The organism is Pseudomonas sp. Q11, assembly GCF_024494355.1.
Classification (GTDB): Bacteria; Pseudomonadota; Gammaproteobacteria; order Pseudomonadales; family Pseudomonadaceae; genus Aquipseudomonas; species Aquipseudomonas hefeiensis.
In genome coordinates this window covers 115,343-173,013 of the sequence record NZ_JAKNQY010000004.1, presented here as the reverse complement: position 1 = coordinate 173,013, position 57,671 = coordinate 115,343, and the positions used below count along the sequence as shown (strand labels likewise).

General features: G+C 58.6%; 55 protein-coding genes (2 of these 55 running past the window's edge). 42 read left to right on the top strand and 13 right to left on the bottom strand.

The genetic code is table 11. The features are described from left to right. Nucleotides 1–670, bottom strand: partial view of a catalase HPII gene (gene katE / locus MA884_RS06550; RefSeq protein WP_256229624.1) — the start only. 1,469 nt of this gene lie to the left of the window's left edge; 670 of the gene's 2,139 nt are visible here — the first part of the coding sequence; the start codon lies at nt 668–670; the stop codon falls past the left edge of the window. Between the two features lie 265 nt (nt 671–935). Here katE and MA884_RS06545 point away from each other — a divergent pair, with 265 nt between their 5' ends. The 3 genes from MA884_RS06545 (at nt 936) to MA884_RS06535 (ending at nt 3,470) form a co-directional block, all read left to right on the top strand. Further along, nucleotides 936–1,943 carry a methionine ABC transporter ATP-binding protein gene (locus tag MA884_RS06545; RefSeq protein WP_256229623.1) on the top strand — a complete coding sequence of 336 codons (1,008 nt, stop codon included), beginning with the start codon at nt 936–938 and terminating at the stop codon, nt 1,941–1,943. Then, entirely contained in the window at nt 1,943–2,617 is a 675-nt protein-coding gene (locus tag MA884_RS06540; protein WP_256229622.1) for a methionine ABC transporter permease, read from the top strand. The genes MA884_RS06545 and MA884_RS06540 overlap by 1 nt, the downstream gene beginning before the upstream one ends. A 79-nt stretch (nt 2,618–2,696) precedes the next feature. After that, a complete protein-coding gene (locus MA884_RS06535; protein WP_256229621.1) occupies nt 2,697–3,470 on the top strand; it encodes a MetQ/NlpA family ABC transporter substrate-binding protein in 774 nt (257 codons plus the stop codon). A gap of 312 nt (nt 3,471–3,782) precedes the next feature. Here the strand turns inward: MA884_RS06535 and MA884_RS06530 are convergent, their stop codons facing one another. The 3 genes from MA884_RS06530 to MA884_RS06520 all read right to left on the bottom strand — a co-directional run bounded on the left by MA884_RS06530 (nt 3,783) and on the right by MA884_RS06520 (nt 6,523). Beyond that, nucleotides 3,783–4,550 carry a TSUP family transporter gene (locus MA884_RS06530; RefSeq protein ID WP_256229619.1) on the bottom strand — a complete coding sequence of 256 codons (768 nt, stop codon included), beginning with the start codon at nt 4,548–4,550 and terminating at the stop codon, nt 3,783–3,785. Between the two features lie 228 nt (nt 4,551–4,778). Next, nucleotides 4,779–5,753 (bottom strand): hypothetical protein, encoded by a 975-nt coding sequence (locus tag MA884_RS06525; RefSeq protein ID WP_256229618.1) that lies wholly within the window; start codon nt 5,751–5,753, stop codon nt 4,779–4,781. A gap of 410 nt (nt 5,754–6,163) precedes the next feature. Then, nucleotides 6,164–6,523, bottom strand: a complete 360-nt coding sequence (locus MA884_RS06520) for a DUF6124 family protein (protein WP_256229617.1) — start codon at nt 6,521–6,523, stop codon at nt 6,164–6,166. A 528-nt stretch (nt 6,524–7,051) separates the two neighbouring features. Here MA884_RS06520 and MA884_RS06515 point away from each other — a divergent pair. The 10 genes from MA884_RS06515 (at nt 7,052) to MA884_RS06470 (ending at nt 17,318) form a co-directional block, all read left to right on the top strand. Continuing rightward, entirely contained in the window at nt 7,052–7,918 is an 867-nt protein-coding gene (locus MA884_RS06515; RefSeq protein WP_256229616.1) for a LysR family transcriptional regulator, read from the top strand. Nucleotides 7,919–8,058: 140 nt separating this feature from the next. Then, nucleotides 8,059–9,099, top strand: a complete 1,041-nt coding sequence (locus tag MA884_RS06510; protein WP_256229615.1) for a putative 2-aminoethylphosphonate ABC transporter ATP-binding protein — start codon at nt 8,059–8,061, stop codon at nt 9,097–9,099. Beyond that, complete coding sequence (locus tag MA884_RS06505) at nt 9,099–10,808, top strand: putative 2-aminoethylphosphonate ABC transporter permease subunit (protein ID WP_256229614.1); 1,710 nt, start codon at nt 9,099–9,101, stop codon at nt 10,806–10,808. Before MA884_RS06510 ends, MA884_RS06505 begins: the two co-directional genes overlap by 1 nt. A 17-nt stretch (nt 10,809–10,825) precedes the next feature. After that, nucleotides 10,826–11,653 (top strand): phosphonoacetaldehyde hydrolase, encoded by an 828-nt coding sequence (gene phnX, locus MA884_RS06500; RefSeq protein ID WP_256229613.1) that lies wholly within the window; start codon nt 10,826–10,828, stop codon nt 11,651–11,653. A 44-nt stretch (nt 11,654–11,697) separates the two neighbouring features. After that, nucleotides 11,698–12,717 (top strand): putative 2-aminoethylphosphonate ABC transporter substrate-binding protein, encoded by a 1,020-nt coding sequence (locus MA884_RS06495; protein WP_256229612.1) that lies wholly within the window; start codon nt 11,698–11,700, stop codon nt 12,715–12,717. Between the two features lie 150 nt (nt 12,718–12,867). After that, nucleotides 12,868–14,025, top strand: coding sequence for a TIGR03364 family FAD-dependent oxidoreductase (locus MA884_RS06490; RefSeq protein WP_256229611.1), 1,158 nt, complete (start codon nt 12,868–12,870; stop codon nt 14,023–14,025). Continuing rightward, complete coding sequence (locus tag MA884_RS06485; RefSeq protein WP_256229610.1) at nt 14,022–14,591, top strand: HD domain-containing protein; 570 nt, start codon at nt 14,022–14,024, stop codon at nt 14,589–14,591. The genes MA884_RS06490 and MA884_RS06485 overlap by 4 nt, the downstream gene beginning before the upstream one ends. 158 nt (nt 14,592–14,749) lie before the next feature. Beyond that, complete coding sequence (locus MA884_RS06480) at nt 14,750–15,874, top strand: diguanylate cyclase (RefSeq protein WP_256229608.1); 1,125 nt, start codon at nt 14,750–14,752, stop codon at nt 15,872–15,874. Nucleotides 15,875–16,691: 817 nt separating this feature from the next. Beyond that, nucleotides 16,692–17,111 carry an organic hydroperoxide resistance protein gene (locus tag MA884_RS06475; protein WP_003196182.1) on the top strand — a complete coding sequence of 140 codons (420 nt, stop codon included), beginning with the start codon at nt 16,692–16,694 and terminating at the stop codon, nt 17,109–17,111. A 33-nt stretch (nt 17,112–17,144) separates the two neighbouring features. Continuing rightward, nucleotides 17,145–17,318: a hypothetical protein gene (locus MA884_RS06470; RefSeq protein ID WP_256229740.1), complete on the top strand. Its 174-nt coding sequence runs from the start codon at nt 17,145–17,147 to the stop codon at nt 17,316–17,318. A 116-nt stretch (nt 17,319–17,434) separates the two neighbouring features. On the opposite strand, the gene MA884_RS06465 is transcribed toward MA884_RS06470, so the two are convergent. The 4 genes from MA884_RS06465 to tag form a co-directional block, all read right to left on the bottom strand. Next, a complete protein-coding gene (locus MA884_RS06465) occupies nt 17,435–18,223 on the bottom strand; it encodes an SDR family NAD(P)-dependent oxidoreductase (protein WP_256229606.1) in 789 nt (262 codons plus the stop codon). A gap of 165 nt (nt 18,224–18,388) precedes the next feature. Next, complete coding sequence (locus tag MA884_RS06460) at nt 18,389–18,742, bottom strand: VOC family protein (RefSeq protein WP_256229605.1); 354 nt, start codon at nt 18,740–18,742, stop codon at nt 18,389–18,391. 428 nt (nt 18,743–19,170) lie between these two features. Further along, nucleotides 19,171–20,058, bottom strand: a complete 888-nt coding sequence (locus tag MA884_RS06455; protein WP_256229604.1) for a lysophospholipid acyltransferase — start codon at nt 20,056–20,058, stop codon at nt 19,171–19,173. A 42-nt stretch (nt 20,059–20,100) separates the two neighbouring features. Then, nucleotides 20,101–20,658 (bottom strand): DNA-3-methyladenine glycosylase I, encoded by a 558-nt coding sequence (gene tag, locus MA884_RS06450; RefSeq protein WP_256229603.1) that lies wholly within the window; start codon nt 20,656–20,658, stop codon nt 20,101–20,103. An 81-nt stretch (nt 20,659–20,739) separates the two neighbouring features. On the opposite strand from tag, the gene glyQ reads away from it, so the two are divergent. The 4 genes from glyQ (at nt 20,740) to MA884_RS06430 (ending at nt 25,148) form a co-directional block, all read left to right on the top strand. Beyond that, on the top strand, nt 20,740–21,693 hold the full coding sequence (gene glyQ, locus MA884_RS06445) for a glycine--tRNA ligase subunit alpha (protein WP_003177094.1): 954 nt from the start codon (nt 20,740–20,742) through the stop codon (nt 21,691–21,693). Continuing rightward, entirely contained in the window at nt 21,690–23,744 is a 2,055-nt protein-coding gene (glyS, locus tag MA884_RS06440; RefSeq protein WP_139048703.1) for a glycine--tRNA ligase subunit beta, read from the top strand. Before glyQ ends, glyS begins: the two co-directional genes overlap by 4 nt. Nucleotides 23,745–23,748: 4 nt before the next feature. After that, nucleotides 23,749–24,288, top strand: a complete 540-nt coding sequence (gmhB, locus tag MA884_RS06435) for a D-glycero-beta-D-manno-heptose 1,7-bisphosphate 7-phosphatase (RefSeq protein WP_256229738.1) — start codon at nt 23,749–23,751, stop codon at nt 24,286–24,288. A gap of 80 nt (nt 24,289–24,368) precedes the next feature. After that, entirely contained in the window at nt 24,369–25,148 is a 780-nt protein-coding gene (locus MA884_RS06430; protein WP_256229601.1) for a 1-acyl-sn-glycerol-3-phosphate acyltransferase, read from the top strand. 207 nt (nt 25,149–25,355) lie between these two features. On the opposite strand, the gene MA884_RS06425 is transcribed toward MA884_RS06430, so the two are convergent. Beyond that, nucleotides 25,356–26,873, bottom strand: a complete 1,518-nt coding sequence (locus tag MA884_RS06425) for a PAS domain-containing sensor histidine kinase (protein ID WP_256229600.1) — start codon at nt 26,871–26,873, stop codon at nt 25,356–25,358. 281 nt (nt 26,874–27,154) lie between these two features. Between MA884_RS06425 and MA884_RS06420 the strand changes: the two genes are divergently transcribed. Further along, nucleotides 27,155–27,889: a response regulator transcription factor gene (locus MA884_RS06420; RefSeq protein ID WP_256229599.1), complete on the top strand. Its 735-nt coding sequence runs from the start codon at nt 27,155–27,157 to the stop codon at nt 27,887–27,889. 66 nt (nt 27,890–27,955) lie between these two features. Here MA884_RS06420 and gyrB read toward each other — a convergent pair whose 3' ends face one another. From gyrB to dnaA, 4 genes are read right to left on the bottom strand one after another with little or no spacing between them, the layout of a single operon-like run. Beyond that, nucleotides 27,956–30,373 (bottom strand): DNA topoisomerase (ATP-hydrolyzing) subunit B, encoded by a 2,418-nt coding sequence (gene gyrB, locus MA884_RS06415; RefSeq protein ID WP_214916211.1) that lies wholly within the window; start codon nt 30,371–30,373, stop codon nt 27,956–27,958. 5 nt (nt 30,374–30,378) lie between these two features. Continuing rightward, nucleotides 30,379–31,482 (bottom strand): DNA replication/repair protein RecF, encoded by a 1,104-nt coding sequence (recF, locus tag MA884_RS06410; RefSeq protein ID WP_003196148.1) that lies wholly within the window; start codon nt 31,480–31,482, stop codon nt 30,379–30,381. 20 nt (nt 31,483–31,502) lie between these two features. Further along, nucleotides 31,503–32,606 (bottom strand): DNA polymerase III subunit beta, encoded by a 1,104-nt coding sequence (gene dnaN / locus MA884_RS06405; RefSeq protein ID WP_256229598.1) that lies wholly within the window; start codon nt 32,604–32,606, stop codon nt 31,503–31,505. 39 nt (nt 32,607–32,645) lie between these two features. After that, nucleotides 32,646–34,166, bottom strand: coding sequence for a chromosomal replication initiator protein DnaA (dnaA, locus tag MA884_RS06400; RefSeq protein ID WP_256229597.1), 1,521 nt, complete (start codon nt 34,164–34,166; stop codon nt 32,646–32,648). Nucleotides 34,167–34,735: 569 nt separating this feature from the next. Between dnaA and rpmH the strand changes: the two genes are divergently transcribed. From rpmH to MA884_RS06280, 24 genes are all read left to right on the top strand, one after another. Next, entirely contained in the window at nt 34,736–34,870 is a 135-nt protein-coding gene (gene rpmH / locus MA884_RS06395; protein ID WP_003213577.1) for a 50S ribosomal protein L34, read from the top strand. Nucleotides 34,871–34,886: 16 nt separating this feature from the next. After that, a complete protein-coding gene (rnpA, locus tag MA884_RS06390; RefSeq protein ID WP_256229737.1) occupies nt 34,887–35,291 on the top strand; it encodes a ribonuclease P protein component in 405 nt (134 codons plus the stop codon). Then, on the top strand, nt 35,284–35,529 hold the full coding sequence (gene yidD / locus MA884_RS06385) for a membrane protein insertion efficiency factor YidD (protein ID WP_010465488.1): 246 nt from the start codon (nt 35,284–35,286) through the stop codon (nt 35,527–35,529). The genes rnpA and yidD overlap by 8 nt, the downstream gene beginning before the upstream one ends. Before the next feature lie 2 nt (nt 35,530–35,531). Continuing rightward, entirely contained in the window at nt 35,532–37,214 is a 1,683-nt protein-coding gene (gene yidC / locus MA884_RS06380) for a membrane protein insertase YidC (RefSeq protein WP_256229596.1), read from the top strand. A gap of 79 nt (nt 37,215–37,293) precedes the next feature. Beyond that, nucleotides 37,294–38,664 carry a tRNA uridine-5-carboxymethylaminomethyl(34) synthesis GTPase MnmE gene (gene mnmE / locus MA884_RS06375; RefSeq protein WP_256229595.1) on the top strand — a complete coding sequence of 457 codons (1,371 nt, stop codon included), beginning with the start codon at nt 37,294–37,296 and terminating at the stop codon, nt 38,662–38,664. Nucleotides 38,665–39,227: 563 nt separating this feature from the next. After that, nucleotides 39,228–41,126: a tRNA uridine-5-carboxymethylaminomethyl(34) synthesis enzyme MnmG gene (mnmG, locus tag MA884_RS06370; protein ID WP_256229594.1), complete on the top strand. Its 1,899-nt coding sequence runs from the start codon at nt 39,228–39,230 to the stop codon at nt 41,124–41,126. A gap of 5 nt (nt 41,127–41,131) precedes the next feature. After that, a complete protein-coding gene (gene rsmG, locus MA884_RS06365) occupies nt 41,132–41,767 on the top strand; it encodes a 16S rRNA (guanine(527)-N(7))-methyltransferase RsmG (protein ID WP_256229736.1) in 636 nt (211 codons plus the stop codon). An 18-nt stretch (nt 41,768–41,785) separates the two neighbouring features. Continuing rightward, complete coding sequence (locus tag MA884_RS06360; protein WP_003207100.1) at nt 41,786–42,583, top strand: ParA family protein; 798 nt, start codon at nt 41,786–41,788, stop codon at nt 42,581–42,583. Nucleotides 42,584–42,592: 9 nt separating this feature from the next. After that, a complete protein-coding gene (locus tag MA884_RS06355; protein ID WP_256229593.1) occupies nt 42,593–43,465 on the top strand; it encodes a ParB/RepB/Spo0J family partition protein in 873 nt (290 codons plus the stop codon). A 148-nt stretch (nt 43,466–43,613) separates the two neighbouring features. Further along, entirely contained in the window at nt 43,614–44,021 is a 408-nt protein-coding gene (locus tag MA884_RS06350) for a F0F1 ATP synthase subunit I (protein WP_047230099.1), read from the top strand. Nucleotides 44,022–44,037: 16 nt separating this feature from the next. Then, nucleotides 44,038–44,907 (top strand): F0F1 ATP synthase subunit A, encoded by an 870-nt coding sequence (gene atpB, locus MA884_RS06345; protein ID WP_256229592.1) that lies wholly within the window; start codon nt 44,038–44,040, stop codon nt 44,905–44,907. 132 nt (nt 44,908–45,039) lie between these two features. Next, nucleotides 45,040–45,297 (top strand): F0F1 ATP synthase subunit C, encoded by a 258-nt coding sequence (gene atpE, locus MA884_RS06340; RefSeq protein WP_003097235.1) that lies wholly within the window; start codon nt 45,040–45,042, stop codon nt 45,295–45,297. Nucleotides 45,298–45,355: 58 nt separating this feature from the next. After that, nucleotides 45,356–45,826, top strand: coding sequence for a F0F1 ATP synthase subunit B (locus tag MA884_RS06335; RefSeq protein ID WP_047230097.1), 471 nt, complete (start codon nt 45,356–45,358; stop codon nt 45,824–45,826). A 12-nt stretch (nt 45,827–45,838) separates the two neighbouring features. After that, nucleotides 45,839–46,375, top strand: coding sequence for a F0F1 ATP synthase subunit delta (locus tag MA884_RS06330; protein WP_256229591.1), 537 nt, complete (start codon nt 45,839–45,841; stop codon nt 46,373–46,375). 21 nt (nt 46,376–46,396) lie between these two features. After that, a complete protein-coding gene (gene atpA, locus MA884_RS06325; RefSeq protein ID WP_256229590.1) occupies nt 46,397–47,941 on the top strand; it encodes a F0F1 ATP synthase subunit alpha in 1,545 nt (514 codons plus the stop codon). Between the two features lie 50 nt (nt 47,942–47,991). Continuing rightward, nucleotides 47,992–48,852, top strand: a complete 861-nt coding sequence (gene atpG, locus MA884_RS06320; protein ID WP_003207090.1) for a F0F1 ATP synthase subunit gamma — start codon at nt 47,992–47,994, stop codon at nt 48,850–48,852. 27 nt (nt 48,853–48,879) lie between these two features. Beyond that, entirely contained in the window at nt 48,880–50,256 is a 1,377-nt protein-coding gene (atpD, locus tag MA884_RS06315) for a F0F1 ATP synthase subunit beta (protein WP_256229589.1), read from the top strand. Nucleotides 50,257–50,301: 45 nt separating this feature from the next. Further along, nucleotides 50,302–50,727: a F0F1 ATP synthase subunit epsilon gene (locus MA884_RS06310; protein ID WP_256229588.1), complete on the top strand. Its 426-nt coding sequence runs from the start codon at nt 50,302–50,304 to the stop codon at nt 50,725–50,727. A gap of 115 nt (nt 50,728–50,842) precedes the next feature. After that, nucleotides 50,843–52,210, top strand: coding sequence for a bifunctional UDP-N-acetylglucosamine diphosphorylase/glucosamine-1-phosphate N-acetyltransferase GlmU (gene glmU / locus MA884_RS06305; protein WP_256229587.1), 1,368 nt, complete (start codon nt 50,843–50,845; stop codon nt 52,208–52,210). 206 nt (nt 52,211–52,416) lie between these two features. Continuing rightward, nucleotides 52,417–53,193 (top strand): DeoR/GlpR family DNA-binding transcription regulator, encoded by a 777-nt coding sequence (locus MA884_RS06300; RefSeq protein ID WP_256229586.1) that lies wholly within the window; start codon nt 52,417–52,419, stop codon nt 53,191–53,193. A gap of 1 nt (nt 53,194) precedes the next feature. Next, nucleotides 53,195–55,027 (top strand): glutamine--fructose-6-phosphate transaminase (isomerizing), encoded by a 1,833-nt coding sequence (gene glmS / locus MA884_RS06295; RefSeq protein WP_256229585.1) that lies wholly within the window; start codon nt 53,195–53,197, stop codon nt 55,025–55,027. 573 nt (nt 55,028–55,600) lie between these two features. Next, nucleotides 55,601–56,572, top strand: coding sequence for a tripartite tricarboxylate transporter substrate binding protein (locus tag MA884_RS06290; RefSeq protein ID WP_256229584.1), 972 nt, complete (start codon nt 55,601–55,603; stop codon nt 56,570–56,572). 80 nt (nt 56,573–56,652) lie between these two features. Next, nucleotides 56,653–57,135: a tripartite tricarboxylate transporter TctB family protein gene (locus tag MA884_RS06285; RefSeq protein ID WP_256229583.1), complete on the top strand. Its 483-nt coding sequence runs from the start codon at nt 56,653–56,655 to the stop codon at nt 57,133–57,135. A gap of 9 nt (nt 57,136–57,144) precedes the next feature. Next, nucleotides 57,145–57,671: the 5' portion of a tripartite tricarboxylate transporter permease gene (locus tag MA884_RS06280; protein ID WP_256229582.1), read on the top strand. The gene runs 994 nt beyond the window's last position; the window shows 527 of its 1,521 coding nt (coding positions 1–527); the start codon lies at nt 57,145–57,147; the stop codon falls past the right edge of the window.

Sequence of the window (57,671 nt, the reverse complement as noted above, 5' to 3'; positions counted from 1 at the left end):
CCCTGTCAGACATGGCCCAAATCACCATATGGGCCGATTCCGGCACCAGCGAGACAAAATCCCAAAAGGTGTCGTGGGCCGAACCGCCCGTAGGAATTTCATTGTGGGGTTCGGGTTTCACCGCATGGACAAAGTCTGGAAACTTCACCGCATCCTGGATGAAAAACACCGGCATGTTGTTGCCCACAAGGTCGAAGTTGCCTTCGTCGGTAAAGAACTTCACCGCAAAGCCACGCACATCTCGCACGGTGTCGCCGGATCCCCGTGGACCTTGCACCGTGGAAAAGCGCGCGAATACCGGCGTTTTTTTGCTCGGATCCTGTAGGAAACCGGCCTTGGTCAGCGCCGAATGCGCTTCATAACTCTGAAAGTAACCATGAGCGCCAGTGCCGCGGGCGTGGACGATGCGTTCCGGGATACGCTCATGGTCAAAGTGCGTGATCTTCTCACGCATGATGAAGTCTTCCAGCAACGAGGGTCCACGGGCTCCGACCCGCAGGGTGTTCTGGTTGTCGGCAATCTTCACGCCCTGATTGGTGCGTAGCGCCTGCTCGGTGGCGTCGGAGCGAAACTGTTCCAGGCTCTCAAGCTTGGCATTGGTGTTGCCGCGATCCAGCGTATCGGTTCCGGCCAGTTGGCTCTCATTGCCGGTGGGCTTGTTGGTACTCATCAGACATAACTCCTCGTTGCGATCCCCGCCGTGGCCAGGACTCTTGAGTTCGATGCCTCAGGCACGGTACCCGGGCATTTTCGAGTTGCTTAGTGAGTGACCGATACCGGTTCGCCGCGTTCCTTTTTTATGCCCTTTGATCGCCTTATTGCCAAATGGCTGGTTCAATCGCAAATAAATGCTAAGAACCTCTATACGGACAGGCTAAAATGCGCGCCCGGCTAACCGCTGATCCTTTTCCAACGCGCCCCACAAGGTTCGCTACGTGATCGAGTTTCAAAACGTCCATAAAACCTACCGGGTCGCCGGTAGGGATATCCCCGCCCTGCACCCGACCAGTCTGACGATTGAGAACGGTCAGGTCTTCGGCCTGATTGGCCATTCCGGTGCGGGAAAAAGTACCCTGCTGCGCCTGATCAATCGCCTGGAAGACTCCAGCGGCGGCAAGATCATCGTCGACGGCGAAGAAGTCACCGCCCTGGATGCCGGCGGCCTGCGCCGTTTCCGCCAGCAGGTCGGGATGATTTTCCAGCACTTCAATCTGCTGGCGTCCAAGACCGTGGCCGACAACGTGGCGCTGCCACTGACGCTGGCGGGCGAACTGTCCCGCAGCGAAATCGACCAGCGCGTCGCTGAATTGCTGGCGCGGGTGGGCTTGTCCGACCACGCTCGCAAATACCCGGCGCAGTTGTCCGGCGGCCAGAAGCAGCGCGTCGGTATCGCCCGCGCCCTGGCGACCAAACCCAAGATCCTGCTGTGCGACGAGGCCACCAGCGCACTGGACCCGCAAACCACTGCATCGGTGTTGCAACTGCTGGCGGAAATCAACCGCGAGCTGAAGTTGACCATCGTGCTGATCACCCATGAAATGGACGTGATCCGCCGGGTCTGCGATGAAGTGGCGGTGATGGACGCCGGCGTGATCGTCGAGCAGGGGCCAGTGGCCGAAGTGTTCTTGCATCCCAAGCACCCGACCACCAAGCGTTTCGTCCAGGAAGACGAGCAGATCGACGAAAGCGAACAGCGCGACGATTTTGCCCACGTACCAGGGCGTATCGTGCGTCTGACGTTCCAGGGCGAAGCGACCTACGCCCCGTTGCTCGGCACCGTCGCCCGGGAAACCGGCGTGGACTACAGCATTCTGGCCGGTCGTATCGACCGCATCAAAGACACCCCCTACGGGCAACTGACCCTCGCCGTCACCGGCGGTGACATGGAGGCGGCGTTCGCCCGCTTCACCGCGGCTGACGTCCACATGGAGGTGCTGCGCTGATGGAACTGTTGAATTCATTCTTCGCCAACATCGACTGGCTGGAAATCTGGCTGGCGACCGGCGACACGCTGCTGATGCTCTTTGGTTCGCTGCTGTTCACCGTGCTGCTCGGCCTGCCGTTGGGTGTGCTGCTGTTCCTGTGCAGCCCGCGCCAGTTGCTCGAGGCCAAGGGCGTCTATGCGCTGCTGTCGCTGGCGGTGAACATCTTGCGCTCGCTGCCGTTCATCATCCTGTTGATCGTGATGATTCCGTTCACGGTATTGATCACCGGCACCTCCCTGGGCGTGGCCGGCGCGATCCCACCACTGGTGGTCGGCGCGACACCGTTCTTCGCCCGCCTGGTGGAAACCGCCTTGCGCGAAGTCGATCGCGGCATCATTGAAGCCACCCAGGCCATGGGCGCGACTACGCGGCAGATCATCGTCAACGCCTTGCTGCCGGAAGCCCGTCCGGGCATTTTTGCAGCGATTACGGTGACAGCGATTACGCTGGTGTCCTACACGGCCATGGCCGGTGTGGTCGGCGCTGGTGGTTTGGGCGACCTGGCGATCCGTTTCGGTTACCAGCGTTTCCAGACCGATGTGATGGTGGTCACGGTGGTGTTGCTGCTGGTGCTGGTCCAGGTCCTGCAAACCGTGGGCGACAAACTGGTTGTGCATTTCTCTAGAAAATAAGGCCTCGCGGCCAATAAACCATGAGCCGGCCATTCGCTGGCAGGCGCCAAGAGCGGGCGCCCCACAAGGAGTTAGCTGAATGAAAAAACTACTGGTTGCCTTCGCTGCCGCCGCAGCATTTTCCGCCCACGCCGCCGACACCCTGACCGTCGCGGCCACGCCGGTCCCGCACGCGGAAATCCTCGAATTCGTCAAACCGGCCCTGGCCAAAGAAGGCGTGGACCTGAAGGTCAAAGTCTTCACCGACTATATCCAGCCAAACGTACAAGTCGCGGAAAAGCGCCTGGACGCCAACTTCTTCCAGCACCAGCCGTACCTGGATGAGTTCAACAAGGCCAAGGGCACGAACCTGGTGAGCGTGACCGGCGTGCACCTGGAACCACTGGGCGCGTATTCCAGTAAGTACAAGACACTGACAGAACTGCCAGGCGGCGCCAACGTGGTGATCCCGAACGACGCTACCAACGGCGGCCGTGCGCTGTTGCTGCTGGCGAAGGCTGGGGTGATCAAGCTGAAGGATTCGAACAACATCCTGTCGACTACCAAGGACATTGTTGAGAACCCGAAGGACCTGAAATTCCGCGAGCTGGAAGCGGCAACCATTCCGCGGGTACTGACCCAGGTGGATCTGGCGTTGATCAATACCAACTATGCGCTGGAAGCCAAGCTTGATCCTTCCAAGGATGCGTTGGTGATTGAAGGTAACGACTCGCCTTATGTGAATATCCTGGTCGCCCGTGAGGATGACAAGAACAGTGAGGCGATGAAGAAGCTGGCGGCGGCGCTGCATACGCCGGAAGTGAAGGCTTTTATTCTTGAGAAGTACAAAGGGGCGGTTTTGCCGGCGTTTTGATCTGATCGGGTGGTAAAAAAAAACGGGGCTGCGTGGGAATGCAGGCCCGTTTTTTTTGCTCGGAAATACGGCGTTACGGAAAGGCCCTCATGATCATGGGCATTCATCAAACTTGATTGGCATAGTGTTTGTTCCGCAATAATAATTGTCCCCAACGCATGAGGGTTTAACTCTCGTGCCTACCTTCCGAGGCCCGTTTGAGAGAAATCTCTGCGGGCTTTCGTGTTTCTATGACAAGGAGTTTCGGTCACTATGACGCATTACGTCGCGTACCTGGACGAATTCGGGGACGTGGCGTTGCTCGGGACTCAGTCATAGCAATATGGATAGTCCCATCCGACCAATAAGAAATATCAATAACAAAAGAAATAGTATACGAATTAATCCACTCCCATACCGCAAAGCCAAAAAAGTGCCAGTCAGGGCACCTGCCATATTACACACTGCAACCAATCCACCAACCACCCATAGCACATGACCTGAAGGTATAAAAAACAATAGTGCCGCGCTAAACGTTCCCAAGTTAACCAATTTTGCTGACGCGGATGCGTTCAGAAAATCGTAGCCAAAATATTTAACAAATATAAACAACAAAAAACTACCACTGCCAGGACCAAAAACCCCATCATAAAAACCAACTACCCCACCAAAAAAAACCCCAAGTAAAACCTCTCTGGACCCGCATTGAGCGCTCGAATGAATACGCCCTAGATCCTTTTTTACAAATGTATAAATAGCCATCGCCACCAATACAAAAAAAACAACATACTCCATAATTTCTTTCGGAATGAGCGCAACGGAAAGTGCACCCAGAAACGAAAATATAAAAGCGGAGGCCATAGTCGGAAGCATAAGCTTCCAAACAATCTTTATTCTTTTAACGTAACTAAATATAGAAGAAACATTCCCGACAAGAACAGCTAGCTTATTAGTTCCAAACACTGTGCTCAACGAGTACTGAGGTAATGCATGAAGGAGAGCTGGTACTTGCACCAACCCTCCTCCACCCACAGCTGCATCGATCATCCCCCCACAAAAAGCAAAAAAACCCAACGCAACCATGGCGTATTCAATTTGCATACAAATCATCCATTCTTAACGTCATAGATTTACTGAGCGTCATTACCCAATTAAAAAATTCGAGCATGCACAGACAACCTTTAAACACTTCGATCAATTATATTCCGGGGCTATTCAAGAGATATCAATATTGAATAATATTATATATTCCTGTCTATTCCATATCACCAGAAGCCACGCTGAGAGGGAGCGCATTAACCAATGCAACTGCTTGCTGCTCCTCTTACATTACATCAGCGCTTCATGCAGGGCATGGAAAGCTCTTCCGGCACGTTGATTGTAATCAAGCATAACGTCCTTGAGCTGATCAATATCAAGCCTCAGGTCGACAAGACTACCGAAAGCTTGCGCTGCAGCTAAAGCATGTAATCCATGCTTATTTTCTACCTCTCCAGAATGCGCCATGACATAGCCCATTGCTTCGCGAAGGTTTTTGAGATTCCTACTCAGCGAGGCATTCACAAAAATTAACTTTTCCTCGATATATTGAGCGATAAAATTGTACTCACGTCCGTTCCAGAGCTCTGAAGCGGTTGAAACCATCATAGCGCTCATGATGGATCGTTTATGTTCTATTGAGTCCATGGCAGCTCTATGATTCGCCACGCCCACCTTGTAGAGAAACTCAGAAAAGGCGTTACACTCGTTAACGGCGTATTGACTCTCTACCCAACCTGTAGCACCAAAGGCGGCTGTCATGTAGGAATACATACCATCATGCCCCTCATGCCCAAGGCCGAAATCGTCTTTAGCAACCTCATGCATGTGCGCCAAGATAATGTTGTATCCCATTTGTCTTTCGGCAGAGATAGAGACAGCATCTGCAGATAAACGCATGATTGCTTTCGCGGAAACCAGACTCGTAGTCTTGTGGGTTTCGTTCCATCCATTAAAAAACTTTAGAACCCCCGCATCGGGTTGATCCTTTTTAAGGAATGCTCGAAATGCGCGCTCAGCACAGGACTGAGCGTCCTGAGTAATTGTGTGGCAAAGGACTTCGCGCATGGCATTCTGAATTTCAGCGACTTGTTCGATCTGCGCAGACACAGGGGCCCTGCGGTGTCCATCCGAGAGCAATCGTCCGGGAATCTTCAAATTTTTCAGATATCCAGGTAACGCTTCAATAAAAATTTCTCCAAAGTCGTGCATAGACGAAAATTTGTCGTACATGTTAAAGCGGTTGTGCAATGACAATGAGCTCATTATTTAGCCTTGATCCTTAAAGGTTTACAGAGAACAACGATCCAACATTCAAGCCACCATTAAGTGCAGGTAAACGATAGAAACCATAAGCAAGGCGCACAAGCCGACGGATTCCGGCGTAGTTGTAGGTAAAGTCCCAAGAATGAGTAGCTTGGTGGAAGGGGTCGATGCGGGAGCATAAACAGGGATCGTTTTTGGCCTGTAGTTCGTAATGAGGGGGTGCTTGCGGTTGGGCGCTTCGGGTGTGACGCGTGGGGTTCGTCTGTAGCCGGTTTTAAAGGCTGCTGCGCCCTGCGGGGATGACTCCCATGCATGCGCTAATAAGGGACTTCTTGTAGCCCTCAATGAGCGCCTCAACCAAAGCAAACCCGACGCATGGCGTCGGGTTTTCTGTGATGGCTGTTTATCTTCTATCGCGGATCAACGTTATCCAACACCCGGTTCGCCAGCAATGAACTCAATTCGATCAATTGCTGGATGCCGAGAAGGATGTGACGGCGAGGGCCTTCCAGATCGAAGGCCAGGTTGCTGACCATCGCGTCGGCTGCCGCCAGGGTTTCGCTGAGGTTGGCGAGGAGGGATTCGTTGTCGGCGTTTTTTGCGACGGTGAAGAGCTGGCCCGGTTGGGACGCATCTTCGGACTTTTCCGGTTTTGGTAGCAGGTAGTAATCCAAGGCGCGATTGGTGGCTTCGTCGTGTTTCTTGGCTTTGGATTTGTTTCGCGGGGTAGCTTGGTCCGCCTCTGGCGGATTCGGGGTAGGCTTGAACATGTGCTAAGTCCTGTAGGTGACGCCGCAACCCTCTAGCTACTAAACAAGGGGTGGCAGCTGTACGCAGGTTAGTAGACCGGGGACTTAGCAAGCCGGCGCGCCCGAGGGCGCCCTGCGCACAGCCACCATCAAATACAGGCATGGAAATACCTGACTGATAGGAGCCTTGCACCTTACTAAATACCTCGGGCTACTAAACCCGACCACTGATGGGCAGTGGCAGGAAAACGATAAAACCCGAGGGCAAGGCGCACAAGCGGGCGGATTCTGGCGTAGTTGTAGGCAACGGCGCAAGGATTCGTAGCTTGATGGAAGGGTGGCGCTAGCGGAATAAACAGGGCGTCGTTTTGCCTTGGAATTCGGCGCTAGAGGGCCGTTTTAGCTATGCAGCCTGACGTTGTCGTAACGCATCACAAAACGCTGCAAGTCGATTTGCCCGTCATGCTTTACTGACGTTCTGTCACTTCCACGCTGTAAGGTTTGCTCACGCTCCTTCGAGGGTGACCCGTACCGAGAGTCGTATGAATAATGTCCTTCGCTGAGCTGAAATCCTTCCACATGGTCGCCCGCCTGGGCAGCATCACCCAGGCGGCAAAGAAGCTCGGCCTCAGCCAGCCCACGGTTACCACGCAGATCCGCAGCCTCGAAGGGCAGTACGGCGTCGAGCTGTTCTACCGGGGTGGTCGGCGTCTGACCCTGAGCGATGAAGGCGTACGCCTGCTGCCCATGGTCCAACAGTTGCTGCAACAGGAGGCCGACATTGAGTTCTTCTTGCGCAACTGCGGTCAGGTACAGGGCGCCCTGCGCATTGGCGCCACTGCGCCTTACTACATGCTCGACCTGGTGCGGCGCTTCCGCGAGCAACTGCCGCAATGCGAGGTGACCCTGGAGATCGGCAACTCACAGCAGGTGATCGAAGCACTGGAAGACTACCGCGTAGACCTGGCCGCCTCCTCGCTGTTGGTCGAAGACCCGCGACTGACCCGCCTGCTGTTGGGCCACGATCCATTGGTGTTGGCCGTACACCGTAGTCATCCATTGGCCGCACGGGAGCGCGTGCCGCTCGCGGCGCTGGCCGGGCACTGCCTGCTGATGCGCGAGAAAGGTTCGACCACTCGCGTGCTTACCGAGCAGTTGCTGCGCGACGCTGGCGTGGCGCTCGGCTCGTTACTGGAGATCGGCAGCCGCGAGTCGATCCGCGAAGCGGTGCTGCGCAACATCGGTATCAGCATCATCGCCCGCCACGAAGTGCCGACCAGTACCGAGTTGCGGGTGATCGAACTGGAAGGCGCGCCGCTGATTGCCGAATACCTCTACTGCCTGAAGGAGCGCCGCAGCGCGCGCCTGCCGGCAGTTTTCCTTGCGTTGGCGCGGGAAGCCGCGAGCACCTCGTAAGGTGCCTCGCGCCCGCCTGTTGGATGGAAGCGCTACATAAATCCGCCGATGCCACTATCGGCAGCTTTTGCCCAACTGCCATAAAGCTTTAGCACCCCGTGTCCAAGATGAGCCTCGTATTCCACCGACGAGGTTCCGCCATGGCTACGGTCAGCTTGCAACTGCACGACATCCACAAGGCCTTCGGTGCCTTTCAGGCGCTGGATGGCGTGTCGCTGGACGTCTCTGCCGGCGAGCTGGTGTGCCTGCTCGGCCCCTCAGGCTGCGGCAAGACCACGCTGTTGCGCTGCATCGCCGGGCTGGAACGCCAGGATGGCGGCAAGATCTTCTTTGGTGATCGGGATGTCTCCACGTTGCCACCGCAGGCGCGCGACTACGGCATTCTGTTCCAATCCTACGCGCTGTTTCCCAACCTCACGGTGGCGCAGAACATCGGTTACGGCCTCGCCGGTAATAGCCGCGAGACTGTCCGCGCGCGGCTCGCCGAGATGCTTGAGCTGGTCGGCCTCAAGGGCAGCGAGCAGAAGTACCCCGGCCAGCTCTCCGGCGGTCAGCAACAGCGTGTGGCCCTGGCCCGTGCCCTGGCGCCGGCGCCCCAACTACTGCTGCTGGACGAACCGATGTCGGCCCTCGACGCTCGCGTGCGCGAACACCTGTGCGGCGAGCTGCGCCGGTTGCAGAAGAGCTTGGGCATCACCACCGTGATGGTCACCCACAACCAGGACGAGGCCATGCTCATGGCCGACCGCATCGCGGTGATCAACCATGGTCGGGTCGAGCAGTACGCCACTCCCCAGGAGATCTATCGCGCACCGGCCACGCCCTTCGTCGCCGAGTTCGTCGGCCAGGGCAACTGGCTGCCTTACGAGCGCGACGGCGAGCATGCCCGGGTTGGCGAGCTGAGCCTACGTCTGCACGGCGTCCGGCCGGCCGAACGTGGTCGTCTGTTCTGCCGCCCCGAGGCGGTGGTGATCAACCCTGCGGTGCATGAAGACAACCTGTTCAGCGCACAGATGCGCGAGATCACCTTCCTCGGCAATCGCTGTCGCTTGAGTTTCGAACTGGACGCCCTGCCGGGGCATGCCCTGCTTGCCGAGCTGGCGCCGGACGCCATGCCGCGCCTGGCCGCCCCGCATATCTGGGTGGCCCTGCCGCCGCGCAGCCTGCAGGTGTTCGTCTGATGGAACAGGTGTTGCCGAGCAAGCCCCAGACCGGTGCGCGGCGCCTGCCTGCCGACCTCGCCGACCGTCTATTCGTCCACGGTGGCCAGTGGTTGCTGCTGGTGTTGCTGGTGCTCGCCGTGCTGCTGCCGCTACTGGCCATGCTTTGGCGCGGCTTCGCCAGCGAGCCGGGGCAGGGCGGTGGGCTGACGGCGGCAGCCGAGCTGTTCGGCAGCGCCAACTTCCGCTGGCTGCTGGGCAACAGCTTGGCGGTCTCGCTGACCGTGGCCGCCATCGTCGTGCCGTTGGCCTACGCCTTTGCCTATGCGCTGCAGCGTACCTGCGTACCGGCCAAGGGACTGTGGCGCGGCATTTCCCTGCTGCCGCTGCTGGCGCCATCGATACTGCCGGGCATCGCGCTGATCTACCTGTTCGGTAACCAGGGCGCGCTCCGGCACCTGCTCACGGACAATATCTACGGCTTCTGGGGCATCGTCATCGGCGAAGCCATCTACACCTTTCCCCATGCGCTGATGGTGCTGCTTTCGGCCCTGGCCCTGGCCGATGCGCGCCTGTTCGACGCGGCCTCGAGCATGGGTGCGTCACCGTGGCGGGCATTTCACAGCATCACCTGGCCGGGGAGCCGACAGGGCGTGTTCGCCGCCTTCTGCCTGGTGTTCACCCTGTGCATCACCGATTTCGGCGTGCCGGTGGTGGTCGGCGGCGATTATCAGGTGCTGGCGCTGGAGGCCTACAAAGCAGTGGTCGGGCAGCAGCAGTTCGGCCGCGGCGCTCTGATCGGCATGGTCCTGCTGCTGCCGGCGCTGTTCAGCTTTGCCGTTGACCTGTGGCTACGCCGGCGTCAGCGCGAGGCAATGAGCGGCCGCGCCCAGGTTTACCACCCGCAACCGTCGCGCTGCCGCGACCTGGCCTTCCTCGCCGTGGTGCTGCTGATCTGCGCGGCGCTACTCGGCGTGTTCGGCATGGCGATGTACTCGTCGCTGGTCAAGTTCTGGCCCTACGACCTGTCGCTGTCGCTGCACCACTACGCCTTTTCCGAACTGCCCGGTGGCTGGCAGGTGTACCGCAACAGCCTGCTGCTGGCCGGCTGCACGGCCGTGTTCGGCAGCCTGCTGACCTTCACCGGCGCCTACCTGCTGGAAAAAACCCGGCAGAGCCCGCTAACCCAGGCCCTGCGCCTGCTCAGCTTCGTGCCGATGGCGGTGCCGGGGCTGGTGCTGGGCTTGGGCTACGTCTTCTTCTTCAACCTGCCGGGTAATCCGCTGCACGGCCTGTATGGCAGCATGACCCTGCTGGTGGCATGCACCATCACGCACTTCCTGACCACCGCGCAGTTGACCGCCAGCGCCGCACTGCGCCAGCTCGATGGCGAGTTCGAGGCCGCCGCGCTATCGCTGAGGGTGCCGCTGCTGCGCCACTTTCTGCGCGTCACCCTGCCGATCTGCCTGCCGGCGTTGCTCGACATCCTGCGCTACCTGTTCGTCTCGGCGATGACCACGGTGTCGGCGGTGATCTTCCTCTACAGCCCGGACAGCCTGCTCGCCGCCATCGCCGTGCTGAACATGGACGACGCCGGCAATGTCGGCGGCGCCGCCGCCATGTCCACCCTGATTCTGCTCACCTCGGCCGCGGTTTCGCTGCTGCTGGCGGGGGCCTCACGCGGCGTGCTGCGTCGGGCCCAAGCCTGGCGCACGGCCGCCGGCCATTGATTACCCTGGAGACTGCCATGCATTACCAACACCCCGACCGCCTGCACGCCGCCATTCTCGACTGGGCCGGCACCGTGGTCGATTTCGGCTCCTTCGCGCCGACCCGCATCTTCGTCGAGGCTTTCGCCAGTTTCGACGTCGAAATCAGCCTGGAGGAGGCGCGCGGGCCGATGGGCATGGGCAAATGGGACCATATCCGCGCCCTGTGCAACCTGCCGGCGATTGCCGAGCGCTACCAGCGCCGCTTCGGCCGTCTGCCGAGCGACGAAGATGTGACGGCGATTTATGAGCGCTTTATGCCTTTGCAGATCGCCAAGGTCGGCGAGCACTCGGCGCTGATCCCCGGCGCGCTGGCGTGTATCGCCGCGCTGCGCGAGCGCGGGCTCAAGCTCGGCAGTTGCTCCGGCTATCCCAAACAGGTGATGGACAAAGTGGTCGAACTGGCCGCCGCCAATGGCTATAGCCCGGACCATGTGGTGGCCACCGACGAGGTGCCGAAAGGCCGGCCAAGCCCGGCCCAGGCGCTGGCCAACGTCATCGCCCTCGGCCTCGACGATGTGGCCGCGTGCGTCAAGGTCGACGACACCGAGCCGGGCATCCTCGAAGGCCGCAGCGCCGGCATGTGGACCGTGGCGCTGCGCTTCTCCGGCAATTTCCTGGGCCTGGACTGGGCGCAGTACCAGGCCCTGACGCCCGCGCAGCGCGAAGCCGAGCGCACGCGCATCGACGCGCTGTTCGCGCCGAGCCGGCCGCACTACCTGATCGACACCCTCGCCGAACTGCCGACGGTAATCGACGCGATCAACGCCCGCCTGGCCCGAGGCGAGAGTCCGCAAGCCAGCTGAATTCGAACAACCAATGCCACGCAATGCCAACCCAGGAGCTTCCCATGTTCAAACGCACCGCTCTGGCCGCCGGCCTGCTCGCCGCTTGCGCCATGCAGGCCCAGGCTAACACTGAGCTGACCGTGTACACCGCCCTCGAAGTGGAACAGCTGGCCGCCTACAAGAGCGCCTTCGAAAAGCTGCACCCGGATATCGAGATCAAGTGGGTACGCGACTCCACCGGCATCGTCACCGCCAAGCTGTTGGCCGAGAAAGATCGCCCACAGGCCGATGTGGTCTGGGGCCTGGCCGGCTCCAGCCTGGCTGTGCTCAAGCAACAGGGCATGCTCGAAGCCTACGCCCCGGCCAACCTGGACAAGATCGGCGCCAACTACCGCGACGCCGCCAACCCGCCGGCCTGGGTCGGCATGGACGTGTGGGCCGCGACCATCTGCTTCAACACCATCGAGGCCGAGAAGCAGGGCCTGCCCAAGCCGACCAAGTGGGAAGACCTGACCAACCCGGTGTACAAGGGCAAGATCGTCATGCCCAACCCGGCTTCGTCCGGCACCGGCTACCTCGACGTCAGCGCCTGGTTGCAGACCTTCGGCGAGCCGCAGGGCTGGGCCTACATGGACAAGCTGCACCAGAACATCGGCCAGTACACCCATTCCGGCTCCAAGCCGTGCAAGCTGGCTGCCGCCGGCGAGTTCCCCATCGGCATATCCTTCGAGTACCCGGCTGTGCAGCTCAAGCGCAAGGGTGCGCCGCTGGACATCGTCCTGCCGAAGGAAGGCCTGGGCTGGGAGATCGAGGCCACCGGCATCATCAAGGGCACCGAGCAGTTGGACGCGGCGAAGAAGCTCGCCGACTTCTCCGCCAGCCGCGAGGCCATGGACCTGTACAAGGCGAATTTCGCCGTGCTGGCCCAGCCGGGCATCGCCGAGCGCTTCCAGGAACTGCCCTCCGATTACGAGCAGCGCCTGATCAAGAACGACTTCGCCTGGGCCTCGGAGAACCGCGACAAGATCCTCGCCGAATGGCGCAGGCGCTACGACGGCAAGTCCGAGCCGATAGCCCAGTGAGGTGGCCGGCAGAACCCTGCTGGCGGTGCAACGCGGGCTCTGTGCTGTCTGCGCCCGCAAGCATTGCCAGAAGGGTTCTGCCAATCGCTGCTACGCGTTGATTCATCCGGCTGCGTTGGCGGCCGCCTTTTTCGTTCCAGGAGTTTCCCCATGAGTCAGCACGACTGCGATCTGTTGATCGTCGGTGCCGGCATGCTCGGCCTCGCCCACGCCTGGGCCGGCGCCAAGCGCGGCCTCAAGGTACATGTGTTCGAGCGCAGCCACACGCCGCTCGGCGCCTCCATCCGCAACTTCGGCCAGGCCCTGGTCACCGGTCAGGCACCCGGCGTGATGCTCGACCTGGCCCGCCAGTCGCGAGACCTGTGGGCCGAGCTGGGCCAGGCCGCCGGCCTGCAGCTCAAGCAACAGGGCTCACTGCTGTTCGCACGCAGCGAAGCCGAAGAAGCCTTGCTCGAAGCCTTCTGCGCAGGCCGCGCCCGTGCACAGGGCTACCGCGTCGAGCTACTGCGCGGCGCTGCCCTGAATGGGTTGTACGGCGGCCGTTTCGCCCACCATCGCGCCGCCCTGCATGGCCTCGACGACCAGCAGTTGTATTCCCGTGAAGCGCTGCCGCAGATCGTCGATTACCTGCGCGGGCTGGGCGTGCAGTTCCACTTCTCCACCCTGGTGCGCGACGTCGAGCCAGCTAGCGCCCTGACCAGCGCCGGGCGCTTCAGTGCCAGGCACATCGTGGTCTGCTCCGGCCACGATTATCAGACGCTGCTGGCCGAGCCGCTGGCCGCACTCAAGCCTTCGGTATGTCGCCTGCAGATGCTGCGCGCCCGCCTGCAACAGCCGCTGGACCTGCAGCACGCGGTGCTCACCGGTCTCAGCTGCGTGCATTACGGCGCCTTCGCCGATCTGCCGGAAGCCGACGCCATCCGCGCGCAGATCCGCCGCGAGCAGCCGGAACTGGAAACCCACGGCATCCATCTGCTGGTCAGCCCGACGCCCCATGGCGAGTTGATCATCGGCGACTCCCACGACTACGGCAGCGACGCCTCGCCGTTCAACGCCGAGGGCGTGGACGACCTCATGCTGGCGCTGGCTGAGCACACCCTGGGCGGCAAGCTGCAGGTGCTGGAACGCTGGCAGGGTGTATACGGCTCGCGCGGGCCCGGCCCGTTCAGCGTGGTACAAGCCGGGGCAGGCCTCAGCGCCGTGCTGATGCACACCGGCCTGGGCATGAGCGTCGGCCTCGGCCTCGGTGAGCGCAGCCTGGCGGCGTTGCTCGGCGAAGGAAAATGGCCGCAGGCCTGCATCTCATGAGCGCGGAACAAGCGGTGGCCGAGCTGTTTGCCCTGTGCCGCCAGCAGGCGCAGGCGGATTACATCGGCGAGGCGGTCAGCCAACTCGAACACATGATCCAGGCCGCCGAGCTGGCACGTGACGAAGGGGCAGACGAGGAGCTGGTGCTGGCCGCTTTCTGCCACGATGTCGGGCACTTTTGTGCGCCGCTGACGGCTGAAAACTCAATGGCCGGCCTGGGCCGTCGAGGCCACGAGCGGGTGGGCGCAAACTGGCTGCTGGGATTGGGGTTCTCCCAGCGCCTGGCGGGGCTGGTGGCGCGACATGTTGACGCCAAGCGTTACCTGAGCTGGCGCGAACCGGCTTATCTGGCAGGGTTGAGTGAGGCCAGCCGGCAGACCCTGGACTGGCAGGCTGGGCCGATGACGGCCCGTGAGGCCGAAGCCTTCGAGGCCGACCCGCTGTTCGCCGACAGCCTGCGTTTGCGCCGCTGGGACGAGGCGGCCAAAGTCGTTGGGAGACCTTCAACCGATCTCAGCGATTTGGAGCAGCTTGCGATACGTGTTCACCAGGCTGCGATACCTTGATAAGTCCTCAGGCGCAGGTCGGGTCAACAATAGCGATGCTTGCTCTGCTTCGAAGCCAACGGAGATAAATCCCCTCGCCACAGTAATTCAGTTGTTCGCCTTACTGGCCGGGTGCCACAATCGTTCTTTTTCGGTTGCGTCACGATCAGGTGAATCACATGGATTGCCCAGGATCTCGGAATGACCAGGCTTTCTTCATAGCCGAGCAGGTGCGAACTGACCGACTGCAGCAACTGTTTCGCCAATCGGTTTCTGCGGTGTTCGGTAGCTACCTCGCTGCCATCATGCTGTGTTGGCTGTGCTGGGATCGATTTGAACACAACGTCATCTTTTGGTGGCTGGGCATCCTGACCGCATCGACGCTGTTGCGTATCTCGTTGTTCGTTGCCTATGTTCGCAGCGACGAAAGCAAGCGCACACCCCAACGCTGGGAACGCAAATACTGGTTCACACTGGTCTTGTCCGCCGGCATCTGGGGAGGCGGCGCATTAGCGGTCATGCCGGCAGACGATCTGTTGTCCCAGGCATTGGTCATGCTCTTTACTGTCGGCATGTCCGTCAGCGCGGTGTCCTGCTACTCAGCCTACCGCGATATGACCCTCGTCTCCATTGGCCTGGTGCTATTGCCGTGCACCGCCTGGCTACTGTTTCAACCATCCCCGATTCAAGTCGGCATCGCACTCTCGATTTTGGTATTCGCAGCATTTGCGACCCGCGCTATACACATGATGTCCCAAGCACTGGAAACCGCTTTTCGACTCACCCGGGAAATGGAACAGGCGAACAGCATTTCAACTCGCGCAGCCCAAACCGATGAACTGACCGGCCTGAAGAGCCGACGGGCTTTTTTCGAGCATGCCCAACAACTCTATGACGAATGTAAAACCAAGCGGGTAGGGTTGTGCGCCGTCATGTTGGACATGGATCACTTCAAGCACATTAACGACACCTACGGCCATCAAGTCGGGGATCAGGTTCTGCGCCGGATTGGGGCAGTCATCAGTTCGTCGTTTCGGGCAACGGATATCCACGGTCGGCTAGGCGGGGAAGAGTTCGCCATTCTGCTCCCGGACACTTCCATCGAAGTCGCCACTCAGATTGCAGAACAGCTCATCGATACGATTGCCGGCTTGATGATCGAGCCTGTTCACCGCATATCAGCCAGCCTTGGCGTCGCGTCGGCAGAGGCCTGCAACAAAGATCTCCACAGCTTGATGAACGATGCGGATAAAGCCCTGTATCGAGCGAAGGCGTTGGGGCGCAATCAGGTTGCTATTGCTTAGAAGAAGGCCGTTTCGGCGGTATAAACTTGCACCGGAGATTGAACAGTTGAAAAAAACAGCATTAATCGGATTTATCTTTTCCTCCCTAGCAGGGTGTACCTTCACCTCCGTTGACAAGGTGGGTCCAGGCGAATACATGCTTACCAACAGTGGGAGTGTCTTCAATTCAAGGGAAGGCATGTTGGAAGATATAAATCAGAAAGCCAAAAAGCTGTGTAACGGAAAGCCGTACCGCCTGGAAGGTAATTCGGACACTCTTACGCTCGTCAGCATGCCGACTCAGATTGGTCCCACTCCAACCACCTTTCTCGCTCTGAAAGCAATTTGCTCAGATGACAGCCTCGCTAGATAGCCACGGGCGACTAAACACGAGCAACAAAATCTACCGCCACCCTTTCCAGGGCTTTCCTCGCTGCGCTCGACGTCTGCTTGGAGCATCTGCAACGCCGTCGAAAAGGGTTTGATCAGAAGCGTCCCTGACGACATTGCCACGCAAGAGCGTGGGAATGATCGAGAAACCCACCATTCTGCTGGTGAAGCCCCTCTCTTCGAAGGCCTGCAATTGCGCTGGCCCTGCTGATACTCCCTTCCCCCTTCCCCCTTCGCTCACCTCGCGGCCCATATAGGCCAGCGATACTGCGACACCTGAAAATTAATTTCCTTCTATATCAATTAGTTAATCAAGGATTAGTAAATTCTCTAAAATTTATCTTGCGCGCAAACTATTCAGCCGTTAAATTTATCGCAACTGGTTAGCGCACAAATATTTAGCGCAACCAAATACTCGATCAAACCAATCAGCAAGAGAGGAAACACCATGAACGTTCTCTATACCGCAGTCGCAACCTCCACCGGTGGCCGTGATGGCCGTGCTGTTTCCAGCGACAAGATTCTCGACGTGAAACTGGCCACACCAAAAGCCCTGGGCGGCGCCGGCGGTGAAGCCACCAACCCTGAGCAGTTGTTCGCAGCCGGCTACTCGGCCTGCTTCATCGGCGCATTGAAGTTTGTCGCCAGCCAAAGCAAACGCAGCATTCCTGCCGACGCTTCGATCACGGCACACGTCGGCATCGGCCAGATCCCTGGTGGTTTCGGTCTGGACATTGATCTGCACATCAATCTGCCGGGTCTGGATCAAGCCGATGCTCAAGCGCTGGTCGACGCGGCTCACCAGGTCTGCCCGTACTCCAACGCGACACGCGGCAACGTCGACGTCCGTTTGCACGTCACCGTCTAACTCACTTCATCTACGAATAAAAAGGATCAGGACATGAACACTTTCAGCAAAACACTCGTTGGCTCGCTTCTGGCTCTGTCGCTCGGCAATGCGTTCGCGACTTCTTTTGTTCAACCTACAGTCGCTGAAGGCGGCTCGGATCGACTGATCGAAAACCGCGTAGCCGAAGGCGGCTCGGATCGACTGATCGAAAACAGGGTGGGCTGAACAATCCCCTCACCGCTCCGAAAGCCGGTCGAATCAATCCATGTTGCTTCCAAAACAAAAAACGCCGCTTATCTCTCATGAGGAAGCGGCGTTTTTTTGCAACGTGCCGTAGGCTCCTAAACGATGCTATCCACCACACCACCATCAACACGCAGCGCCGCTCCGGTGGTGGCGGAGGCCTGCTCCGAGCTGGCGTAGATGATCATGTTGGCAACTTCCTCGACGCGTGCCGCGCGCTGGATGATCGAGGTGCTGCGGTGCTCTTTGACGAAATCTGCCGCGACCTTTTCCAGGCTTTCCCCGCTGCGCTCGACGTCTGCCTGGAGCATCTGGGCAACGCCTTCGGAAAGCGTCGGCCCAGGCAGCACCGAGTTCACCGTCACGCCCGTGCCGGCGAGGCGCTTGGCCAAGCCGCGAGCGATGGACAGTTGCGCGGTTTTAGTGAAGCCGTAATGGATCATGTCGGCAGGAATGTTCACGCCCGATTCCGACGAGACAAACACAATCCGCCCCCAACCGCGCTCGACCATGCCCTGCGCGTAGGCCCTGGAAACACGCACGCCCGACATCACGTTGGTTTCGAAGAAGCGCTGCCATTCGCTGTCCGGCGTTTCGAAAAAGTCTTCCTGTTTGAAAATGCCCAGGTTGTTGATGACGATATCGAAGCTTGGGTGCTTGGCGATCAGTGCCTGGCAGCCAGGCGCGTGACTGAGATCGCCCACAAAGCCGGTCGCCTTTGAAGCCAGCTCGCCCAAGCGCTGCAACGCGTCATCCACGCTGCTCTCGCTGCGACCGTTGATGACCACGTGGGCGCCGGCTTCCAGGAAGCCTTTGGCGGTCGCAAAACCGATACCGCTGGTGGACCCGGTGACCAGGACGTGTCGTCCGGTGAAATCGATGTTCATGAGGGGGGCTCCTTGATTAATGAACCAGAGGAAGTGCGATATTTCTGACTGGACGGTCGTCCGACGGATTTAGAGACGGCTTTGCCACGCCAACGTCGCCAATATCGCAGGCCCCTAATCATGGACACGATTGGGGCTTTGCGCCTCTTCGTGATCAATGAACCATCAGGCAGCCGACCACACAGCCAGCTCATAGCCATCCGGATCGATAAAGTGGAAACGTTGCCCACCGGGGAAAGCGAACACTTTACGGCTGATGGTTGCCCCTGCGGCCTCGAGCCTGAGTTGGGTACCAGCAAGGTCATCCGCGTACAGGATGATCAACGGGCCACCCGTGCGTACAGGTTCGCCGGTGGTGAATCCGCCTGTCATGCGACCATCACTGAATTCGGTGTAGGTCGGGCCATAGTCGACGAAGCTCCAGCCGAATGCGCTTGCATAGAAGGCTTTGCTCCGGGCGATGTCGCTGACATTGAGCTCTATGTTATCGATCTGACGGTCTTTGCCTCGAATGCCCATTGATGCTTCCTTGGCTGATTGGGGATAGGCGAGCTTAGGACATTCAGCCCGCACTGCGCTTGGAAAAATCGACCTCTGGTTGCCTGAAAGAATGTGTCAGCTTGATTGGGGCTGCTGCGCGGCCCGGCGGGAGCAAGCTCCCTCGCCACGGGGTGGGTGGAGTCAGCTAATCATGTGGCGGCTGTCAGGGCGCTATCGCGAGCAGGCTCGCTCCCACAGTTTCCGGGTTGTTCACAGATATCGCATTCATCACAAATCCCTGTGGGAGCTGAGCTTGCTCGCGATAGCGGTGGGTCTGCTTGCATCGATGTTGAATGGTCCGCCGTCATCGCGAGCAAGCTCGGCTCCCACATGGGTTCTTGGGTGTTTACAGATCCTGCATTCACCCCAAATCCCAAGCAGCCCCGCTCATAGGAAGCAGCAGGCCTTCAGTACCAGCGCGCCTCACCCGGCGGACGTTTCTTGAAGCGTTTCATGCTCCACATGTACTGGCTCGGGTAGGCCCGCACATAACGCTCCACAACCTGGCTCATGGCGGCGCAGGCGGTTTCGGTGTCGGTGCTGTACATCGCGTCCGGGGCAGCTTCAAGGATGACTTTGTAGCCGGAGCCGTCCGGCAGGCGCAGGGCGTGGAGGAAGACGCCGACGGCTTTGCCGCCGGCGAGCATGTTCGGTACGAACTTGCTGGTCAGGGCCTGGGTGGCGAAGAAGGGCACGAAGATGCCGGCGGATTCGGACGGTTCCGGGTCGGCAGGGATGCCCACTTGGCCGCCCTTGCGGACCTCTTTGATGACGCTGAGGATGCCTTCTTTGGTAGACGCGGCGACTTTGTTGCCTAACTGCACGCGCTGTTTGCGCAGCAGTTCATCCACCGCCTTGAGCTTGGGAGGGCGGTAGAAAATGATCGGTTTGCACTGGCTGCAGTAGAAGTGGTTGAGCACTTCCCAGTTGCCCAGGTGGCTGGTGATGCCCACCACGCCTTTGCCGGAGGCCAGCGCTTCTTTCAATACCTCCAGGCCTTCGACTTCCCGCACCAGATCGATGGAGCGCTGGGCCGGCCAGATCCAGGCGCAGGCGCTTTCGGTCAGGGATTTGCCGATGTCCTTGAGGCTTTGACCCACCAGGCGTTCGCGCTCGGCCGGATCCATCTCGGGGAAACACTTGGCGAGATTGATCCGCACCACGTCGCGGGAGCGGTTGGGCAGCTTCCACATGAGCCAGCCAATGGCCGAACCCGACGCCTGCACTGCGCGCCAGGGCAGCAGCGCAAACAACCGCAGAGCGCCGACCAGCAAGGCGCCTTTCAACTTATCCACAGGTCACTCCTGAATTCATGGGCGTGTTGCGAGCCGGCTATTCTACCCGCCGTTTGCCAGCTCGGCGTAGCGGTCGCAGTCTTGGGTGTGGTCCATGACCATTCCCGAGGCCTGCATCAAGGCGTAACAAATAGTCGGGCCGACGAAGGTGAAGCCGGCTTTTTTCAGGCCCTTGCTCATCTGCACGGCCTGGGGCGTGATGGCCGGCACTTCGGAGCGGTCCTTGAAGTGGTTGATGACCGGTTTGTCGTCCACGAACGACCAGAGAAACGCCACCGGATCTTCCAGGGCCAGCCAGGCTTGGGCATTGCGCCGCGCCGCGTTGAGCTTGAGGCGGTTGCGGATGATGCCGGGGTCGAGCATCAAGTCATCGATTTCCGCATCGCTCATCTGCGCCACGCGCTGCACGTCGAAGCCGAACAACACTTCCCGATAGCGCTCGCGTTTGCGCAAAACGGTGATCCAGGACAACCCGGCCTGGAACCCTTCGAGCAAAAGCAACTCGAACAAACCCTGCGCATCGCGCAGCGGCGTGCCCCACTCCTGATCGTGATAAGCCATGTACAAAGGATCGTCAGAACACCAAAAGCAGCGTGGCATAAGGCTCCAGGGGGCGTGCGCACGAACGAATCGGGTATACTCCCGCTCTTTAAATCGCAGCCCAAGAAACAGGTGAATTTCGTGAGCCAGCCTACGCCAGCCGTGCGTACCTTCCAAGACTTGATCCTCGCCCTCCAGCAATACTGGGCCGAGCAAGGTTGCGTGGTACTTCAGCCCTACGATATGGAAGTAGGCGCCGGCACTTTCCACACTGCCACGTTTCTGCGTGCCATCGGCCCGGAAACCTGGAACGCCGCTTATGTGCAACCCAGCCGCCGCCCGACTGACGGCCGCTACGGCGAAAACCCGAACCGTCTGCAGCACTACTACCAGTTCCAGGTGGTCCTGAAGCCGAACCCGGAAAACTTCCAGGAGCTGTACCTGGGCTCGCTCAAGCATGTGGGCCTGGACCCGCTGGTGCACGACATTCGTTTCGTCGAAGACAACTGGGAATCGCCAACCCTGGGCGCCTGGGGCCTGGGCTGGGAAGTCTGGCTCAACGGCATGGAAGTGACTCAGTTCACTTACTTCCAGCAGGCGGGCGGTATCGAGTGCTACCCGGTGACCGGGGAAATCACCTACGGCCTGGAACGCCTGGCCATGTACCTGCAAGGCGTGGATTCGGTCTACGACCTGGTGTGGGCCGACGGCCCGTTCGGCAAAGTGACCTATGGCGATGTGTTCCACCAGAACGAAGTGGAGCAGTCGACCTACAACTTCGAACACGCCAACGTCGAGAAGCTGTTCGAGCTGTTCGATTTCTATGAAAGCGAAGCCAAGCGCCTGATCGAGCTGGACCAGCCGCTGCCGTTGCCGAGCTATGAAATGGTGTTGAAGGCGTCCCATACCTTCAACCTGCTGGACGCACGCCGGGCGATTTCCGTAACCGCGCGCCAGCAATACATCCTGCGTGTACGCACCCTGGCGCGTTCCGTTGCGCAAGCCTATCTGCTGGCCCGTGCCAAGCTGGGCTTCCCGATGGCGACCCCGGATTTGCGTGATGAAGTGTTGGCTAAGCTGGAGGCTGCACAATGAGTGCTCAAGATTTTCTGGTTGAACTGGGCACCGAAGAACTGCCACCCAAAGCCCTGAACACCCTGGCCGATGCGTTCCTGGCCGGTATCGAGAAAGGCCTGCAAGCCGCTGGCCTGAACTTCGAAGCCAAGCATGTCTACGCCGCGCCGCGTCGTTTGGCCGTGCTGATCACCGCCCTGGCGACCCAGCAGCCGGACCGCAGCATCAACCTCGACGGCCCGCCACGCCAGGCCGCGTTCGATGCCGACGGCAACCCGACCCAGGCCGCCCTCGGTTTCGCCAAGAAGTGTGGCGTGGACCTGAGCGAAATCGACCAGAGCGGGCCGAAGCTGCGCTACAGCCAGAGCATCAAGGGCAAGCCGACCGCCAGCCTGTTGCCGACCATCGTCGAAGATTCCCTGAACGACCTGCCGATTCCCAAGCGCATGCGCTGGGCCGCACGCAAGGAAGAGTTCGTGCGTCCGACCCAATGGCTGGTGATGCTGCTCGGTGACCAGGTCATCGATTGCACGATCCTGGCCCAGAAGGCCGGTCGCGATTCCCGCGGCCATCGCTTCCATCATCCGCAGAGCGTGCGCATTACCTCGCCGGCCAACTACCTGGCCGACCTGCGTGCCGCCTACGTGTTGGCCGACGCCAACGAGCGTCGCGAACTGATCAGCAAGCGCACCGAAGAGTTGGCCACCCAGCAGGAAGGCACCGCCATTGTGCCGCCAAGCCTGCTGGACGAAGTGACCGCCCTGGTGGAATGGCCGGTGCCGCTGGTGTGCTCGTTCGAGGAACGTTTCCTTGAAGTGCCCCAGGAAGCGCTGATCACCACCATGCAGGACAACCAGAAGTACTTCTGCCTGCTGGACGCCGAAGGCAAGTTGCTGCCGCGCTTCATCACGGTCGCCAACATCGAAAGCAAGGACCCGCAGCAGATCATCGCCGGTAACGAGAAAGTCGTTCGTCCGCGCCTGACCGACGCCGAGTTCTTCTTCAAGCAGGACAAGAAACAGCCCCTGGAAAGCTTCAACGAACGCCTGCAGAACGTGGTGTTCCAGGAAAAACTCGGCAGCGTCTATGACAAGGCCGAGCGCGTTTCGAAACTGGCCGCATTCATCGCTCCACGCATCGGTGGCGACGCTCAGCGCGCAGCCCGTGCCGGCATCCTGTCCAAGTGCGACCTGTCCACCGAAATGGTCGGTGAGTTCCCGGAAATGCAAGGCGTTGCCGGTTATTACTACGCCCTCAACGACGGCGAGCCGCAAGACGTGGCCCTGGCGCTGAACGAGCAGTACATGCCCCGCGGTGCCGGCGCTGAACTGCCCACCACCCTGACCGGTGCGGCCGTGGCCATCGCCGACAAGCTCGACACCCTGGTGGGTATCTTCGGCATTGGCATGCTGCCCACCGGCAGCAAAGACCCGTATGCCCTGCGTCGCGCGGCGTTGGGCGTGCTGCGGATCCTGATCGACAAGCAACTGGACCTGGACCTGAACGACGCCGTGGCGTTCGCCGTCAACGCGTTCGGCAGCAAGGTCAAGTCTGCCGGCCTGGCCGATGCGGTGCTGGAATTCATCTTCGACCGCCTGCGTGCGCGTTATGAAGACGAAGGCGTCGATGTCGCCACCTATCTGTCGGTGCGTGCCCTCAAGCCCGGTTCGGCCCTGGACTTCGACCAGCGCGTACAAGCGGTGCAGGCTTTCCGCCAACTGCCGGAAGCAGCAGCGCTGGCAGCGGTGAACAAGCGTGTGTCGAATCTGCTGAGCAAGGCCGAGCCTACAATTTTCGCCGTACCTGAGGCGCGTTACTTTGATAACGCCGTGGAGTTCTCTCTCAACTCGGCTATCCAGCAGGCATCTACGTCCGTGCAACCGCTGATGGAAAAGCGCGAGTATGCCGAAGCGCTGGCACGTCTGGCAGCACTGCGCGATCCTGTCGATGCGTTCTTTGAAGCCGTGATGGTGAATGCGGACAACGAAGATGTTCGCAAGAATCGCTATGCGCTGCTGGCGCGCCTGCGCGGCTTGTTCCTCAATATTGCCGACATTTCCATGCTGGGTTGAGGGGCTGCTGTTGAAACTGCTGATTCTCGATCGGGACGGAGTGATCAACCACGACTCCGACGCTTACATCAAATCGGTTGAGGAGTGGTTGCCGCTCCCCGGTTCGATCGAAGCCATCGCGCAGTTGAGCAAGGCCGGCTGGACGGTGGCAGTCGCCACCAACCAGTCTGGCATTGCCCGCGGTTACTACGGCCTCGCGGCCCTTGAGGCCATGCATGAGCGCTTGCGCGCGTTGGTGGCCGAGCAGGGCGGTGAAGTCGGGCTGATCGTCTACTGCCCGCATGGGCCGGATGAAGGTTGTGATTGCCGCAAACCCAAGCCGGGCATGTTGAAAACCATTGCCACTCACTACGATGTAACGCTGGCGGGTGTGTGGTTCGTCGGCGACAGCCTCGGTGACCTGGAGGCGGCCAAGGCCGTCGATTGTCAGCCAGTTTTGGTAAAGACCGGCAAAGGCGAGAAGACTCTGGGCAAGACCCTGCCGGTGGGCACCCTGATTTTTGACGACCTGGCGGCGATTGCCGCTGAACTTATCCACAATTAGAGCTCCCAAGACATCCTGATCAAGGACTGTTCGGGAAGCGCTTAAACAGTCGGGCACTGCCCGCAACGGTAAATGCCGCTATGTCGATATTGCAGGCCATCAGATCCTTTCTCTTTTACCTGCTGCTGGGCACCAGTTCCTTGTTGTGGTGCACCTTGAGTTTTTTTGTAGCGCCTTTCATGTCGTTCAGGACGCGCTACCGTTTTATCAATGTGTACTGGTGCCGGTGCGCGCTGTGGCTGAGCAAGGTTTTTCTGGGTATACGGTATGAAGTGAAGGGCGCCGAAAACGTGCCTGACCGACCGTGCGTGATCCAGTCCAACCATCAGAGCACCTGGGAGACGTTCTTCCTTTCGGCTTATTTCGAGCCGCTGAGCCAAGTGCTCAAACGTGAACTGCTGTTTGTACCTTTCTTCGGCTGGGCCATGGCAATGCTGCGCCCCATCGCCATTGATCGCGACAACCCCAAGGTTGCCCTCAAGCAAGTGGCGAAAAAAGGTGATGAACTACTCAAGGACAAGGTTTGGGTACTGATCTTTCCGGAGGGTACGCGTGTTCCCTACGGGACGATTGGCAAATTCTCCCGCAGTGGCAGCGCCTTGGCGGTAAACGCGGACCTGCCGGTGTTGCCGATTGCACACAATGCCGGCAAGTTCTGGCCCAAGGGTGGCTGGCTCCGGACCCCTGGCGTCATCACCGTGGTGATCGGCAAACCCATGTATGCCGAAGGTAGCGGGCCGCGCGCCATTGCCGAACTCAATGACCGCGTACAAGCCTGGAATGAACAGACACAACGGGAGATGGGTTCACTTCCTCCCACCTCCGCTGCACCGGCCGCCACGGATCAGATCGCTGTTTGAGATCTGTGGATAACCTGTGTACCGTTTCTTCTGAAACCGTTGCTTTTTTATGTTAACTCTATGTTTTTTATATATATTTCTTAAAAACATAAAAATTCTAAAAAGGTGCATAAGTTTTTATAGCGCCCCAAAAAAGATCGCCGCTTACCGTAGCACTGGCCTGGATTGAGATATCACGCGAGCGCTGCCGGAGGTCGCGATCTTTTTTCATTCTTCCTGCAACGGAAATCTCAAACTGAAGGTTGTGCCTTCGCCCACCACACTACGACATTCGATCTTTCCACCATGACGGTCCACCACGGCCTTGACCATCGACAGTCCCAAACCAACGCCATCCTCCCCATGAGCCGACGAAAACCTTCGATACTGGCTGAACAAATCCGGTAGCTCCCGCGCACTGATGCCTTTGCCTTGGTCGGTGACATTGCAAGTCAGCCAACCCTGCGCGCAACCAACCTGTAGCGAAATACAGGTGTCGGGCGGACTGTACTTGATGGCGTTTTCCAACAGATTGAACAGCGCACGGGTCAGCAAGGATTGATCGGCACTCATCACGGCTTCTTCATTGTCCATTTCGTGACTCAATTGGATGCGCTTTGCCTGGGCAATGGCCGATGCCTGGTCGACTACATCCAGAACCAGCATGGCGAACAGCGTCGGCTGGAATTGGTACGCCTCGGATTCGGCCTTGGCCAATTGCACAAAGCCGTCAGTCAACTCCAGGGCCCGACGCACCTGACGCTCGATCTGATCGAAGAGCGGATTATTGCCGCCCGCCTGATGCCGGTGCACATCCAGCAGGGCCAGGATCGCCGAGTGAGGCGCGCGCAAATCATGGGACAAAAAACGCAGCATGACGCTGCGCTGCTCTTCTGCTTCGCGCTCCACGCTCAGGTCGATGAGGCTTAGTAACCAACCAATCGGCGCATCACCGTCGACAGGCAGTAGCGGGGCCCGTTCCAGGCGCAGGCTTCGTTCCCGGCTGTCGCGAAACTCCACCAATGGCAATGTGGATAATCGGTGAGACGCCCCACGTTCCAGTCCCGGGTAACCCAGCTGTGCGAGGTGCTCCAATACATCGCCTCCCGCCAAGCCATGGCCGAAGAGATCACGGGCCTTGCGGTTACCCAGTAATATCCTGCCTTGGGGATCGCTGATCATTGTCGCCACTGGCAGGTATTCGAGGCCATCGGCAATGAAGCGTCGAGTATCTCGGGTGCGCCCCATGGCTTGTTCCAAGGCCATGATCTGGCCCTGCAAGCGGTCACTGCCTGTGTAGGGAGCACGGCGTCGTTCAGGAAAAACTTTTGGTTCGGCATCCAGGCGCGCCAATTCCCAGCCAAAGTAAGCCAGCACCACGCTCAGGCGCCGCCAGTTCCAGATCAGATAGCCAAACATTACGCCCAACACACTCGCCATGGGCGACCACCACCAACCTTCAGCCCCCAGTACGACACTGATCAGCAGGGCCGTGCTCATTCCACCCACTGTCGTCCATAGCGCCAGGCGAGGACGAAACAATAGCAACCCCAGCACGACGGCGACCACAAGCACCGACAACAACGCCGCCCCTGGCCCGTGGCGAGTAGGCTGGGTACTGAACGACAGCAGCGCTGTGAGCGGCAACAGAAGCAGACTTATCCACAACCATTCCCGCACCAATTGGCGAAACATCCGTTGGACTTGGGTCGGTTCACGGCTTTCACGCCGGCGCTGGTTGCTCATAAGCACCCTGACAGAACAAAAGAACGAGAGATTTTTTTCATGGGGGTTGCGCGCCACACCGGCAGGCTGAAGGCCAAAGACTATAACGGAGTCGATGGGTGGCGCGCTGCTGTCTTTCCCTGCGCGTCATGAGCCGGTATTGTCACTGCCAGCGACAGGGGACCTGCAACCAGACAATTTATCGGCCTGCCGAGGTTATACCGAGCCAGTGGAATATTTGTTCAGATTGCGTGGCCACCCTGATGATGTCCGTTACTCTCGAGATCAAGGAATCGCATCCCATGCGTGTCGCCATACTGGATGACGAACCGGCCGAGCTGCGCCGGGTGGAACAGACACTGCAACAAATCCCCAACAAGGGCGAACAAGCCTGGACCCTGCACAGTTTCGAACGCGGTGAAGACCTGCTGCGGCAGCTGCGCCGGGAAACCTTCGACCTGTTGATCCTCGACTGGCAATTGCCTGACATCAGCGGGTTGTCGCTGCTGCGCTGGACGCGCGAGCACATGGACTCGCCACCGGCCGCCATCATGCTCACCAGCCGCGACGGTGAGCACGATGTCGTCCAGGCCCTCAATGCCGGAGCCGACGATTACGTGAGCAAGCCGTTCAGGCCCAACGAACTCAAGGCTCGAGTCACCGCCGTTTTACGTCGCCATAACCTGCAACGCACTCCAGCCAGCGATGTGCTGGTATTCAACGACCTGGAATTCGACGATGCAGAACTGACTGTCACCCGCGCCGGCATCCCCATCAGCCTCACTGAACGGGAATACCGCCTGGCCCGCTGCCTGTTCGCCAACCTGGGCCGTCCGCTGTCCCGGGAGTATTTCTATGAACGCTTCTGGACCCACGAGGAAATGACCTCGTCGCGCCCGCTCGACACCCACATCTACCGTCTGCGCAACAAACTCGGGCTGACGGCGGATCGGGGTTGGCAGTTGCTGACGATTTATGGGTATGGGTATCGGTTGGAGAGTGTGGCGGCGGGGAGTGAGGCGTCGGTGGCGAGTTAGGGAAAACGAGCGAAAAAAAGGCCAACGCATGTGCGTTGGCCTTTTTCGTTGAGCGGGGTGGCTGGATCAGAAATCCAGGTTAGACACCGCCAACGCATTGCTCTCGATGAAGTCACGACGAGGCTCGACCGCATCACCCATCAGGGTGTTGAAGATCTGGTCCGCGCCAATGGCATCTTCGATGGTGACTTTCAGCATACGGCGCGAGCCTGGGTCCATGGTGGTTTCCCACAGCTGGTCAGGGTTCATTTCACCCAGACCTTTATAGCGCTGGATAGTGTGGCGCTTGGTGCTTTCGGCCATCAGCCATTCAAGGGCTTCCTTGAACTCGGTGACAGCTTTCTTGCGCTCACCGCGCTGGATGTACGCGCCTTCGTCCAACAGGGTGCTCAGTTGCGCGCCCAGGGAGACGACAGTCTTGTAGTCATTGCTGCCGAAGAAGTCGCGGTTGAAGGTGACATAGTTCGACAGGCCGTGGGAGATCAGTTCGACCTCTGGGAGCCAGACGTTACGTTCACGGTCTTCACGCAGGCTGGCTTTGTACACCAGGCCAGACTTCTCTACGGTGCGCAAACGAACTTCGTACTGGGCCAGCCAATCCTGCATCGCAGCGTGATCGGACAGCTGTTCCATGCTGACAGCCGGCAGGTAGATGAAGTGCTCGGTCAGCTCCTGAGGGTACAGGCGCGACAGGCGCTTGAGGGTCTTCATCACCAGACGGAAGTCGTTAACCAGGCGCTCGAGAGCTTCGCCGGAAATGCCCGGGGCCTCTTCGTTCAGGTGCAGGCTCGCATCTTCCAGGGCCGACTGCGTCATGTACTCTTCCATGGCGTCGTCGTCTTTGATGTATTGCTCTTGCTTACCTTTCTTGACCTTGTACAGCGGAGGCTGGGCGATGTAGATGTAGCCGCGCTCGATCAGCTCAGGCAACTGACGGAAGAAGAACGTCAGCAGCAGGGTGCGGATGTGCGAACCGTCGACGTCGGCGTCGGTCATGATGATGATGTTGTGATAACGCAGCTTGTCGATGTTGTACTCATCGCGGCCGATGCCACAGCCCAGCGCAGTGATGAGCGTGCCGACTTCCTGGGAAGAGATCATCTTGTCGAAGCGCGCCTTCTCGACGTTCAGGATCTTGCCCTTGAGCGGCAGGATGGCCTGGGTGCGGCGGTTGCGGCCCTGCTTGGCGGAACCGCCAGCAGAGTCACCTTCCACGAGGTACAGCTCGGACAGGGCAGGGTCCTTTTCCTGGCAGTCGGCCAATTTGCCCGGCAGGCCGGCGATGTCCAGCGCGCCTTTGCGGCGGGTCATCTCACGGGCCTTGCGCGCGGCTTCACGGGCACGAGCGGCGTCGATCATCTTGCCGACCACCAGCTTGGCTTCGTTGGGGTTTTCCAGCAGGAAGTCAGAGAAGTACTTGCCCATTTCCTGTTCGACTGCGGTCTTCACTTCGGAAGACACCAGCTTGTCCTTGGTCTGGGAACTGAACTTCGGATCTGGCACCTTCACCGAAATGATCGCCGTCAGGCCTTCACGGGCATCGTCACCGGTGGTGGCGACTTTATGCTTCTTCGCCAGGCCTTCCTGCTCGATGTAGTTGTTCAGGTTACGGGTCAGCGCCGAACGGAAGCCCACCAGGTGAGTACCGCCATCGCGCTGCGGAATGTTGTTGGTGAAGCACAACAGGTTCTCGTTGAAGCTGTCGTTCCACTGCAGGGCGATTTCTACGCCGATGCCATCTTCGCGCTGGACGTTGAAGTGGAACACCTGGTTGACCGCAGTCTTGTTGGTGTTCAGGTATTCAACGAATGCACGCAGACCGCCTTCGTACTTGAACAGCTCTTCCTTACCGCTGCGCTCGTCCTTGAGGACGATGCCGACGCCGGAGTTGAGGAAGGACAGTTCACGAATCCGCTTGGCCAGGATGTCCCAGCTGAAGTGGATGTTCTTGAAGGTTTCGCTGGAAGCCTTGAAGTGAATCTGAGTGCCGGTGGTTTCGCTGTCGCCTACGATCGCCATCGGCGCCTGAGGCACACCGTGGATGTAGGTTTGTTCCCATATCTTGCCACTGCGGCGAACGGTGAGAACAAGCTCCTCGGACAGTGCGTTCACGACCGATACACCTACGCCGTGCAGACCGCCGGAAACCTTGTAGGAGTTGTCATCGAACTTACCGCCGGCGTGCAGCACGGTCATGATGACCTCGGCTGCGGAAACGCCTTCTTCCTTGTGCACGTCTACCGGGATGCCACGACCGTTGTCACGAACAGTGATGGACTCATCCGGGTGGATGATGATGCTGATGTCATCGCAGTGGCCGGCGAGGGCTTCGTCGATCGAGTTGTCGACCACCTCGAACACCATGTGGTGCAGACCGCTGCCATCGTCGGTGTCACCAATGTACATACCGGGACGTTTGCGTACGGCATCCAGGCCTTTCAGCACTTTAATGCTCGTTGAGTCGTACGTATTTTCTTCGCTCAATGCCTTCACTCCCGATGGTCGTGGGTCTGGGTGATACGGCCCTGTTCCACGTGGAACAGAGCAACTGGCGTTTCCGTCTGCCAGCCTTCCCTCAATAATTCGTGATCTACACAGGTGATAAAAACCTGGCAGCGTAAGTCTTCCAGCAAGCGGCAGAGTGCGCGGCGGTGGGCTTCGTCCAATTCGGACGGCAAGTCATCCACCAGATAAATACACTGACCGCGTCGAGCCTGGCTGACCAAATGGCCCTGGGCGATACGCAAGGCACACACCACCAACTTTTGCTGCCCCCGAGACAAGATGTCCGCGGCATTATGTGCGCCCAATCTAAGGCGCAAGTCAGCACGTTGCGGTCCAGCCTGGGTATGGCCCATCTGCTGGTCCCGCTGCAGCGAGCCAGCCAGTACGGTGCTCAGCTCCCGGTCCTTGTCCCAGCCTCGGTAATAGCTGAGCGTCAGGCCCTCAAGCTCAACCAGTTCGCTCAAGGTCTGCTCAAACACCGGTTTCAAGGCTTTGATGTAAGCGCGGCGGTATTCATCAATTTCAGCGCTGGCCTGGCACAGCTCCCTGTCCCAAACCGCTTGCGAAACGGCGTCAAGTGTACCATGTCGTAGCCAGGAATTTCGCTGACGCAGCGCCTTCTGCAAGCGTTGCCAGGTGGTCATGAAACGCGGTTCCACGTGGAACACACCCCAGTCGAGAAATTGCCGACGAATCTTCGGCGCTCCCTCCAGCAAACGGAAACTGTCCGGGTTAATCAACTGCAGCGGCAGGATCTCCGCCAGTTGCGCAGCGCTGCGGGCATTCTGCCCATCGATGCGGATCTGGAACTCGCCTTGCCGGTCCCGCGATATCCCTAGGGCGCTATGGCCGCCTTCTGCCAGCTCCACCTGTCCGAACACCGTGCATGCCAGTTGATCGTACTGGATGACCGGTAACAGACGGGTGCTGCGAAACGAACGAGCAAGCCCCAGCAGGTGAACAGCTTCCAGAACACTGGTTTTGCCGCTGCCGTTTGCGCCGTAAAGGATATTGATGCGGGGGGAAGGGGAGAAGGTCACCGGGTGCAGATTGCGCACCGCGGTGACCGAGACACGACTTAAGGACATCTAGCTTCTGCTGAGCATGATTACAGACGCATCGGCATGACAACGTAGGCCGAGTCGTCGTTATCGGACTCCTGCACCAACGCACTGCTGTTTGAGTCCGACAGGATCAGACGCACTTGCTCAGTGGTCATCACGCCCAGTACGTCGAGCAGGTAGCTGACGTTGAAGCCGATTTCCAGGGAGCCGCCGTTGTATTCAACACCGACTTCTTCTTCCGCTTCTTCCTGCTCCGGGTTGTTCGCCTGGATCTTCAGCTGACCGTTGGCCAGTTGCAGACGAATGCCGCGGTACTTCTCGTTGGACAGGATCGCGGTACGGCTGAACGCCTCGCGCAGCGCCTGGCGGTCACCCAGAACCAGCTTGTCACCGCCTTTTGGCAGCACACGCTCGTAGTCAGGGAACTTACCGTCGACCAATTTCGAGGTGAAGGTGAACTCGCCGGTGGTGGCACGGATATGGTGCTGACCCAGTACGATGCTGACAATGCCGTCCGGCTCGGTCAGCAGGCGTGCCAGCTCCAGGATGCCTTTGCGCGGTACGATGACTTGATGGCGGTCAGGCTGACCGATATCGGCCTGCATCGAGCACATGGCCAGACGGTGACCGTCGGTGGCGACGGCGCGAATGATACCGGCGGACACTTCCAGGAGCATGCCGTTGAGGTAGTAACGCACGTCCTGCTGAGCCATGGCGAAGCTGGTGCGTTCGATCAAACGGCGCAGTTTGCTTTGCTCGAGGCTGCAGGTCAGCGAGCCCGGGCCTTCTTCCACCGTCGGGAAATCGTTGGCCGGCAGAGTCGACAGGGTGAAACGGCTACGACCGGCCTTGACCACGAGCTTCTGGTCATCGACCTTGATGTCGATCAGCGCATCGTTGGGCAGGCTTTTGCAGATGTCCATCAGCTTGCGCGCTGGCACAGTGATAGAACCTGGATCGGCCGGCTCTTCAAGTTGCACACGACCGACCAGCTCGACTTCCAGGTCGGTACCGGTCAGCGACAATTGCTGGCCTTCGACAACCAGCAGCACGTTGGAAAGTACCGGCAAGGTCTGGCGGCGTTCGACGACGCCTGCGACCAGTTGCAGGGGTTTCAACAGGGCTTCGCGTTGAATGGTGAAATGCATGGTCTAGTCCCTTGCCTTAATAAGCTGCGCTGGTGGTCATCAAGTGGTCAGTGTTCGCAGCAGGTTCTTGTAGTCCTCGCGGATGTCCGCGTCGGATTCCTTAAGTTCGTTGATCTTACGACAGGCGTGCAACACCGTGGTGTGGTCGCGTCCGCCAAACACATCGCCAATTTCCGGCAGGCTGTGGTTGGTCAGTTCCTTGGACAAGGCCATCGCCACCTGACGCGGGCGAGCCACCGAACGCGAACGGCGTTTGGAAAGCAGGTCGGATATCTTGATTTTGTAGTATTCGGCGACAGTGCGCTGAATGTTATCCACAGAAACCAATTTGTCCTGGAGCGCCAACAGGTCCTTCAAGGACTCGCGAATCAACTCAATGGTGATGTCGCGGCCCATGAAGTGCGAATGAGCAATGACGCGCTTGAGGGCGCCTTCGAGCTCACGTACGTTCGAGCGGATACGCTGGGCAATGAAGAATGCCGCGTCGTGAGGCAGTTCGACCTTGGCCTGATCAGCCTTCTTCATCAGGATCGCAACCCGGGTTTCCAGCTCCGGCGGCTCGACCGCGACCGTCAGGCCCCAGCCAAAACGCGATTTGAGGCGTTCTTCAAGACCTTCAATTTCTTTCGGGTAGCGGTCGCTGGTAAGAATGACCTGCTGCCCACCTTCAAGCAACGCATTGAACGTATGGAAGAACTCCTCCTGGGAGCGCTCCTTGCGGGCGAAGAATTGAATGTCATCGATCAGCAACGCATCCACCGAACGGTAGAAACGCTTGAACTCGTTGATCGCATTCAGTTGCAGCGCCTTGACCATGTCGGCCACGAAACGCTCGGAATGCAGGTACACGACCTTGGCATTCGGGTTCTTCTTTAATAAGTGGTTACCCACGGCATGCATCAAGTGGGTTTTACCCAAACCCACCCCACCATAAAGGAAGAGCGGGTTATAGCCGTGCTTGGGATTGTCCGCGACCTGCCAGGCTGCCGCCCGGGCGAGCTGGTTGGACTTGCCTTCGACGAAGTTCTCGAAGGTAAAGGTGCGGTTCAGATAACTGGTGTGCTTGAGCGCCCCTTCAACCTGAACAGTGCGCTGTTCGGCGCGCACCGGAGCTTGTTGGGAGCTGGCGCCGGCCATCGGGTCGAAGCTGTCCCGTGAGGGCTCCTCGCTGACCTCTGCCATTTTTTGTGCGTTGCGTTTGCTTGGGGCAGGCGCGGGAGCAGGAGCTGCATGATTAACCGGTGCCGCTGCAGCCTGGGCCTGGGAGGCGGCGGCAGCCAACGGTGCGTTCGGCGCGGCACGCGGCGCCGAGCTGCGTTTGCTGCCTATTAATAAGGACAGCGCCGGCGTCATGCCATTGCCATGCTCGTCCAGCAGTTCAAGAACCCGACCCAGGTACTTTTCGTTGACCCAGTCGAGAACGAAACGATTCGGTGCGTAGACGCGCAACTCGTCGCCTTCGGCTTCGACCTGTAGTGGACGGATCCAAGTGTTGAATTGTTGGGCAGGCAGCTCATCGCGCAAAAGCTCCACGCACTGCTGCCAAAGTTCCACTGACACGGATATCCCCTAAGTTGAAAGCCGGTGAGGCAAAAACAAGCGGCCATTGTAGCGAGCAGACGTCCACTTATCCACATGCAGGTTGCTCATCGGCCATGATTTATCAATGCCTTAACACGGCGAAAGGCGACAGGCGGTCGGTGGATAAGCCCTGTGGATAACAGGGCCTGAGGTCATTGCACAAGTGGGGGTCAAAGTCTGTGGGTAACCTTCCTGTGGATAACTTCCCATTCCACACACAGCTTATCCGACAGCGCAGCACAGGCTGACCACCGCTTTCCCTTGTAGTTGTCATCCTCTGTACAGGCCGTACTATAAGGCCTCAAGATGGTTATCCACAGACAGGTACCTGCCTTGCTTTTATAAGCTTTACAGAAAAGCTTTAAATAATTCCCTTCTTTTTATTTATATATCTGAACCCTTGTCATGAACCCGCCACCTCGGCCGGATATCTATTTGAAGGAAACGCTGGTTGGAAATTGACCTAGAGGCTTGCTTTCTCTAGAATCCCCGGTCTCTTAAAACGGGGGCCATTCCGGCCCGTTGTGGACGAACCCAGGTAACACGACATGAAACGTACTTTCCAACCAAGCACTATCAAACGCGCTCGTACCCACGGTTTCCGTGCTCGCATGGCTACCAAGAACGGTCGTGCCGTCCTGTCGCGTCGTCGCGCCAAAGGTCGTGCGCGTCTGGCAGTTTGATAATCCGGCACTGGAGGTGAGTCAGGACTTCAGTCGGGAAAAGCGTCTGCTTACACCCCGGCATTTCAAGGCAGTCTTTGACTCCCCTACCGGCAAGGTTCCGGGGAAAAATCTCCTGCTCCTTGCGCGCAGTAACGATCTCGATCACCCCCGACTAGGGCTGGTTATCGGAAAAAAGAGCGTCAAGCTCTCCGTTCAGCGCAATCGCCTCAAACGTCTGATGCGCGAATCGTTTCGCCTGAATCAGGATTCACTGATCGGCTGGGACATTGTTATCGTCGCGCGCAAAGGTTTGGGTGACGTAGAAAGCCCCGAATTGATTCAGCATTTCGGCAAGCTCTGGAAACGCCTGGCTCGTAACAAGCCAGCACCACCAGCAGTCAACACCGAAACTGTAGGGGTAGACAGTCCCGATGCGTAAACTGGCACTCGTTCCGATCCAGTTTTATCGCTACGCCATTAGTCCCCTGATGGCCAGTCACTGTCGTTTCTACCCCAGTTGTTCCTGCTACGCGTATGAAGCCATAGAAAACCATGGCCTTCTGCGCGGTGGCTGGCTGACCTTTCGTCGTTTAGGTCGCTGTCATCCGTGGAATCCCGGCGGTTATGACCCGGTTCCGCCTATCCCTACCTCCCGTTCTTCTTCGATGGCCGAGTAATCATGGATATCAAACGCACGATCCTGATCGTCGCCCTGGCAATCGTGGCCTACGTAATGGTTCTTAAATGGAACCAGGACTATGGTCAGGCTGCCCTGCCGACTCAGAATGTTGCAGCCAGCAATACCGCACCGAGCTTGCCGGACACCACGACTGGCAACAATGCCGCCAGCAATGACGACATCCCGCGCGCGGCAAGCGATACCACTGCCCCTGCCGAAGCCCCTGTGGCTGCAAGCAAGGATCTGATCCAGATCAGGACGGACGTACTCGAGCTGGCAATCGATCCACAAGGTGGTGACGTCGCTCAACTGAAGCTGCCGTTGTATCCACGCCGCCAGGATCATCCGGAAATTCCATTCCAGCTGTTCGATAACGGCAACGAGCGGACCTATCTGGCCCAAAGTGGTCTGATCGGCACCAACGGCCCGGACGCAAACCCGGCCGGTCGCCCGGTTTACTCCGCTGAGAAGAAGTCCTATCAACTGGCTGATGGACAGGACCAATTGGTCGTGGACCTGAAGTTCAGCAAAGACGGCGTCAATTACATCAAGCGTTTCACGCTCAAACGTGGCCTGTATGACGTAACCGTTTCTTATCTGATCGACAACCAGAGCGCTCAGCCCTGGTCCGGTGCGATGTTCGCGCAGCTCAAGCGTGACGCCAGTTCCGATCCGTCCTCGAGCACTGCGACCGGCACCGCGACTTATCTGGGCGCCGCCCTGTGGACAAGTTCGGAGCCGTACAAGAAAGTGTCCATGAAAGACATGGACAAGGCGCAGCTCAAGGAAACCGTACAAGGTGGCTGGGTTGCCTGGTTGCAGCACTATTTTGTAACCGCCTGGATCCCGCAGAAAGGCGAGAACAACGTCGTCCAGACGCGTAAAGACAGCAAAGGCAACTACATCGTCGGTTATACCGGCCCGGCATTGACCGCTGCACCAGGTGCACAAGTCGAAACCAGCGCCATCCTGTATGCCGGCCCGAAAAGCCAAGCGGTGTTGAAAGAGTTGTCCCCAGGTCTGGAACTGACCGTGGACTATGGATTCCTCTGGTTCATTGCCCAGCCGATCTTCTGGCTGCTGCAACATATCCACAGCCTCGTTGGTAACTGGGGCTGGTCGATCATCTTCCTGACCATGCTGATCAAGGGGATCTTCTTCCCATTGTCGGCCGCCAGCTACAAATCCATGGCCCGCATGCGCGCAGTGGCACCGAAACTGGCCGCCCTCAAAGAACAACATGGCGATGACCGGCAGAAAATGTCCCAGGCCATGATGGAGCTGTACAAGAAAGAGAAGATCAACCCGCTGGGTGGTTGCTTGCCGATTCTTGTACAAATGCCGGTGTTTTTGGCGTTGTACTGGGTGCTGCTGGAAAGCGTGGAGATGCGTCAGGCACCGTTCATGCTGTGGATCACTGACCTGTCGATCAAGGATCCGTTCTTCATCCTGCCGATCATCATGGGCGCGACCATGTTCATCCAGCAGCAGTTGAACCCGACTCCTCCGGACCCGATGCAGGCGAAGGTCATGAAGATGATGCCGATCATCTTCACCTTCTTCTTCCTGTGGTTCCCTGCGGGTCTGGTGCTGTACTGGGTTGTGAACAACGTGTTGTCCATTACCCAGCAGTGGTACATCACGCGTAAGATCGAAGCGGCTACGAAAAAAGCCGAGGCGTAACTTGCTCTGTGGATAACCACACAAAACGCCCCCTAGTGGGGCGTTTTGCTATCTGCCACTTTTGTCTGGATACCGGTTTATGAGCGCACCTCGTGAAACCATCGCCGCCGTTGCAACTGCCCAGGGTCGCGGCGGAGTCGGCATCGTCCGTATTTCGGGACCTTTGGCCAGCGTCGCGGCCAAGGCCATCAGCGGTCGAGAACTCAAACCGCGGTTTGCTCACTACGGCCCGTTTTTCAGTGATGACCAACAGGTGCTCGATGAAGGCCTGGCCTTGTATTTCCCCGGTCCCAACTCGTTCACCGGCGAAGACGTGCTGGAACTGCAAGGCCATGGCGGCCCGATCGTCCTGGACATGTTGCTCAAACGTTGCCTTGAACTGGGTTGTCGTCTTGCACGCCCAGGCGAGTTCAGCGAACGCGCATTCCTCAACGACAAGCTCGACCTGGCCCAGGCCGAAGCCATTGCGGATCTGATCGAAGCCAGTTCGGCACAGGCTGCGCGCAATGCGTTGCGTTCCCTACAGGGCGCTTTTTCCCAACGTGTGCATAACCTCACCGAGCAGCTGATCGGCTTGCGGATCTACGTTGAGGCCGCGATCGACTTTCCCGAGGAAGAAATCGACTTTCTCGCCGATGGTCACGTGCTCAGCATGCTCGACAAAGTCCGCGATGAGTTATCCACAGTACTGCGTGAAGCCGGACAAGGTGCTTTGTTGCGCGATGGGATGACGGTGGTGATCGCAGGACGGCCAAATGCCGGAAAATCCAGTCTTCTAAACGCCTTGGCGGGGCGTGAAGCCGCGATTGTCACCGAGATCGCCGGCACGACCCGGGATATTCTGCGCGAACATATCCACATCGATGGCATGCCCTTGCACGTGGTCGACACAGCCGGCCTGCGGGATACCGAGGACCATGTGGAAAAAATAGGCGTGGAGCGCGCGCTCAAAGCCATTGGCGAGGCTGACCGTGTGTTGTTGGTGGTCGATGCCACGGCCCCGGAAGCGGATGATCCTTTCGCTCTGTGGCCAGAGTTTCTGGAAACCCGGCCTGATCCTTCGAAAGTTACGCTGATTCGTAACAAAGCCGACCTGACTGGGGAACCCATAGCCCTGGAGGTCAGCGCTGATGGTCATGTCACCATCAGCCTCAGCGCGAAATCAGCAGATATGGGGTTGGAGTTGCTGCGCGAACATTTAAAAGCCTGCATGGGTTACGAACAGACGTCGGAAAGCAGCTTTAGCGCCCGTCGTCGGCACCTTGAGGCGTTGCGCCATGCCAGCGCGGCGCTGGAGCACGGTCGCGCACAACTGACTCTGGCGGGCGCCGGTGAGTTGCTGGCCGAAGATTTACGCCAGGCGCAGCATTCCCTCGGGGAAATTACCGGGGCCTTCAGCTCTGATGACCTGCTTGGGCGAATTTTTTCCAGCTTCTGCATCGGTAAATAACGCCCCAATCCTTAAAAACGGCTGCTCTGGACCGTACATCGACCTCACGCAGCCCGGTTCTTCCCCCCTCCAGGAATGATTGCCCCGCATGGCGGCTTGTCTGTGGGCGGGTGTCTGGCGCAAAAAAGCAGTTTTGCGGTGGATTAAGCCCTGTGAATAACTGGCCCTGAGCTCAGTTGATAAACCCCCTTAAAAACTGAAGATAACGGTCTCTGTGGATAACCATCCCATTCATCCACAGGCTTACACCGGTTATCCAAGCCCCCCAGCCGTACCTGACCACAGGGTTTTGAACCTCTGTACATATTGAATATAAAGGCTTATAGAGCTTTATCCACAGAAATTGAGGTCAGTAAGAATAAACATAAAAACAAAGGTTTTATAAATTTCTTTCTTTTTAATTTCTTTAACCTCGACTTCTCCACAGCTGGTTAAATTTTGTGCAAAGGGTTCTTTAGGAAAGGGGAAGTCCCTATACTTGCCGACCTGGCTCGAAAAACGCCCAAGGCCAGGCTCAAACCTATTTTCCGAATTACCTGAATTAAGCAGGCACGAGGTGCGTGGTGGATTTCCCTTCCCGTTTTGAAGTGATCGTCATCGGCGGCGGTCATGCCGGTACCGAGGCAGCACTTGCATCAGCACGCATGGGGGCTAAAACCCTGTTGCTGACGCATAACGTGGAAACCCTCGGCGCCATGAGCTGCAACCCTGCCATCGGCGGGATTGGCAAAAGCCATCTGGTCAAGGAAATCGATGCCCTTGGCGGTGCGATGGCCATGGCCACCGATCGGGGTGGCATCCAGTTTCGTGTATTGAACAGCCGTAAAGGCCCGGCCGTGCGGGCTACTCGTGCCCAGGCCGACCGTGTCCTATACAAGGCCGCTGTCCGCGAAATCCTGGAAAACCAGCCGAACCTGTGGATATTTCAACAGGCAGCCGATGACCTGATCGTCGAGCAGGACCAGGTGCGCGGTGTCGTCACGCAAATGGGCCTGCGTTTCTTTGCCGATTCCGTGGTGTTGACCACCGGGACCTTCCTCGGCGGACTTATCCACATCGGTTTGCAGAATTTTTCCGGCGGTCGCGCCGGTGATCCGCCGTCGATCGCTCTGGCTCACCGTCTGCGTGAGTTGCCATTGCGTGTCGGGCGTCTGAAAACCGGTACGCCACCTCGCATCGACGGCAAGTCCGTGGATTTCTCGGTGATGACCGAGCAGCCTGGCGATACGCCGATCCCGGTGATGTCGTTCATGGGCAACAAGGAACAGCATCCACGGCAAGTCAGTTGCTGGATCACCCACACCAACGCCCGCACCCACGAAATCATCGCGGCGAACCTCGATCGTTCGCCGATGTATTCCGCTGCCGGTGAAATCGAAGGTGTCGGCCCGCGCTATTGCCCGTCGATTGAAGACAAGATCCATCGCTTTGCCGACAAGGAAAGCCATCAGGTGTTCATCGAACCGGAAGGTTTGACCACCCATGAGTTGTATCCGAACGGGATATCCACAAGTCTGCCGTTCGACGTGCAATTGCAGATCGTGCAGTCGATCCGTGGCATGGAGAACGCGCACATCGTGCGTCCGGGTTATGCGATCGAGTACGACTACTTCGATCCGCGCGATTTGAAGTACAGCCTGGAAACCAAAGCTATCGGCGGTCTGTTCTTCGCCGGGCAGATCAACGGCACCACCGGCTACGAAGAAGCGGGTGCCCAGGGTTTGCTCGCCGGAGCCAACGCCGCACTGCTCGCCAAGGGCAAAGAAGCCTGGTGCCCGCGCCGCGATGAGGCATACATCGGTGTGCTTGTGGATGATTTGATTACCCTGGGCACCCAGGAGCCGTATCGGATGTTCACCTCCCGTGCCGAATATCGCCTGATCCTGCGAGAAGACAACGCTGACCTGCGCCTGACCGAGAAAGGTCGCGAGCTGGGGCTGGTGGATGACGTGCGCTGGGCTGCGTTCTGCAAGAAACGCGAGAGCATCGAGCTCGAAGAGCAACGTTTGAAGAGCACTTGGGTTCGTCCGGGTACCGAGCAAGGCGATGCCATTGCCGCGAAGTTCGGCACGCCGCTGACCCACGAATACAACCTGCTCAATCTCCTGAGCCGCCCGGAAATCGATTACCTCGGACTGGTGGAAGTGACCGGTCAGGGCGCGCAAGATCCGCAGGTGGCCGAGCAGGTCGAGATCAAGACCAAATACGCCGGTTACATCGACCGTCAACAAGACGAAATCGCCCGTTTGCGCGCCAGCGAAGACACGAAGCTGCCTGTGGATATCGAGTACACGGGCATTTCCGGGTTATCGAAAGAAATCCAGAGCAAGCTCAGCGCAACGCGTCCTGAGACCCTGGGCCAGGCTTCGCGTATCCCCGGCGTGACCCCGGCGGCCATTTCCCTGTTGATGATTCATTTGAAAAAACGCGGCGCGGGCCGTCAGTTGGAGCAAAGCGCTTGAGTTCGATGGTCACCTCGCAACACGCCGAAGAGTTATCCACAGGTGCCCGTCAGCTCGGCGTCAGCCTGACCGAGGCCCAGCACGCGCAACTGCTGGGCTATCTGGCCCTGTTGATCAAATGGAACAAGGCCTACAACCTGACCGCCGTGCGCGATCCGGATGAAATGGTCTCGCGCCATCTGCTCGACAGCCTCAGCGTCATGTCCTTCATCGAAGACGGCCGCTGGCTCGATGTCGGCAGTGGCGGTGGCATGCCGGGAATCCCGCTGGCGATCCTGTTTCCGGACTCGCAAGTGACCTGCCTGGACAGCAATGGCAAGAAAACCCGCTTCCTGACCCAGGTCAAACTCGAACTCAAACTGGATAACCTGCAAGTTATCCACAGCCGTGTCGAAGCGTTCCAGCCTGCCCAGCCTTTCAACGGGATCATCTCCCGGGCATTCAGCAGCATGGAAAACTTCAGCAACTGGACTCGCCACCTGGGCGATGCCGATACGCGCTGGCTGGCAATGAAGGGCGTTCATCCGGCCGATGAGCTGGTAGCATTGCCGACAGACTTCCACCTCGATAGCGAACACGCCCTGGCCGTACCCGGTTGCCAAGGCCAACGCCATCTGCTGATACTGCGCCGCACGGCATGATTGGGAATACAAGCAACAATGGCTAAGGTATTCGCGATAGCGAACCAGAAGGGTGGTGTGGGTAAAACCACCACCTGTATCAACCTCGCAGCATCCCTGGTCGCGACCAAGCGCCGGGTGTTGCTGATCGATCTCGATCCACAGGGCAACGCCACCATGGGTAGCGGTGTGGATAAACATGGCCTGGAAAACTCCATTTACGATGTCCTGATCGGCGAATGCGATCTGGGCCAGGCCATGCATTTCTCCGAACACGGCGGTTATCAACTGCTGCCGGCCAACCGTGACCTGACGGCGGCCGAAGTGGTCCTGCTGGAAATGCAGATGAAGGAAAGCCGTCTGCGCAGCGCCTTGGCGCCGATTCGGGAAAATTACGATTACATCCTGATCGACTGCCCGCCGTCGCTTTCGATGCTGACGCTCAACGCCCTGGTGGCCGCTGATGGGGTAATTATCCCCATGCAGTGCGAGTACTTCGCCCTCGAAGGGCTGAGCGACCTTGTGGATAACATCAAGCGCATCGCCGAGCTGCTGAACCCGGACCTGAAAGTCGAGGGCCTGCTGCGGACCATGTATGACCCGCGCCTGAGCCTGATGAACGATGTATCGGCCCAGCTCAAGGAACACTTCGGCGAGCAGCTCTACGACACGGTCATTCCGCGTAACATCCGTTTGGCCGAAGCGCCGAGCTACGGCATGCCGGCCCTGGCCTACGACAAACAATCCCGGGGCGCGCTGGCCTATCTGGCCCTGGCGGGCGAGATGGTTCGCCGTCAGCGCCGAAACCCACGCACCGCTGCTGCCCAGCCAACTTAAGGAAACCCCATGGCCGTCAAGAAACGAGGTCTCGGACGTGGACTGGATGCACTGCTCAGTGGCCCCACTGTCAGTTCGCTGGAAGAGCAGGCCGTGCAAGTCGATCAGCGCGAGTTGCAACACTTGCCCCTGGACCTGATCCAGCGCGGCAAGTATCAGCCGCGTCGGGACATGGACCCGCAGGCGCTGGAAGAGCTGGCCCAGTCGATCAAGAGCCAGGGCGTGATGCAGCCGATCGTGGTTCGGCCGGTCGCCAATGGTCGCTTCGAGATCATCGCCGGCGAACGCCGCTGGCGCGCCAGCCAGCAGGCTGGTCAGGAAACCATACCGGCGATGGTCCGCGATGTACCGGATGAAACCGCCATCGCCATGGCGCTGATCGAGAATATCCAGCGCGAAGACCTCAATCCGATCGAAGAGGCGGTGGCCCTGCAGCGTTTGCAGCAGGAGTTCCAGCTGACTCAGCAGCAAGTCGCCGAGGCGGTGGGCAAGTCCCGCGTGACCGTGGCCAACCTGTTGCGCCTGATTGCGTTGCCGGAAGTCATCAAGACCATGCTGTCCCATGGCGATCTGGAAATGGGCCACGCCCGGGCATTGCTCGGTTTGCCGGAAAATCAACAGGTTGAAGGGGCGCGACACGTTGTCGCACGCGGTCTGACCGTGCGCCAGACCGAGGCATTGGTTCGTCAGTGGCTCAGTGGTAAACCGGCACCTGTCGAAGCACCGAAAACCGATCCGGACATCGCACGCCTGGAGCAGCGCCTGGCCGAGCGGCTAGGCTCTGCGGTGCAGATTCGCCACGGCAAGAAGGGCAAAGGGCAATTGGTGATCGGCTATAACTCCCTAGATGAGCTGCAAGGTGTCCTTGCGCACATTCGCTGAAACAATTGCTCTTGTAGCGTGCAGTCGGAAATCACTACCTGGCAGTTGAATAGGGGCAGAACCGCCCCTATACTCTGCGCGCATTTTGTCGGCACAAATTATGCCAAGTTATTGAATTATGGCGGCCGATCATTGGAGAGCAAAAGCGATGGAAACACGCACGCCAAACCGCTTGCCGTTCCATCGTCTGGCTGTTTTCCCGGTGTTGATGACCCAATTCGTCGTTGTACTGATCGCCGCTTTGGCGCTCTGGCAATGGAAGGGAGTCGTCGCCGGATACTCAGGGCTTTGCGGAGGCCTGATAGCCTTGCTTCCCAATATTTATTTCGCTCACAGGGCATTTCGGTTTTCCGGCGCCCGAGCAGCCCAAGCCATCGTCCGGTCTTTTTATGCCGGTGAGGCGGGGAAACTGATTTTGACGGCAGTGCTGTTTGCATTGACGTTCGCAGGTGTGAAGCCACTGGCGCCGCTGGCTGTATTCAGCGTCTTCGTGCTGACCCAACTGGTTAGCTGGTTCGCTCCCCTGCTAATGAGAACAAGACTTTCGAGACCTTAGGGCGTTTGAGGCAACCATGGCAGAGACAACCGCTTCGGGCTATATCCAGCACCACTTGCAGAACCTGACCTTCGGGCAGCTACCCAATGGCGGCTGGGGCTTTGCTCACACCGCAGCAGAAGCCAAGGAAATGGGCTTCTGGGCTTTCCACGTCGATACCCTCGGCTGGTCGGTCGCACTGGGTCTGGTCTTCGTGCTTCTTTTCCGCATGGCGGCGAAGAAGGCGACTTCCGGTCAACCTGGTGCACTGCAGAACTTCGTTGAAGTATTGGTCGAATTCGTCGATGGCAGCGTGAAAGACAGCTTCCATGGCCGTAGCCCGGTGATCGCACCGCTGGCACTGACCATCTTCGTCTGGGTGTTCCTGATGAACGCCGTCGACCTGATCCCGGTCGACTGGATTCCTCAGTTGGCCATCCTGATCTCCGGTGATTCGCACATTCCGTTCCGTGCGGTATCGACCACCGACCCGAACGCCACCCTGGGCATGGCCCTGTCGGTGTTCGCTCTGATCATTTTCTATAGTATCAAGGTCAAGGGCATCGGCGGCTTCATCGGCGAACTGACCCTGCACCCGTTCGGCAGCAAGAACATTTTCGTTCAGGCCCTGCTGATCCCGGTGAACTTCCTGCTGGAATTCGTGACCCTGATCGCCAAACCGATCTCCCTGGCCCTGCGTCTGTTCGGCAACATGTATGCCGGCGAGCTGGTGTTCATCCTGATCGCCGTGATGTTCGGTAGCGGTCTGCTCTGGCTCAGCGGCCTGGGTGTAGTTCTGCAGTGGGCGTGGGCTGTGTTCCACATCCTGATCATCACCCTGCAGGCGTTCATCTTCATGATGCTGACCATCGTCTACCTGTCGATGGCGCACGAAGAAAACCATTAAGGCCAGTCTCGACTAGTCTGATGTCCTTCCCGGTCACACGGGAAGGGGCCCGAACGGGCTTGATGAAACGATTTGTTTTACCGCTTTAATCTAAAAAACCTAAACCATACGACGTAAAAGTCGGGAGGAAAGATGGAAACTGTAGTTGGTCTAACCGCTATCGCTGTTGCACTGTTGATCGGCCTGGGCGCACTGGGTACCGCAATTGGTTTCGGCCTGCTGGGCGGCAAGTTCCTGGAAGGCGCCGCGCGTCAGCCAGAAATGGTTCCAATGCTGCAAGTTAAAATGTTCATCGTGGCTGGTCTGCTCGACGCCGTGACCATGATCGGTGTTGGTATCGCTCTGTTCTTCACCTTTGCGAACCCGTTCGTTGGTCAAATCGCTGGCTGATTACTCGGATGTTTCGAGTAGATTGGTGTGATGGACAACGTAACTGCGAGGTGTTGGCGTGAACATTAATGCGACCCTGATTGGCCAGTCCGTTGCGTTCCTGATTTTTGTACTGTTCTGCATGAAGTTCGTATGGCCTCCGGTCATTGCGGCATTGCACGAACGTCAAAAGAAGATCGCAGATGGTCTGGACGCTGCCAGCCGAGCAGCTCGCGACCTGGAGTTGGCCCATGAGAAAGTGGGTCAGCAACTGCGCGAAGCGAAAGCTCAGGCAGCTGAAATCATCGAGCAAGCCAAGAAACGCGGTACCCAGATTGTCGACGAAGCCCGTGAACAGGCTCGCGTCGAAGCTGACCGTGTGAAGGCTCAGGCTCAAGCCGAGATCGAACAGGAACTCAACAGCGTCAAAGACGCCCTGCGTGCCCAAGTGGGTGCCCTGGCTGTTGGCGGTGCTTCGAAGATCCTGGGTGCCACAATCGATCAAAACGCGCACGCAGAGCTGGTAAACAAACTGGCTGCTGAAATTTAAGCGAGGGCGATCATGGCAGAACTGACCACGTTGGCCCGACCTTACGCTAAGGCGGCCTTCGAGCACGCTCAGGCCCACCAGCAACTGGCCAATTGGTCAGCCATGCTCGGCCTGGCTGCAGCGGTGTCGCAAGACGACACCATGCAGCGCGTGCTCAAGGCCCCGCGACTGACGAGCGCAGAAAAGGCCGCCACGTTTATTGACGTGTGCGGCGACAAGTTCGATGCCAAGGCACAGAATTTCATCCACGTCGTTGCCGAAAACGACCGTCTCCCGCTTCTGCCGGAGATCGCCGCATTGTTCGACCTGTACAAGGCCGAGCAAGAGAAGTCGGTAGACGTGGAAGTGACCAGTGCTTTTGCATTGAACCAAGATCAGCAAGACAAACTCGCCAAGGTTCTCAGTGCACGACTCAACCGGGAAGTGCGTCTGGACGTTACGGAAGACCCTGCCTTGATTGGTGGTGTCGTTATCCGCGCCGGTGACCTGGTTATCGATGGCTCGATTCGCGGCAAAATCGCGAAACTTGCCGAAGCATTGAAATCTTGAGTTTGAAGGGGCAGCAGAGCAATGCAGCAACTCAATCCTTCCGAAATAAGTGAAATTATCAAGGGCCGCATCGACAAGCTCGATGTGACCTCCCAAGCCCGTAACGAAGGCACTGTCGTCAGCGTGTCTGACGGTATCGTGCGGATTCACGGTCTGGCCGACGTCATGTACGGCGAAATGATCGAGTTTCCGGGCGGCGTCTTCGGTATGGCTCTCAACCTGGAGCAAGACTCCGTAGGTGCCGTTGTATTGGGTGCTTACCAGTCGCTGGCCGAAGGCATGAGCGCCAAGTGCACCGGCCGCATCCTCGAAGTTCCGGTGGGTAAGGAACTGCTGGGTCGCGTAGTCGACGCACTGGGTAACCCTGTTGACGGTAAAGGTCCGCTGAACAACACCGAGACCGATGCGGTCGAGAAAGTTGCTCCAGGCGTGATCTGGCGTAAGTCGGTAGACCAGCCTGTACAGACTGGCTACAAGGCTGTCGATGCCATGATCCCTGTCGGCCGTGGCCAGCGTGAGCTGATCATCGGTGACCGTCAGATCGGTAAAACCGCTCTGGCGATCGACGCGATCATCAACCAGAAGAACAGCGGCATTTTCTGCGTCTACGTGGCAATCGGTCAGAAGCAATCGACCATCGCCAACGTGGTTCGCAAGCTGGAAGAAAACGGCGCCCTGGCCAACACGATCATCGTGGCTGCCAGTGCTTCGGAATCTCCTGCGCTGCAGTTCCTGGCACCGTACTCCGGTTGCACCATGGGCGAATACTTCCGCGACCGCGGTGAAGACGCGCTGATCGTTTATGACGATCTGTCCAAGCAGGCAGTGGCTTACCGCCAGATCTCCCTGCTGCTGCGCCGTCCACCAGGCCGTGAAGCTTACCCAGGCGACGTGTTCTATCTCCACTCCCGTCTGCTGGAGCGCGCATCCCGCGTTTCGGAAGAGTACGTAGAGAAGTTCACCAACGGCGCAGTGACCGGCAAAACCGGTTCCCTGACCGCACTGCCGATCATCGAAACCCAGGCTGGCGACGTTTCCGCGTTCGTTCCGACCAACGTGATTTCCATCACCGACGGTCAGATCTTCCTGGAATCGGCCATGTTCAACTCCGGGATCCGTCCTGCTGTGAACGCCGGTGTTTCGGTATCCCGTGTGGGTGGTGCCGCTCAGACCAAGATCATCAAGAAGCTCTCCGGTGGTATCCGTACCGCTCTGGCTCAGTACCGTGAACTGGCGGCATTCGCCCAATTCGCGTCTGACCTGGACGAAGCGACCCGTAAGCAACTTGAGCATGGTCAGCGCGTTACCGAGCTGATGAAGCAGAAGCAATACGCTCCGATGTCGATCGCTGACATGGCGTTGTCGCTGTATGCCGCTGAACGTGGGTTCCTGACTGACGTCGAAATCGCCAAGGTCGGCAGCTTTGAACAAGCGCTGATTGCTTACTTCAACCGCGATCACGCCGATTTGATGGCGAAGATCAACGTGAAGGGTGACTTCAATGACGAAATCGACGCTGGCATGAAAGCCGGTATCGAGAAGTTCAAGGCCACCCAAACCTGGTAAGCCGCAGCGGGAGTCGCAAGGCTCCCGCTTGCTAACCTGATAGGTGTTACATGGCAGGCGCAAAAGAGATTCGCAGTAAGATTGCGAGCATCAAAAGCACGCAAAAGATTACCAGCGCCATGGAAAAAGTGGCGGTCAGCAAAATGCGCAAGGCACAAATGCGCATGGCTGCTAGCCGTCCCTACGCGGAGCGCATCCGCCAGGTAATTGGTCATCTGGCCAACGCCAACCCGGAATATCGCCACCCGTTCATGATCGACCGCGCCATCAAGCGCGTCGGTTACGTTGTGGTGAGCAGTGACCGTGGTCTGTGCGGTGGCTTGAACACCAACCTGTTCAAGGCCCTGGTCAAGGACATGGCTGTAAACCGTGAACAAGGCGTCGAGATCGATCTGTGCGTGATTGGTAGCAAGGGTGCGGCTTTTTTCCGCAACTTCGGCGGTAACGTCGTCGCTGCTATCAGCCACCTGGGTGAAGAGCCGTCGATCAATGATCTGATCGGCAGCGTCAAGGTGATGCTGGATGCTTACCTGGAAGGCCGTATTGACCGCCTGTCCGTGGTATCCAACAAGTTCATCAACACCATGACGCAACAGCCTACCGTGGAGCAGTTGATTCCACTGGTGGCGACCCCGGAACAGGAACTCAAGCACCACTGGGACTACCTCTACGAACCGGATGCCAAAGAGCTGCTTGACGGCTTGATGGTCCGCTACGTGGAGTCGCAGGTTTACCAGGCGGTGGTCGAGAACAACGCAGCTGAACAAGCGGCGCGGATGATCGCGATGAAGAACGCTACCGACAACGCCGGTGATCTGATCAGTGATTTGCAACTGATCTACAACAAGGCGCGTCAGGCTGCGATCACCCAAGAGATCTCGGAAATCGTCGGCGGCGCTGCCGCGGTTTAACGGTTCAAATATTCAGAGGATCCAGCTATGAGTAGCGGACGTATCGTTCAAATCATCGGCGCCGTTATCGACGTGGAATTTCCACGCGACAGCGTACCGAGCATCTACAACGCGCTGAAAGTACAAGGCGCGGAAACCACTCTGGAAGTTCAGCAGCAGCTGGGCGACGGCGTGGTACGTACCATTGCGATGGGCTCCACCGAAGGCTTGAAGCGCGGTCTGGATGTTCTCGACTCTGGCGCTGCCATCTCCGTACCGGTCGGTAAAGCGACCCTGGGCCGGATCATGGACGTACTGGGCAACCCGATCGACGAAGCTGGCCCGATCGACACCGAAGAGCGCTGGGGCATTCACCGTCCTGCGCCATCCTTCGCTGAACAGGCAGGCGGCAACGACCTGCTGGAAACCGGCATCAAGGTTATCGACCTGGTTTGCCCGTTCGCCAAGGGCGGTAAAGTCGGTCTGTTCGGTGGTGCCGGTGTGGGCAAGACCGTAAACATGATGGAACTGATCCGTAACATCGCCATCGAGCACAGCGGTTATTCCGTGTTCGCCGGTGTGGGTGAGCGTACTCGTGAGGGTAACGACTTCTACCACGAGATGAAGGATTCCAACGTTCTGGACAAAGTGGCCCTGGTTTACGGTCAGATGAACGAGCCGCCGGGAAACCGTCTGCGCGTAGCCCTGACCGGCCTGACCATGGCCGAGAAGTTCCGTGACGAAGGTAACGACGTACTGTTGTTCGTTGACAACATCTACCGTTACACCCTGGCCGGTACTGAAGTATCCGCACTGCTGGGCCGTATGCCTTCGGCAGTAGGTTACCAGCCGACCCTGGCTGAAGAGATGGGCGTGCTGCAAGAGCGCATCACTTCGACCAAGGAAGGTTCGATCACTTCGATCCAAGCGGTATACGTACCTGCGGATGACTTGACCGACCCGTCGCCAGCGACCACCTTCGCCCACTTGGACGCCACCGTCGTTCTGTCTCGTGACATCGCTTCCCTGGGTATCTACCCAGCGGTAGACCCACTGGACTCGACTTCGCGTCAGCTGGACCCGAACGTGATCGGCCAGGAGCACTACGACACCGCTCGCGGCGTTCAGTACGTGCTGCAGCGCTACAAAGAGCTGAAGGACATCATTGCGATCCTGGGTATGGACGAGCTGTCGGAAACCGACAAGCAGTTGGTATCCCGCGCTCGTAAGATCCAGCGCTTCTTGTCGCAGCCGTTCTTCGTGGCTGAAGTCTTCACCGGTGCCTCGGGTAAATACGTTTCCCTGAAAGACACCATTGCTGGCTTCAAAGGCATCCTCAACGGTGACTACGACCACCTGCCAGAACAAGCGTTCTACATGGTCGGCGGCATCGAAGAAGCGATCGAGAAAGCCAAGAAACTGTAATCCCGGCGCCCGGCAACGGGCGCTAATTTAGGTTGAGGCAATCAGATGGCTATGACAGTCCATTGCGATATCGTCAGTGCGGAAGGGGAAATTTTCTCTGGTCTGGTCGAGATGGTGGTTGCGCATGGTGAGCTGGGTGATCTTGGTATCGCTCTGGGTCACGCACCGCTGATCACTAATCTGAAACCAGGTCCGATCCGCTTGATCAAGCAGGGCGGGGAAGCCGAGGTGTTTTACATCTCCGGTGGTTTCCTCGAGGTTCAGCCGAACATGGTCAAGGTCCTTGCCGACACCGTGCAACGTGCTGCCGACCTGGACGAAGCCTCCGCTCAGGAAGCCGTCAAGGCTGCTGAGAAGGCCTTGCATGAGCGCGGCGCCGAGTTCGATTACGGCTCTGCTGCTGCACGTCTGGCCGAGGCCGCAGCCCAGCTGCGCACCGTCCAGCAGATCCGCAAGAAGTTCGGCGGCTAAGCCGTCCGCTTTTTGTGTGATTGATTAAAAAGGGTAGCCTCGGCTACCCTTTTTTCTTTTCCCGACACTCATCATCTGGTCGCAGCCGCTGACCACCCAGGATTGGTAGCCAGTCATGTCTCTCGAAATCGTTATCCTCGCGGCGGGTCAAGGCACTCGCATGCGTTCGGCGCTGCCCAAGGTCTTGCACCCGGTGGCCGGCAACTCCATGCTCGGTCATGTTATCCACAGCGCCCGGCAACTTGATCCACAGCGCATTCACGTGGTGATCGGCCACGGGGCGGATGCTGTGCGTGAGCGCTTGGCGGCGGATGACCTTAATTTTGTCCTGCAGGATAAACAACTGGGGACCGGCCATGCGGTGGCCCAGGCCGTGCCATTTATTACCGCCGAGACAGTACTGATTCTCTACGGCGACGTGCCGCTGATCGAAGTCGACACCTTGCAGCGCCTGCTCAAGCATGTTGCTCCACAACAGTTGGGCCTGCTGACCGTCGAGCTGGACGACCCCACCGGTTATGGCCGTATCGTGCGTAACGCCGACGGCCAAGTGACCGCCATCGTCGAACAAAAGGACGCCAACGAAGCCCAGCGCGCGATCACTGAAGGCAACACCGGGATTCTGGCCGTACCGGCTGAGCGCCTGGGTGACTGGATGAGTCGCTTGTCGAACAACAATGCCCAGGGTGAGTACTACCTGACCGACGTGATTGCCATGGCGGTCAGCGATGGGCTAATGGTCGCCACCGAGCAGCCGCTGGACGCCATGGAAGTGCAGGGCGCCAACGATCGCCGGCAACTGGCCGAACTGGAGCGCCATTATCAATTGCGCGCCGCCCGCCGCCTGATGGCCCAGGGCGTGACTTTGCGCGACCCGGCTCGTTTCGATGTGCGCGGTGAAGTCAGCGTCGGCCGCGATGTGGTCATCGACATCAACGTTATCCTCGAAGGCAAGGTCATCATCGAGGACGACGTGGTCATCGGTCCGAACTGTGTGATCAAGGACAGCACCCTGCGCAAAGGCGTGGTGATCAAGGCCAACAGTCACCTCGAAGGCGCCGTGATGGGCGAAAGCAGCGACGCCGGCCCATTTGCTCGCCTGCGGCCGGGTACCGTGCTGGAAGCCCGCGCCCATGTGGGTAACTTCGTCGAGCTCAAGAATGCCCATATGGGCGAAGGCGCCAAGGCCGGTCACCTGACCTACCTGGGTGACGCTGAAATCGGCGCACGTACTAACATTGGCGCCGGTACCATCACCTGTAATTACGACGGCGCCAATAAGTACCGGACGACCATTGGTGAGGATGTGTTCATCGGCTCCAATAATTCGCTGGTTGCGCCGGTGACCATCGGTGATGGATCAAACACCGCAGCAGGGTCAACCATCAATCAGGATGTGGATAAGTCCCAACTGGCTGTGGCCCGTGCGCGGCAGCGCAATATCGATGGCTGGAAGCGCCCGGAGAAAATCAAGAAGCCCTGAAGTTATCCACAGTTCCTTGTGGGAGCGGGCTTGCTCGCGAAAGCGGTCTGTCAGGTAAAGCTGTATTGCCTGATCTGGCCCATTCGCGAGCAAGCCCGCTCCCACATTTATGAGCGGATTTCTGAATTTTTCTCCCGGCGCCTTGACGATATCGCTTCAATAGGTTTTGATTAGTTACGTTATCTTTCGAATCGAAACTTATCCATATGTCCAAGCGCAACACACCACAGCGCCGCCACAACATCCTTGCCTTGCTTCAAGAGCAGGGCGAAGTCAGTGTGGATAAGTTGGCCAAGCGCTTCGAAACCTCGGAAGTTACGATTCGCAAGGATCTCGCCGCCCTGGAAACCAATGGCTTGCTGCTGCGTCGCTACGGTGGCGCGGTCCCCATGCCGCAGGAGTTGGTTGCTGATAACGGGCAAGCCGTTTCCAAATACAAACAAGCCATTGCCCAGGCCGCTGTGAAGCGGGTCCGCGAACATGCGCGGATTATCATCGACAGCGGCAGCACCACCGCGGCGATGATTCCTCAGCTCGGTCTGCAGCCGGGGTTGGTGGTGATGACCAATTCCCTGCACGTCGCCAGCGCCCTGAGCGAGCTGGAGCATGAGCCGGTGCTGTTGATGACCGGCGGCACCTGGGATCCTCATTCCGAGTCGTTCCAGGGCCAGGTCGCTGAGCAGGTCCTGCGTTCCTATGATTTCGACCAGTTGTTCATCGGTGCCGACGGCATCGATCTGGTCCGAGGCACCACCACCTTTAACGAACTGCTGGGCCTGAGCCGTGTGATGGCTGAGGTTGCCCGCGAAGTGATCGTGATGGTGGAGGCCGACAAGATCGGCCGCAAGATTCCCAACCTGGAACTGCCGTGGAGCAGCGTCCATACCCTTATTACCGATGATCGCCTGCCCGTGGAGGCCCGCGATCAGATTCAGGCCCGTGGGATCAATGTGATCTGCGCGTCTGTCAGCCAGGAGAAATAGCATGTGTGGAATTGTCGGCGCCGTTGCTGAACGCAACATCACTGCAATCTTGCTCGAAGGCCTCAAGCGCCTCGAATACCGCGGTTATGACAGCGCCGGTGTGGCGGTGTTTACCAATGACGAGAAGCTTGAGCGCATGCGACGCCCAGGTAAGGTCAGTGAGCTGGAGCAAGCGCTGGACGCCGAGCCGCTGGTGGGGCGCCTGGGCATCGCTCACACCCGCTGGGCCACTCATGGCGCGCCGTGCGAGCGTAACGCCCACCCACATTTCTCCGACAACCTGGCGGTCGTGCACAACGGCATTATCGAGAATCACGAAGCGCTACGTGAGCAACTCAAGGCACTCGGCTATGTGTTCACTTCCGACACTGACACCGAAGTCATTGCCCACCTGCTCAATCACAAGCTCAAGGAGCTGATGGACCTGACCACGGCCCTCAAGGCCACCGTCAAGGAACTGCACGGCGCCTATGGCTTGGCGGTGATCAGCGCCGAGCAGCCGGATCGGCTGGTTGCGGCCCGCAGTGGTAGCCCGTTGGTGATCGGTCTGGGCCTGGGGGAGAATTTCCTGGCTTCCGATCAGTTGGCGCTGCGTCAGGTCACCGACCGCTTCATGTACCTTGAAGAAGGCGATATCGCCGAAATTCGCCGCGACAGCGTGCAGATCTGGGACATCGACGGCAACGCCGTGGAGCGCGAGACCGTTCAATACCGCGACGGTGCCGAGGCCGCTGACAAGGGCGAATTCCGCCACTTCATGCTCAAGGAAATCCACGAACAACCGGCTGTGGTGCAACGCACCCTGGAAGGCCGCATGAGCCAGAACCAGGTGCTGGTCCAGGCGTTCGGTCCACAGGCCGCCGAGCTGTTCGCCAAGGTTCGCAACGTGCAAATCGTTGCCTGTGGCACCAGCTACCACGCCGGTATGGTGGCTCGTTACTGGCTGGAAGAGTTGGCCGGTATTCCGTGCCAGGTCGAAGTCGCCAGCGAATTCCGTTACCGCAAAGTGGTGGTGCAACCCGACACCCTGTTCGTCACCATTTCCCAGTCTGGCGAAACCGCCGATACCCTGGCCGCCCTGCGCAACGCGAAGGAGCTGGGTTTCCTCGCCAGCCTGGCGATCTGCAACGTGGGCATCAGCTCCTTGGTGCGCGAATCCGACCTGACCCTCCTGACCCAGGCCGGCCGTGAGATCGGCGTCGCTTCGACCAAGGCGTTCACCACGCAGTTGGTGGGCTTATTGCTCCTGACCCTGTCCTTGGGCCAGGTGCGCGGCACCCTGGGTGAGGGCGTCGAAGCAAAACTGGTGGAAGAATTACGCCGCCTGCCGACCCGTCTGGGCGAAGCCCTGGCGATGGACAGCACCGTGGAAAAAATCGCCGAGTTGTTCGCCGAGAAGAACCACACCCTGTTCCTGGGACGTGGCGCGCAATTCCCGGTGGCGATGGAAGGCGCCCTGAAGCTCAAGGAAATTTCCTACATCCACGCTGAAGCCTATCCGGCCGGTGAACTCAAGCACGGCCCGCTGGCCCTGGTGGATAACGATATGCCCGTGGTCACCGTGGCGCCGAACAACGAGCTGCTGGAGAAGCTCAAGTCCAACCTGCAGGAAGTGCGCGCCCGTGGCGGCCAGCTGATTGTCTTTGCCGACGAGAAGGCCGGCATGACCAATGGTGAAGGTACTCACGTGGTGCACATGCCGCACATCCACGACATCCTGTCGCCAATTCTCTACACGATCCCGCTGCAGTTGTTGTCGTACTATGTCGCCGTACTCAAGGGCACTGACGTCGACCAACCGCGTAACCTGGCAAAGTCTGTGACAGTGGAGTAAGCCCTGGCAGCCAGGGTCGCGGCGGAGGTGGTTTCATCTCCTCTGCACCCTGGTGTCACCGGTTGCCGCCATTCGGAACCCGGCTCCTGAGCGGCAACACTGAGCGCCACTCGTCCGATCTTCACCCCCGCATTTCTCCTCATAAGCGTAAACATGAGGCGATGTCGCCTCTCTCTCGCTGGTTCAGCAAATATCCGCGTTGACAAAAATTATTTTAGGTGACGATAATCGGCCAAGTCGTACGACAACGTATGACATAAAATAATAAAGCAACGCAGGCCCTGCTATGCCAATCGCTCCGACGGCTCATCAGCATCGCTCTCTGCCCTTTCTGCATAAACGTAGAAGGGTGCATATCTTCCCGCTTCTGCATCCCAGCCAAGCGTTCCATGGCTTTTCAGACAGCCATACTTGTTCGACTCAACTAAATTCCTTGCATCGTTCCCCTCCTGCCGCGCTCCAGTCTGGCATTGGCGCTGCGCGCGGGTTGGTAGTACGCCCGATTCATCCTCGCGACACCCACACCCAACTCCCCACCAACACCTTCTACGGCAGCATCTCTGGAGAACAATAATGAGAAAAACACTATGCGCCTCTCTCGTCGCTTCCTTCTTGAGCCTCACCGCCGGAGCGGCCGTTGCCGCTGATGCGAGCGACTGGCCGACACGCCCGGTACAGGTGGTGGTCATTGCCAACGCCGGCGGTGATACCGACTTCAATGCGCGGATGATGGCCAAGTACTTCACCAAGCTCACTGGCAAGTCCATGGTCGTCACCAACATGGCCGGCGGGGGCGGCACCATTGCCGCTGACGCGGTCAAGAGCGCAGCGCCAGATGGCAACACCATTTTGTTTACCCACACCGGTCAGATGATCGTTAACGAAGTGGCAGGGTTGTCGGAAGATCGTTTTGATGCGTTTGATGTCTCCTGCATCGCTGGCGTCGATAAAGGCGCGGTGTTCGTCTCTGCCAAAAGCTCGGGCATCGACACCCTCGATCAGTTGATTTCACAGGCCAAGGCCAAGCCAGGCACCATCACCTACGGCACCGAGATGGGTAACTTCTCGCACCTGCAAGGGTTGATGTTCGAGAAGCTGGCTGGCGTCAAACTGAAAATGGTCGACAGCGGCACCGTTTCGGAAAAAGTGGTGGCCTTGCTGGGCAAGCGCATCGACCTGGGTGCTATCAGCTATGGTTCGGTCCAGGACTACATTGCCAGTGGCAAGATGACCGCTCTGGGGCAGCCTAACGCAGAGCGCAACGCGCTGCTGGGTGACGTCAAGACGTTCAAGGAGCAAGGTGTGAATCTGATCCTGGACAAGCCTTACATCGTGGCTTTCCCGAAAGGCACAGACCCGGCCATCGTCAAGAAAATGGCCGACACCATGAAGAAAATCACCGAAGAACCTGAATACGCTGAAGAGCTGAAGAAATCCTTCAAGCAGCCTGTCAGCTTCCAGGGCACCGAAGAAGCCATTGCTACGCTGACCAAGACCCGTGACGACTTCATGCAGTTCAAGGACGAGATGCGTAAAGCCAAGTAAATCCTGGGAAACAGGATGGGGCGCTTACCGTATTGGTAAGCGCCCATTTGCTCGGCCCTTCAAGTGAAAGAGGATCCTGTATGGATACCTACAAAAGAAATGAATTGTTCGCCGGCCTGGCGATGCTCGGTGCTGGTGTGGCGTACCTGCTGTTGACCGCAAACCTGCCGCGCCGCAGTTTCGTCGACGCCGCTTTCGTACCCTGGATTCTCTCCGGCGCGCTTTGCCTGTTGGGTGTGTTGCAATTGCTGGCCTGGAGAAAACTGCCCCAGCAACGTGCCGAACCTGTCGAGCCTGACGAAGCCGCTGAGTCGATCGATTACCCGACCGTTATCAAATCCATCGCTCTGGTGACGCTCTTCACCGCGCTGCTGCAAATTGTCGGTTTCGTGATCATGACCACGCTTTACCTCTACGCCCAATTCATTGTGTTGACCCCCGCGGATCAGAAGGTCAAGCACGGGCTTTATGCCGTGATCGCGGTCGTTTCAGCGGGTTTGATTTTTGTGATCTTCCGTGAGGGCTTCGATTTGCTGCTGCCCGCCGGTCTATTGGATTTCTAGGGGACGGTGATGATTGAGCTCCTGCAACAAGGCTTTGGTGCCGTATTCACGCCCTATGTATTTGTCCTGATCACCCTCGGCGTTGCTGTGGGGATCGTCTTTGGTGCGGTGCCCGGCCTTTCGGCCACCATGGCCATCGCCCTGTGCTTGCCGCTGACCTACTCGATGGGCCCGGCAACAGGTCTGTCACTGCTGGTTGCCCTGTTTGTCGGCGCCACCTCGGGAGGGTTGATTTCAGCGATATTGCTCAACATACCGGGTACGCCGGCGTCCATCGCTACTACGTTCGATGGTTCGCCGATGATGAAAAAGGGCCAGGGCGTCAAAGCCCTGGGCATTGGCGTGGTGTTCTCGTTCCTCGGCACGATTTTCAGCATTGCGGCGTTGATGTTTATCGCCCCGATCCTGGCTGACGTGGCTTTGAGTTTCGGCCCGCATGAATACTTCTCCATTGCCGTTTTCTCGCTAACCCTGATTGCCACACTGTCCACCGGTTCGCTGGTCAAAGGACTGTTCGCCGGCGCCTTGGGCTTTGC

Bases quoted from the DNA above. Each gene is read 5' to 3' on its own strand.
- MA884_RS06465 (WP_256229606.1), bottom strand. From the start codon at position 18,223: ATGAACATCGATTTCACCGGACGACACGTCCTGGTCACCGGGTCCACC.
- tag (WP_256229603.1), bottom strand. From the start codon at position 20,658: ATGCCACGCTGCTTTTGGTGTTCTGACGATCCTTTGTACATGGCTTAT.
- glmU (WP_256229587.1), top strand. From the start codon at position 50,843: ATGTCTCTCGAAATCGTTATCCTCGCGGCGGGTCAAGGCACTCGCATG.
- mnmE (WP_256229595.1), top strand. From the start codon at position 37,294: ATGAGCGCACCTCGTGAAACCATCGCCGCCGTTGCAACTGCCCAGGGT.
- MA884_RS06460 (WP_256229605.1), bottom strand. From the start codon at position 18,742: ATGGGCATTCGAGGCAAAGACCGTCAGATCGATAACATAGAGCTCAAT.
- MA884_RS06310 (WP_256229588.1), top strand. From the start codon at position 50,302: ATGGCTATGACAGTCCATTGCGATATCGTCAGTGCGGAAGGGGAAATT.
- MA884_RS06470 (WP_256229740.1), top strand. From the start codon at position 17,145: ATGAACACTTTCAGCAAAACACTCGTTGGCTCGCTTCTGGCTCTGTCG.
- MA884_RS06480 (WP_256229608.1), top strand. From the start codon at position 14,750: ATGGATTGCCCAGGATCTCGGAATGACCAGGCTTTCTTCATAGCCGAG.
- MA884_RS06425 (WP_256229600.1), bottom strand. From the start codon at position 26,873: ATGAGCAACCAGCGCCGGCGTGAAAGCCGTGAACCGACCCAAGTCCAA.
- MA884_RS06290 (WP_256229584.1), top strand. From the start codon at position 55,601: ATGAGAAAAACACTATGCGCCTCTCTCGTCGCTTCCTTCTTGAGCCTC.
- phnX (WP_256229613.1), top strand. From the start codon at position 10,826: ATGCATTACCAACACCCCGACCGCCTGCACGCCGCCATTCTCGACTGG.
- atpB (WP_256229592.1), top strand. From the start codon at position 44,038: ATGGCAGAGACAACCGCTTCGGGCTATATCCAGCACCACTTGCAGAAC.
- MA884_RS06420 (WP_256229599.1), top strand. From the start codon at position 27,155: ATGCGTGTCGCCATACTGGATGACGAACCGGCCGAGCTGCGCCGGGTG.
- MA884_RS06505 (WP_256229614.1), top strand. From the start codon at position 9,099: ATGGAACAGGTGTTGCCGAGCAAGCCCCAGACCGGTGCGCGGCGCCTG.
- MA884_RS06430 (WP_256229601.1), top strand. From the start codon at position 24,369: ATGTCGATATTGCAGGCCATCAGATCCTTTCTCTTTTACCTGCTGCTG.
- MA884_RS06475 (WP_003196182.1), top strand. From the start codon at position 16,692: ATGAACGTTCTCTATACCGCAGTCGCAACCTCCACCGGTGGCCGTGAT.
- MA884_RS06285 (WP_256229583.1), top strand. From the start codon at position 56,653: ATGGATACCTACAAAAGAAATGAATTGTTCGCCGGCCTGGCGATGCTC.
- MA884_RS06360 (WP_003207100.1), top strand. From the start codon at position 41,786: ATGGCTAAGGTATTCGCGATAGCGAACCAGAAGGGTGGTGTGGGTAAA.
- atpG (WP_003207090.1), top strand. From the start codon at position 47,992: ATGGCAGGCGCAAAAGAGATTCGCAGTAAGATTGCGAGCATCAAAAGC.
- atpD (WP_256229589.1), top strand. From the start codon at position 48,880: ATGAGTAGCGGACGTATCGTTCAAATCATCGGCGCCGTTATCGACGTG.
- MA884_RS06510 (WP_256229615.1), top strand. From the start codon at position 8,059: ATGGCTACGGTCAGCTTGCAACTGCACGACATCCACAAGGCCTTCGGT.
- MA884_RS06355 (WP_256229593.1), top strand. From the start codon at position 42,593: ATGGCCGTCAAGAAACGAGGTCTCGGACGTGGACTGGATGCACTGCTC.
- recF (WP_003196148.1), bottom strand. From the start codon at position 31,482: ATGTCCTTAAGTCGTGTCTCGGTCACCGCGGTGCGCAATCTGCACCCG.
- MA884_RS06495 (WP_256229612.1), top strand. From the start codon at position 11,698: ATGTTCAAACGCACCGCTCTGGCCGCCGGCCTGCTCGCCGCTTGCGCC.
- MA884_RS06530 (WP_256229619.1), bottom strand. From the start codon at position 4,550: ATGCAAATTGAATACGCCATGGTTGCGTTGGGTTTTTTTGCTTTTTGT.
- rpmH (WP_003213577.1), top strand. From the start codon at position 34,736: ATGAAACGTACTTTCCAACCAAGCACTATCAAACGCGCTCGTACCCAC.
- MA884_RS06540 (WP_256229622.1), top strand. From the start codon at position 1,943: ATGGAACTGTTGAATTCATTCTTCGCCAACATCGACTGGCTGGAAATC.
- MA884_RS06300 (WP_256229586.1), top strand. From the start codon at position 52,417: ATGTCCAAGCGCAACACACCACAGCGCCGCCACAACATCCTTGCCTTG.
- glmS (WP_256229585.1), top strand. From the start codon at position 53,195: ATGTGTGGAATTGTCGGCGCCGTTGCTGAACGCAACATCACTGCAATC.
- MA884_RS06350 (WP_047230099.1), top strand. From the start codon at position 43,614: ATGGAAACACGCACGCCAAACCGCTTGCCGTTCCATCGTCTGGCTGTT.
- glyS (WP_139048703.1), top strand. From the start codon at position 21,690: ATGAGTGCTCAAGATTTTCTGGTTGAACTGGGCACCGAAGAACTGCCA.
- MA884_RS06515 (WP_256229616.1), top strand. From the start codon at position 7,052: ATGTCCTTCGCTGAGCTGAAATCCTTCCACATGGTCGCCCGCCTGGGC.
- yidC (WP_256229596.1), top strand. From the start codon at position 35,532: ATGGATATCAAACGCACGATCCTGATCGTCGCCCTGGCAATCGTGGCC.
- MA884_RS06535 (WP_256229621.1), top strand. From the start codon at position 2,697: ATGAAAAAACTACTGGTTGCCTTCGCTGCCGCCGCAGCATTTTCCGCC.
- atpA (WP_256229590.1), top strand. From the start codon at position 46,397: ATGCAGCAACTCAATCCTTCCGAAATAAGTGAAATTATCAAGGGCCGC.
- MA884_RS06520 (WP_256229617.1), bottom strand. From the start codon at position 6,523: ATGTTCAAGCCTACCCCGAATCCGCCAGAGGCGGACCAAGCTACCCCG.
- MA884_RS06330 (WP_256229591.1), top strand. From the start codon at position 45,839: ATGGCAGAACTGACCACGTTGGCCCGACCTTACGCTAAGGCGGCCTTC.
- MA884_RS06485 (WP_256229610.1), top strand. From the start codon at position 14,022: ATGAGCGCGGAACAAGCGGTGGCCGAGCTGTTTGCCCTGTGCCGCCAG.
- dnaN (WP_256229598.1), bottom strand. From the start codon at position 32,606: ATGCATTTCACCATTCAACGCGAAGCCCTGTTGAAACCCCTGCAACTG.
- yidD (WP_010465488.1), top strand. From the start codon at position 35,284: ATGCGTAAACTGGCACTCGTTCCGATCCAGTTTTATCGCTACGCCATT.
- rsmG (WP_256229736.1), top strand. From the start codon at position 41,132: ATGGTCACCTCGCAACACGCCGAAGAGTTATCCACAGGTGCCCGTCAG.
- atpE (WP_003097235.1), top strand. From the start codon at position 45,040: ATGGAAACTGTAGTTGGTCTAACCGCTATCGCTGTTGCACTGTTGATC.
- MA884_RS06525 (WP_256229618.1), bottom strand. From the start codon at position 5,753: ATGAGCTCATTGTCATTGCACAACCGCTTTAACATGTACGACAAATTT.
- MA884_RS06490 (WP_256229611.1), top strand. From the start codon at position 12,868: ATGAGTCAGCACGACTGCGATCTGTTGATCGTCGGTGCCGGCATGCTC.